50 protein-coding genes, 1 tRNA gene and 1 riboswitch (1 of these 52 running past the window's edge) are annotated in these 57671 nt (G+C 70.1%); of the genes, 33 read left to right on the top strand and 18 right to left on the bottom strand.

All coding sequences use genetic code 11. The annotated features are described in order from the left end of the window. Positions 1 to 1286, bottom strand: partial view of an ATP-binding protein gene (locus VHU88_04270; GenBank protein HEX3610881.1) — the 5' portion only. Its footprint begins 91 nt before the window's first position; 1286 of the gene's 1377 nt are visible here — the first part of the coding sequence; the start codon lies at positions 1284 to 1286; its stop codon lies beyond the left edge, outside the window. A gap of 127 nt (positions 1287 to 1413) precedes the next feature. Between VHU88_04270 and VHU88_04265 the strand changes: the two genes are divergently transcribed. Beyond that, positions 1414 to 3360, top strand: a complete 1947-nt coding sequence (locus VHU88_04265) for an APC family permease (GenBank protein HEX3610880.1) — start codon at positions 1414 to 1416, stop codon at positions 3358 to 3360. A gap of 7 nt (positions 3361 to 3367) precedes the next feature. On the opposite strand, the gene VHU88_04260 is transcribed toward VHU88_04265, so the two are convergent. Next, positions 3368 to 3865: a VOC family protein gene (locus tag VHU88_04260; protein HEX3610879.1), complete on the bottom strand. Its 498-nt coding sequence runs from the start codon at positions 3863 to 3865 to the stop codon at positions 3368 to 3370. Positions 3866 to 4058: 193 nt separating this feature from the next. Here VHU88_04260 and VHU88_04255 point away from each other — a divergent pair, with 193 nt between their 5' ends. The 3 genes from VHU88_04255 (at position 4059) to VHU88_04245 (ending at position 7289) form a co-directional block, all read left to right on the top strand. Then, positions 4059 to 4538 carry a hypothetical protein gene (locus VHU88_04255; protein ID HEX3610878.1) on the top strand — a complete coding sequence of 160 codons (480 nt, stop codon included), beginning with the start codon at positions 4059 to 4061 and terminating at the stop codon, positions 4536 to 4538. A gap of 309 nt (positions 4539 to 4847) precedes the next feature. Then, positions 4848 to 6734, top strand: coding sequence for a hypothetical protein (locus VHU88_04250; GenBank protein HEX3610877.1), 1887 nt, complete (start codon positions 4848 to 4850; stop codon positions 6732 to 6734). Positions 6735 to 6935: 201 nt separating this feature from the next. Then, the gene (locus VHU88_04245; GenBank protein ID HEX3610876.1) at positions 6936 to 7289 is read left to right on the top strand and encodes a hypothetical protein; all 354 of its coding nucleotides are present in this window, start codon (positions 6936 to 6938) and stop codon (positions 7287 to 7289) included. A 166-nt stretch (positions 7290 to 7455) separates the two neighbouring features. Here the strand turns inward: VHU88_04245 and VHU88_04240 are convergent, their stop codons facing one another. From VHU88_04240 to VHU88_04225, 4 genes are all read right to left on the bottom strand, one after another. Continuing rightward, positions 7456 to 7680 (bottom strand): BldC family transcriptional regulator, encoded by a 225-nt coding sequence (locus VHU88_04240; protein ID HEX3610875.1) that lies wholly within the window; start codon positions 7678 to 7680, stop codon positions 7456 to 7458. 85 nt (positions 7681 to 7765) lie between these two features. Then, positions 7766 to 8452: a hypothetical protein gene (locus VHU88_04235; GenBank protein ID HEX3610874.1), complete on the bottom strand. Its 687-nt coding sequence runs from the start codon at positions 8450 to 8452 to the stop codon at positions 7766 to 7768. A gap of 168 nt (positions 8453 to 8620) precedes the next feature. Continuing rightward, positions 8621 to 9172, bottom strand: coding sequence for an XdhC family protein (locus tag VHU88_04230; GenBank protein ID HEX3610873.1), 552 nt, complete (start codon positions 9170 to 9172; stop codon positions 8621 to 8623). A gap of 136 nt (positions 9173 to 9308) precedes the next feature. Then, complete coding sequence (locus VHU88_04225; GenBank protein HEX3610872.1) at positions 9309 to 10121, bottom strand: GntR family transcriptional regulator; 813 nt, start codon at positions 10119 to 10121, stop codon at positions 9309 to 9311. A 135-nt stretch (positions 10122 to 10256) separates the two neighbouring features. Here VHU88_04225 and VHU88_04220 point away from each other — a divergent pair, with 135 nt between their 5' ends. Both VHU88_04220 and VHU88_04215 read left to right on the top strand, forming a co-directional pair. Beyond that, positions 10257 to 10583 (top strand): hypothetical protein, encoded by a 327-nt coding sequence (locus VHU88_04220; GenBank protein ID HEX3610871.1) that lies wholly within the window; start codon positions 10257 to 10259, stop codon positions 10581 to 10583. A gap of 54 nt (positions 10584 to 10637) precedes the next feature. Beyond that, positions 10638 to 11399 carry a class I SAM-dependent methyltransferase gene (locus VHU88_04215; protein ID HEX3610870.1) on the top strand — a complete coding sequence of 254 codons (762 nt, stop codon included), beginning with the start codon at positions 10638 to 10640 and terminating at the stop codon, positions 11397 to 11399. Between the two features lie 61 nt (positions 11400 to 11460). On the opposite strand, the gene VHU88_04210 is transcribed toward VHU88_04215, so the two are convergent. The 3 genes from VHU88_04210 to VHU88_04200 form a co-directional block, all read right to left on the bottom strand. Beyond that, positions 11461 to 11949, bottom strand: a complete 489-nt coding sequence (locus tag VHU88_04210) for a peroxiredoxin (protein ID HEX3610869.1) — start codon at positions 11947 to 11949, stop codon at positions 11461 to 11463. 69 nt (positions 11950 to 12018) lie between these two features. Further along, positions 12019 to 12891 carry a fructosamine kinase family protein gene (locus VHU88_04205; GenBank protein ID HEX3610868.1) on the bottom strand — a complete coding sequence of 291 codons (873 nt, stop codon included), beginning with the start codon at positions 12889 to 12891 and terminating at the stop codon, positions 12019 to 12021. Continuing rightward, entirely contained in the window at positions 12888 to 13346 is a 459-nt protein-coding gene (locus VHU88_04200; protein ID HEX3610867.1) for a low molecular weight protein-tyrosine-phosphatase, read from the bottom strand. Before VHU88_04200 ends, VHU88_04205 begins: the two co-directional genes overlap by 4 nt. 64 nt (positions 13347 to 13410) lie before the next feature. Continuing rightward, positions 13411 to 13524, top strand: a riboswitch (TPP riboswitch). On the opposite strand from VHU88_04200, the gene thiC reads away from it, so the two are divergent. Further along, complete coding sequence (gene thiC / locus VHU88_04195) at positions 13515 to 15278, top strand: phosphomethylpyrimidine synthase ThiC (protein HEX3610866.1); 1764 nt, start codon at positions 13515 to 13517, stop codon at positions 15276 to 15278. (Overlaps the previous riboswitch by 10 nt.) 130 nt (positions 15279 to 15408) lie before the next feature. Here thiC and VHU88_04190 read toward each other — a convergent pair whose 3' ends face one another. Further along, positions 15409 to 15813, bottom strand: a complete 405-nt coding sequence (locus VHU88_04190) for a phage holin family protein (GenBank protein ID HEX3610865.1) — start codon at positions 15811 to 15813, stop codon at positions 15409 to 15411. Between the two features lie 77 nt (positions 15814 to 15890). On the opposite strand from VHU88_04190, the gene hisC reads away from it, so the two are divergent. From hisC to VHU88_04150, 8 genes are all read left to right on the top strand, one after another. Beyond that, positions 15891 to 16952: a histidinol-phosphate transaminase gene (gene hisC / locus VHU88_04185; GenBank protein ID HEX3610864.1), complete on the top strand. Its 1062-nt coding sequence runs from the start codon at positions 15891 to 15893 to the stop codon at positions 16950 to 16952. 467 nt (positions 16953 to 17419) lie between these two features. Beyond that, on the top strand, positions 17420 to 19660 hold the full coding sequence (locus tag VHU88_04180; GenBank protein HEX3610863.1) for a hypothetical protein: 2241 nt from the start codon (positions 17420 to 17422) through the stop codon (positions 19658 to 19660). A gap of 470 nt (positions 19661 to 20130) precedes the next feature. Then, positions 20131 to 21231, top strand: coding sequence for a pyruvate dehydrogenase (acetyl-transferring) E1 component subunit alpha (pdhA, locus tag VHU88_04175; protein HEX3610862.1), 1101 nt, complete (start codon positions 20131 to 20133; stop codon positions 21229 to 21231). Beyond that, a complete protein-coding gene (locus VHU88_04170) occupies positions 21228 to 22217 on the top strand; it encodes an alpha-ketoacid dehydrogenase subunit beta (GenBank protein ID HEX3610861.1) in 990 nt (329 codons plus the stop codon). Before pdhA ends, VHU88_04170 begins: the two co-directional genes overlap by 4 nt. 9 nt (positions 22218 to 22226) lie before the next feature. Further along, positions 22227 to 23702 carry a dihydrolipoamide acetyltransferase family protein gene (locus VHU88_04165; protein HEX3610860.1) on the top strand — a complete coding sequence of 492 codons (1476 nt, stop codon included), beginning with the start codon at positions 22227 to 22229 and terminating at the stop codon, positions 23700 to 23702. Positions 23703 to 23748: 46 nt separating this feature from the next. Continuing rightward, on the top strand, positions 23749 to 24186 hold the full coding sequence (locus tag VHU88_04160; protein ID HEX3610859.1) for a VOC family protein: 438 nt from the start codon (positions 23749 to 23751) through the stop codon (positions 24184 to 24186). A gap of 173 nt (positions 24187 to 24359) precedes the next feature. Next, the gene (locus VHU88_04155; protein HEX3610858.1) at positions 24360 to 25142 is read left to right on the top strand and encodes a nitrilase-related carbon-nitrogen hydrolase; all 783 of its coding nucleotides are present in this window, start codon (positions 24360 to 24362) and stop codon (positions 25140 to 25142) included. Further along, on the top strand, positions 25139 to 26161 hold the full coding sequence (locus VHU88_04150) for a kelch repeat-containing protein (protein HEX3610857.1): 1023 nt from the start codon (positions 25139 to 25141) through the stop codon (positions 26159 to 26161). Before VHU88_04155 ends, VHU88_04150 begins: the two co-directional genes overlap by 4 nt. A gap of 23 nt (positions 26162 to 26184) precedes the next feature. Here VHU88_04150 and VHU88_04145 read toward each other — a convergent pair whose 3' ends face one another. After that, positions 26185 to 27372, bottom strand: a complete 1188-nt coding sequence (locus tag VHU88_04145) for a hypothetical protein (protein ID HEX3610856.1) — start codon at positions 27370 to 27372, stop codon at positions 26185 to 26187. A 171-nt stretch (positions 27373 to 27543) separates the two neighbouring features. Beyond that, entirely contained in the window at positions 27544 to 28209 is a 666-nt protein-coding gene (locus tag VHU88_04140) for a TetR/AcrR family transcriptional regulator (GenBank protein ID HEX3610855.1), read from the bottom strand. Positions 28210 to 28509: 300 nt separating this feature from the next. Between VHU88_04140 and VHU88_04135 the strand changes: the two genes are divergently transcribed. After that, a complete protein-coding gene (locus VHU88_04135; protein HEX3610854.1) occupies positions 28510 to 29757 on the top strand; it encodes an SLC13 family permease in 1248 nt (415 codons plus the stop codon). A 12-nt stretch (positions 29758 to 29769) separates the two neighbouring features. Here VHU88_04135 and VHU88_04130 read toward each other — a convergent pair whose 3' ends face one another. After that, positions 29770 to 31614, bottom strand: coding sequence for an acyl-CoA dehydrogenase (locus tag VHU88_04130; GenBank protein ID HEX3610853.1), 1845 nt, complete (start codon positions 31612 to 31614; stop codon positions 29770 to 29772). 203 nt (positions 31615 to 31817) lie between these two features. On the opposite strand from VHU88_04130, the gene VHU88_04125 reads away from it, so the two are divergent. Further along, the gene (locus tag VHU88_04125; GenBank protein HEX3610852.1) at positions 31818 to 32612 is read left to right on the top strand and encodes an alpha/beta fold hydrolase; all 795 of its coding nucleotides are present in this window, start codon (positions 31818 to 31820) and stop codon (positions 32610 to 32612) included. 200 nt (positions 32613 to 32812) lie between these two features. On the opposite strand, the gene VHU88_04120 is transcribed toward VHU88_04125, so the two are convergent. From VHU88_04120 to VHU88_04105, 4 genes are all read right to left on the bottom strand, one after another. Beyond that, positions 32813 to 34216, bottom strand: a complete 1404-nt coding sequence (locus tag VHU88_04120) for an IS1380 family transposase (GenBank protein HEX3610851.1) — start codon at positions 34214 to 34216, stop codon at positions 32813 to 32815. A 119-nt stretch (positions 34217 to 34335) separates the two neighbouring features. After that, positions 34336 to 35094, bottom strand: a complete 759-nt coding sequence (locus VHU88_04115; GenBank protein ID HEX3610850.1) for an SGNH/GDSL hydrolase family protein — start codon at positions 35092 to 35094, stop codon at positions 34336 to 34338. Positions 35095 to 35247: 153 nt separating this feature from the next. Beyond that, positions 35248 to 35577 carry an antibiotic biosynthesis monooxygenase gene (locus VHU88_04110; GenBank protein ID HEX3610849.1) on the bottom strand — a complete coding sequence of 110 codons (330 nt, stop codon included), beginning with the start codon at positions 35575 to 35577 and terminating at the stop codon, positions 35248 to 35250. Then, positions 35556 to 36326, bottom strand: coding sequence for a phosphatase PAP2 family protein (locus VHU88_04105; GenBank protein HEX3610848.1), 771 nt, complete (start codon positions 36324 to 36326; stop codon positions 35556 to 35558). The genes VHU88_04110 and VHU88_04105 overlap by 22 nt, the downstream gene beginning before the upstream one ends. Positions 36327 to 36509: 183 nt before the next feature. Here VHU88_04105 and VHU88_04100 point away from each other — a divergent pair, with 183 nt between their 5' ends. The 3 genes from VHU88_04100 to dinB are packed head-to-tail and all read left to right on the top strand — an operon-like array spanning position 36510 to position 39416. Continuing rightward, positions 36510 to 37157, top strand: a complete 648-nt coding sequence (locus VHU88_04100) for a DUF899 domain-containing protein (protein HEX3610847.1) — start codon at positions 36510 to 36512, stop codon at positions 37155 to 37157. Positions 37158 to 37195: 38 nt separating this feature from the next. Continuing rightward, positions 37196 to 38191 carry a sigma-70 family RNA polymerase sigma factor gene (locus VHU88_04095; GenBank protein ID HEX3610846.1) on the top strand — a complete coding sequence of 332 codons (996 nt, stop codon included), beginning with the start codon at positions 37196 to 37198 and terminating at the stop codon, positions 38189 to 38191. Positions 38192 to 38222: 31 nt separating this feature from the next. Next, positions 38223 to 39416: a DNA polymerase IV gene (gene dinB, locus VHU88_04090; GenBank protein HEX3610845.1), complete on the top strand. Its 1194-nt coding sequence runs from the start codon at positions 38223 to 38225 to the stop codon at positions 39414 to 39416. Positions 39417 to 39434: 18 nt separating this feature from the next. On the opposite strand, the gene VHU88_04085 is transcribed toward dinB, so the two are convergent. Further along, entirely contained in the window at positions 39435 to 39929 is a 495-nt protein-coding gene (locus VHU88_04085; GenBank protein HEX3610844.1) for a hypothetical protein, read from the bottom strand. A gap of 140 nt (positions 39930 to 40069) precedes the next feature. Here VHU88_04085 and VHU88_04080 point away from each other — a divergent pair, with 140 nt between their 5' ends. The 13 genes from VHU88_04080 to mobF all read left to right on the top strand — a co-directional run bounded on the left by VHU88_04080 (position 40070) and on the right by mobF (position 55781). Continuing rightward, the gene (locus tag VHU88_04080; protein HEX3610843.1) at positions 40070 to 41023 is read left to right on the top strand and encodes a branched-chain amino acid ABC transporter permease; all 954 of its coding nucleotides are present in this window, start codon (positions 40070 to 40072) and stop codon (positions 41021 to 41023) included. Then, positions 41020 to 41730: an ABC transporter ATP-binding protein gene (locus VHU88_04075; protein HEX3610842.1), complete on the top strand. Its 711-nt coding sequence runs from the start codon at positions 41020 to 41022 to the stop codon at positions 41728 to 41730. The genes VHU88_04080 and VHU88_04075 overlap by 4 nt, the downstream gene beginning before the upstream one ends. Continuing rightward, complete coding sequence (locus VHU88_04070; GenBank protein ID HEX3610841.1) at positions 41727 to 43637, top strand: branched-chain amino acid ABC transporter ATP-binding protein/permease; 1911 nt, start codon at positions 41727 to 41729, stop codon at positions 43635 to 43637. The genes VHU88_04075 and VHU88_04070 overlap by 4 nt, the downstream gene beginning before the upstream one ends. 4 nt (positions 43638 to 43641) lie before the next feature. Further along, positions 43642 to 44337 (top strand): PadR family transcriptional regulator, encoded by a 696-nt coding sequence (locus VHU88_04065; protein HEX3610840.1) that lies wholly within the window; start codon positions 43642 to 43644, stop codon positions 44335 to 44337. 426 nt (positions 44338 to 44763) lie between these two features. Beyond that, complete coding sequence (locus VHU88_04060; protein HEX3610839.1) at positions 44764 to 45117, top strand: hypothetical protein; 354 nt, start codon at positions 44764 to 44766, stop codon at positions 45115 to 45117. A 235-nt stretch (positions 45118 to 45352) separates the two neighbouring features. Beyond that, on the top strand, positions 45353 to 45724 hold the full coding sequence (locus VHU88_04055) for a hypothetical protein (protein ID HEX3610838.1): 372 nt from the start codon (positions 45353 to 45355) through the stop codon (positions 45722 to 45724). A 108-nt stretch (positions 45725 to 45832) separates the two neighbouring features. Then, entirely contained in the window at positions 45833 to 46696 is an 864-nt protein-coding gene (locus tag VHU88_04050; protein HEX3610837.1) for a hypothetical protein, read from the top strand. Positions 46697 to 46877: 181 nt separating this feature from the next. Next, positions 46878 to 48113: a D-alanyl-D-alanine carboxypeptidase gene (locus VHU88_04045; GenBank protein HEX3610836.1), complete on the top strand. Its 1236-nt coding sequence runs from the start codon at positions 46878 to 46880 to the stop codon at positions 48111 to 48113. Positions 48114 to 48284: 171 nt separating this feature from the next. Beyond that, on the top strand, positions 48285 to 49436 hold the full coding sequence (locus VHU88_04040; protein HEX3610835.1) for a hypothetical protein: 1152 nt from the start codon (positions 48285 to 48287) through the stop codon (positions 49434 to 49436). 126 nt (positions 49437 to 49562) lie between these two features. Next, positions 49563 to 49651: transfer RNA gene (locus VHU88_04035), tRNA-Ser, on the top strand. A gap of 362 nt (positions 49652 to 50013) precedes the next feature. Further along, entirely contained in the window at positions 50014 to 50469 is a 456-nt protein-coding gene (locus tag VHU88_04030) for a helix-turn-helix domain-containing protein (protein ID HEX3610834.1), read from the top strand. A gap of 1 nt (position 50470) precedes the next feature. Next, entirely contained in the window at positions 50471 to 51022 is a 552-nt protein-coding gene (locus VHU88_04025; protein HEX3610833.1) for a PIN domain-containing protein, read from the top strand. A 691-nt stretch (positions 51023 to 51713) separates the two neighbouring features. Further along, the gene (gene mobF, locus VHU88_04020) at positions 51714 to 55781 is read left to right on the top strand and encodes a MobF family relaxase (GenBank protein HEX3610832.1); all 4068 of its coding nucleotides are present in this window, start codon (positions 51714 to 51716) and stop codon (positions 55779 to 55781) included. Positions 55782 to 57671: the final 1890 nt, after the last annotated feature.

The following is a 57671-nucleotide window of genomic DNA, read 5'->3' as shown; positions in this document are numbered from 1 at the left end:
GCCATCGCCTCGAGATGTCCGCCGCAGGCCTCCACCAAGCCGCGGGCGACCGCGAGGCCGAGGCCCAACCCGGCGCCTGCGTGCCGGTCGTCGATGCCGTCGAACGGCTCGAACGAGAGCGCGGATCGGTGCCCGGCGGCGTGGTCGACGATGCGCAGCACCACGCGGTCGCCGGCGCGCGTCGCGGTCAGCCGCGGCCGCTGGTCCGGGCCGGCGTGCCCGACCGCGTCCTCCACCAGGTTGCGCAGGGCGCGGGCCAGCAGCGTCGGGTCGGTGAGCACCAACGGGATGTCCTCGGGCAGGTCCAGTTCGATCTCCGGTCGCGGGACTGCGGCCGCGAGTTCCGGCACCGCAGCCGGCCGCAGCAACGGGGTCAGCGTGCCCGCCGAGAGCCGGCTCATGTCGAGCAGGTTCGCGATCTGCGCGGCCAGTCGGTCGGCGCACTCCTCGATGGTCGCCAGCAGCTCCTCCTGGTCGGCCGGCGACCAGGCCACGTCGTGCTGCCGCAGCGACGAGACCGCTGCCTTGATCGGGGTCAACTGGGTGCGCAGGGTGTGGCCGACGGCCGCCAGCAACGCCTCCCGGGCACCCGCGGCGGCGGCCAGGGTCTCGGCCGCGGCGGCCGCGTCGTTACGGCGGCGCCGCTGCAGCGCCGCGCTCGCCTGATAGGCGTAGCCCTCCAGCACCGCGGACGGGATCCGGTCGCCACCGGCGACCCGTAGAGCAAACGGTGGGTCGGCGGGTCGCAACAGGGTCGGCGTGCCGTCAGCAGGCGCGCCCGCGACCCGCATCCACCGCGAGTTGCGCAACTCCAGCAGCTCCCCGTTGGCCCCCCAGCGATCCCGCAGATGCGCGAGCACCGCCGCGGGGTCGTCCCCGTCGGCCAGCACGGTGCGTGCCAGATCGAGCAGGGCCCTCGCCTCGGCCGTCCGGGCCCGCGCGGTTCCAGCCCGCCGGACGGCACGACCGAGCAGCGCTGCTACTGCGGCGACCGCGAACAATGCCGCCGCGGCCGGCAACGTCCCGCCGGGCTTGAGGTCCGGGTACGGCGGGGCCGCGAAACCGGCCGGCGTGGTCCAGCCGATGCCGGCGATCGCGGGCGCCGCGGCCGGGGCGAGGAACGCGACCACGGCGACAACGGCCGCCGCGGCCACGGTGGGCGCCACCAGCCCGGAGCGCCCGTCGCCGGCTGACAGCGCCCAGTCGAGCGCCAGCAACGCCCCGAACCCGGCGGCCACTACGACCGCAGCCGGGACGGGCGCGCGCGGACCCCGTTCGACAGCCATGACCCGCCCAGTTCAACCCCCGAACAGCCACCTGCAGGCGATCTTGAGATTTCATTGAGGGCGGCCGTCCGGATCCCGAGGTCGCATTGAGGGCACACCCGGTGGGGGGTACTTATCGTGGCTCGTCGTGGCTCAATCTTTGGGGAGCCCGCCACGGGGGGCTCGCGTCGGCGTCGTGAAGCGGGTGCTGGTCGGCAGTCCACTGCGCAGCCAGCAGTTGTCGGAAACGCTGCTGCCCAAGTGGCTGGCGCTTCCGGTCTTCGCCTCGGACGCGATCTCCTCGGTTGCCTATGCCACCGAGGAGATCGTGCTGGTGCTGGCCGCCGGTGGCGCGGCCGCGATCGGCTACGCCTCCTGGGTCGCCGCGGTGGTAGCGATGCTGCTCGTGATCGTCGTGGCCTCCTACCGGCAGACCTGCTACGCCTACCCGAACGGTGGCGGCGCGTTCGCGGTCAGCCTTGAAAACCTCGGCGAGAACGCCGCACTGACCGCTGCCAGCGCATTGCTGGTCGACTACGTGATGACCGTCGCGGTCTCGATAGTGTCCGGCGTGGTCGCGATCACCAGCGCGTTCCCGTCGCTGCAACAGCACGCGGCCGCGATGTCGGTGGGCTTCGTGCTGTTGCTGGTGGTCGCGAATCTGCGCGGTGTGCGGGAGTCCGGGCGGGCCTTCGCGGTGCCGACCTACCTGTTCATCGTGCTGACGTTCCTGATGTTCGCGGTCGCCGCGGTTCGCGACGTGCTCGGTGACCTGCCGCAGGCCGCCACCGCCGGGCAGCAACTGGTTCGCACGGAACACATCGGCGGGGTCTTCACAGTTCTGCTGTGCCTGAAGGCTTTTGCCTCCGGCTGCACCGCACTGACCGGGGTCGAAGCGGTCAGCAACGGGGTGCCCGCATTCCGCAAACCCAAGGCGCGCAACGCCGCCCTGACCCTGATGGCGATGGGCGCCCTGGCCGTTTCGATGTTCGTCGGCATCACCGTGTTGGCGCTGCACCTGCATGCGCGCGCGCAGGAATCCGGGAACCCGTCGGTGATCTCGCAATTGGCCGCGTCGACTTTCGGTGGGCACAACCCGCTCTACTACGCCTATCAGGCCGCGACCGCGGGGATCCTCGTGCTGGCCGCGAACACCGCGTTCAACGGGTTCCCGGTGCTGTCCTCGATCCTCGCGCAGTCCCGCTACCTGCCCCGGCAGTTGCGGCACCGCGGAGACAAACTTGTGTTCAGCAACGGGATCGTGCTGCTCGGCGGGTTCGCCGCGGCCTTGATCGTCGGCTTCAACGCCGACATCGACAAGCTCATCCAGCTCTACATCATCGGGGTGTTCACCAGCTTCACGCTGTCCCAGGCCGGGATGGTTCGCCACTGGAACCGGGCGCTGGCCGTGGCGGATCCGGCGCGGCGGGCGCGGATCCACCGGTCGCGGGCGGTGAGCGGCGTCGGAGCGGTGGCGACCGCGACCGTGCTGATCGTCGTGCTCTACACGAAGGTCACGCACGGAGCCTGGCTGGCGATCCTGGCGATGATCTCGCTGTTCGCGATGATGAAGTCGATCCGCCGGCATTACGCGCACGTCAGTGCCGAACTCGCGCTGGACGACGGCGAGGCTCTGCGGCTGCCCTCGAACACTCGCGCGGTGGTGCTGGTCTCCCAACTGCACAAGCCGACGATGCGTGCGCTGGCCCAGGCCCGGGCGGCCCGGCCCACGTCGCTGGTTGCGCTGACCGTCAACCTGGACGTGGAGGGCTCCGCGCAGCTGCGCGAGGACTGGGAACGGGCCGGCCTGGACATTCCCTTGGTGGTGCTGGATTCCCCGTACCGGGAGATCGTCCGCCCCGTCCTGGAGTATCTGCGCGGGCTGCACCGCGCCGGCCCGCGCGATGTGGTCACCGTGTTCATCCCCGAGTACGTCGTCGGCCGCTGGTGGGAGCAGCTGCTGCACAACCAGAGCGCGCTGAGGCTGAAGGCCCGCCTGCTGTTCGAACCAGGCGTGCTGGTGACCAGCGTCCCGTATCAACTGCGCTCCTCGGCGCGAACCGCGGCGGCCGAGGATCCGACCACCGTGGCCTGACGCTGCGTCAGAGGATGTCGGTGCCGTACATCTCCCCGAGCGGGTCGGCGAGCAGCTCCAGCCGCGCGCCGTCGGGGTCGCGGAAGTACAGCGAGACGTCGCTGTGCACGGTGTGCTCAATGCCGGCCTCGGCCAGTCGATCCGCTGCGGCAGCCCACTTGTGCGGGCTGACTGAGATCGCGATGTGGTGCAGCCCGCCGAGCACCTCGGCGTAGCCGCCGACGTCGAGCCCGGGGAAGTCGAAGAACGCCAGGAGGTTGTCGTTACCCAGGTCGAAGAAGAAGTGGGTGGACCCGGGGTAGTCGCGGTTCTCCATCACCTCGACCAACGGGAATCCGAGGATGCCGTCGTAGAACCGCACCGTGGTCTCGACGTCGGAGGACAGCAGCGCCACGTGATGGATGCCGCGGGCAGTGCTCGGTGAGCGATCAGCACGGGACTTCAGGTAGCTGTCCGCGATCTGTTCCCGCCGGGCCGCAAGGGCCTCGAGGTCCAAGGTGGTCATCCCCGACCCTGTCCGGCGCGATTCGCGCGTGTCAAGGCCGGGCCGAGACCGGGAACGATCACCCACGTCGCTCGAGGCAGCGCAAGCCCCGCCGACGTAAGCTCGGTCCCGACGCGGGAACACCCCGCGCCCCGTCGGCCGCACGGCGGGATCGACTCGCGCGGCGGTTGTTTCAAGAGGAGATGCAGTGGCCATGGCTGACGTGGAGACCATCGACGCGGCGCACTCCCGCCTGCAGGCACAGGCGGACCAGACACTGGCGACGATCCGGACGCTGAGCACGAAGCTCCAAGGGGCCGCGGCGGGTGGCGACACGCTGGCTCGGGAGTGGAATTTGGACCTGCGCGAGATCGCGCTGGCCATCCAGGCCGAGCAGCAACAGGTCGGCGCGCTCGTCCAGGCATTGCACGACTTCGTGGTCAACAACGCCCACCAACCGGTCGCCGCTGCCCCGTACCAGCAGCAGGCCTACCAGCAGCAGGCCTACCAGCAGCCGCAGTACCAGCAACCGCAGTACCAGCCGCAGCCCCAGTACCAGCAACCGCAGCAGGGTGGTGGCGGCGGGCTGCTGGGCCGGTTCATGGGCGGCAGCTTCGGCAACGCGTTGGCTCAGGGCGCCGGGATGGGCATCGGATTCGGGATCGGCGAGAGCATCATCGACGACATCTTCTGACGTCTCGTCAGCTGGGCGGCAACGGATCCTCCGGGCGGGCCACGACTTCGGTCGTGGGCCGCCCAGCCGCGTTCCGGGCGGGGCCCGTCCGGGCGCGCCCGGGCCCCCGACCCGGGTGTGGTGGGGACCGTGGGCGCCGCCTAGGGTGTTGGAAACGATTATCACTAGCGGCTGCCCTGGTCGGCCCGGACCGGGTGATTCGCGCGGTAGTCGCCGACTTTGCGTATCCGGGTTGCAAACCGGGCGCTGCAGGACGGGTCGGGTGCGTAACAGTTCCCGGAAAGGTCGCGAGCGGCGAGGAGATCGACCATGCATTCCCCCCCACGGGTTCCGGCCGTCGCGCGGGTCCTGGCGGGCTCCGCCGCGATCGCGACGCTGCTGGCCGGCACCGTCGGGCTTCCGGGCGGGTCGGCCCGGGCGGCCACGCCGGGGACCTCGACCGGCGCCGCGGACCCGCAGCCCGCTCCCGACGGCATGCTGCCCGCCTTCCTCGGCCCGAACCTGACGTTCCGGCTGTCCCCGCAACTGGCCGCGATGCTCGGCACGGCGACGATCTCCGCGACCCACCTGGCTGACCTGCGCAAGACACTGGCGCGCCCGGAGTTGTCCGGGGAGAAGACCCCGCCGGTGGGCACGACCCTGCTGTGGCCGGCCCTGGACATGGCCAAGGGCATCGGCCCGGGGGTCTACCTGAAGCCGTACACGCTGCGCGCGGTGGGACAGAAGATCGAGGTCTGGGTTGCCTCCGGGTGCGACGCGGTCGCCTGCGGCACGCACTTCCCGGCAGGCGACTGTCGCGACGCCGACGTGCCGGGCAGCACCGACGTCACCGACGCCGAGGTCGAGGGCCTGATCAAGCAGTTCGACGACAACATGTATCCGAAGGAGACCGCGGCGTTCTCCACGCCGCCGGACCACAACGGGAGCGCGACGGTGCCCGGCGTCGCGGGCATCGGACTCGACTTCGCCGGCGCCGGCGACCACACCGTCACGCTGGTTGACAACGTCCGCGACCCGAACTTCTACGAGTTCCCGAAGAACCAGTCCTACGTGGCCGGCTTCTTCGCGCCGATCTTCAACCAGCTCACCGACCGCAACGTGATGACGGTCGACGCCTACGACTGGGCGCACCGCACCGGCGCGCACCCGTCGAACAACCCGTCCGCCGACCTGTGCCGGTCGCGCCCGGCGCACCCGTTCCTCTACGAGTCGACGTTCGGCCACGAGTGGCAGCACCTGCTCGAGTCCTACCAGGACCCGAACGAGGCGACCTGGGTCAACGAGGGCCTGTCGATGTTCGCCGAGGCGCTCGACGGCTACACCGACACCCGGCTGAACATCACCCAGCCCGGGGCGCAGCCGCAGCTGCTGTGCTTCCAGGGCTACGGCACTGTGCAGGGGCCGTCGAACCCGAACCCGCACGCCTGCGGCGGCCCGCAGAACTCACTGACGATGTGGGGCGACGAGGGCCAGGGCTCGGAGATTCTCTCCGACTACGGCAACGCCTGGTCGTTCATGCTCTACTGCTTCGACCGCTTCGGGCTCGGGTTCATGAGCGGGCTGCACCGCGACGGCAAGAACCAGGGGCTCGCAGGTGTCCAGGCCCAACTCGACAAGTTCGCCCCCGGCACCAAGGTCGGCGACCTGCTCCACCAGTTCCAGCTGATGAACCTGATCGACCACTACGCCAAGCGCGGCAAGGTCACCGGCATCTCCCGCGCGGACGTGACCGCGAAGGATCTCGACGCGACGCTGAACCTGGCCAACCCGACGTCCTACGACCTGCCGGGCGCGGCGCCGAACGGCGCGGACTACGTCCAGTTGCGCGACGCCAGCCGCATGATCGCCGGCTCGGAGTTGAAGTCGGTGATGTTCACCGGCGAGAAGACCGTGATCCCGTCGCCGGCGGACCCGAACGACCCGACCTCAGCGCTGAGCGGCGCGCCCGAGGCGGGCGCCGTCAACGGCTGGTACGTGAGCCTGGTCGGCATCGAGGCGAAGGGCAACCGGGTGTTGGTGCGCTCGCACGACGGCTTCGACTGGACGCCGGACGCGAAGACGCTCGCGGAGTTCCGGGACTTCCCCGTGGTGGTCGCGGTCGTCTCTCACGCCGACCCCACCGACAGCGACCCGAGCACCGAGGCCTACGCGCACTACTCGCTGAAGGTGAACGGGAATGTGCAGCCGGGCGGCTGACCGGAATCAACCGCCGTCCATATACGACAGGTAGTCATGCCATTACGGTCAGTTCTCAACTGACTGACGTGTGGCAATTTGCGGTGATGAAGTGACTGTTCGGACGCGAGGTTTTTGATCTTCGAGGGTGACGCGGAATAGCGGGCGCCGGCGAGAGTGGATCTTGCCGGGGGGCACCGCACATCGTCACCTGGAGGATTCGTGCCAAGCATCAAACGGACCGCCGCCGCCGCGTTCGTCGGCGCTGCGATCGTCGCTGTGGGCGCCGTGCCTGCGAGCGCGGCCTCGGTGGAGTCGCAGGCGGCCGTGCCGAGCCTGGCGCCGGCGTGGCATCACCACCACCACGGCTGTTGCCACCCGCACCACGAGGCGTGCTGGGAGTCCTGGCGCTGCGACATGTACGGCGGCTTCGCGCCGTACTGGGGCGGCGGGGACTGCGGCTGCGGGGACTTCGGCTGGCTGGACGACAGTTGGGACCTGGGCTGGGGCTTCGGCGGTTTCGGCGGTTTCGGGGACTTCGGCGGCCACGGTTTCGGCGGTCACCTCTTCCCCTGAGCCGCGGTAACTCGACTCAAGGCGATGGGGCGGGACCAAGTCTGGTCCCGCCCCATCGAAGTCCTGATCCCCCTCGCCACGGCCGTCGGTCGGCGGACCGGGCGGTCGGTTCGGACTGGCACCGACCGCTTTTGACGACCTTGTGACGCAGCGTCAGCGCGCTGTGTCAGCCTGTGCGACCGAACTGCTGCGGAATCGGGCCGGCCACCATCGTGCCCTGCATGAGAGCCATGACCTCGCTCTCCCGGAACCGGCGGTGGCCCCCGAGAGTGCGGATCGAAGTGAGCTTTCCGGCGTTAGCCCAGCGAGTAACGGTCTTCACGTCGACCCGGAAAACCGCAGCCACCTCGGCCGGAGTCATGAGGCGGGTGTCGGTCGAGTCGTTGGTCATCGTCGTCATACCCCTTTGACGACGGACGCATCATTCCGGTTCCCCACAAAAACACCCGGATTCCGGCCAATCAGTGCGTAGATCATCAAGAGCCCGCGGAGGCCTCGGCGGCCCGCGATTCGGGCGAGACCGTCGGACGGGGCAAGCGGGGCGGTTCGACCGGCGCCGGCGCGTCGTCGGACTCCTCCACCGCGGTTTCCTCCACGGAGGTCTCGTCGTCCAGCAGCGCCAACTCGAGCAGCTCGTCGGCGAGTTCGTCGTCCTCGACCTCGGCCAGCAGGCGGGTCAGGTCGACCCGCAGCGAGTCGACGAGCGGCGCGGTCGGGGTCCCGGTCCGGACCAGGAAGTACCCGGACTCCAGCAGCCAGCGGCACAGCTCCTCGGCAAGCTTGTCGTCCTCCACGAACTCGGCGCCGACACAGGCCAGCAACTCGACGACGTGCGGGGCAACCCGGCCACGCGCACTGTGCACCTGGTGTTCCTCGGCGACGGCCACGAGGCCGCCGAAGTGGGCCGCCTCGGCGAACAAGGAGCGGTAGCCGCCCAGGTCGTGGCCGACGATCTCGCGGACCAGGTGGACCACCGTGTCGGCCAGCGCGGCCGCGACGGTGAGCGTGTCCGGCCCGAGCGCGGGGCGCAGTTCCATGGCCATTGCCACCAGATCCACGGCGCTGCGCTGGAAGGCGTGCAGACGGGGTCCGGGCACGCGGGCGGCGCCGAGCGCGGGCGGACGGACCTCGAGGACGGCGGTGCGGGTACTCGGGCTCGGCACTGGATCCCCCAACTGTCGCCGCGGGTGGTGCCAAGCGGCCCGGGCTGCGGCGACGGACGCCCGGGCACGACTCAACCAGTGTTGTGGTTGTCGGCATCGGGGCGGCTCCGATCCACCCGTTCGGCTGAATCGGCACCCCGGGGCCCGGACGAGTCCGGGCGAACCCGGTCAGACAGCGAAGTCGAAACCGCCGGGTCGGCCCGTGCGATCGGCCAGCAGCCCGGCCAGCGTGGACAACGCGACCTCGGCCGGGGACCGCGAGCCGATGTTCAGCCCGATCGGCCGGTGCACCCGGGCGATCTCCTCCGGTGCGACCCCGAGCTCGGTGAGCATCGCGACGTGCGGACCGACTTGCCGCGGGTTACCGACGACCCCGACCCAGCGCGCCGGCGCCGCCAACGCGTCGCGCAGCACGATCCCGAGGTCGTCGCGGTGATGGTCGGTGACCACCACGTCGGTGCCGGTGTCGCCGGCCGCGGCGCCGACCGTGGACAGCACCTGCCCGGCCCAGCTCACGGCCTCGGCGGCCAACGCGGCGTCCGGTTCGACGACGCTGACCCGGTAGTCGCAGGCCGCCGCGAACGTCGCGAGGTGCCGGGAGATCTGCCCGGCGTAGACGAGGATCAGGCTGCGCGTCTGTGGCGAGGCGGTGTCCGGGGCGCCGTGGGCGACCAGGCAGGCGTCGGGGACGGCAGTGCTCGCGGGGGCGTCCGGTGCCATGGCTCCACTCTGCCCCAGCCACCGGACGGCTGCGAGAGGCGGGCCGTCGCCCGATCATCGATGATCGGGCGGGGCTCTCTCATACGCGGGCGGGGGCACTCTCATACGCGGAGCGGGGCTGTCCGGATGCTGCGGGTCAGACTCGGCTGAGGGTCGGCTCCGAGCCGGCGGGCAGTTCGTAGCGCAGCACGTGCACAGACGCGTCGAGGACGGCCTCGCTCAGCTCCACCGGGCGAGCACCGGCCCGGGCCAGCCTCCGGACGACCAGCACCGGCGCCCCGGCCGACAACCCCAGCTGCTCGGCCTCCACCGGGATCGCCGGCCTCGCCCGGACGTCCTCCCGGAAGTTCGTGGGCGAGAGCCCGAGCGCGGCCAGGCAGCCGTAGACGCCGCCCGGGCCGGGGTCGGGCGCGGTGGCGCGCGTCCCCTCGACCAGCGCCCGGGGCAGCCAGGAGACGGTCAGCGCCACCGTCCGGCCCTCCAGCGTGGATCGGCCGGACCGGGCCCAGACCTCCGCGCCCGGCGGTAGCTCCAGGGCCTCGGCCACGGCCTCGGTGGCCCGGTCCAGCCGGACCCCCAGGCCTTCCACCTGCAGTTCTGTGCTCGCGGCCTGCTCATTCCAGGCCGCCTCGCCCCGCAGCCAGGGCATTGTGGCCAGCCAGCCGAGCTCGTCGCGGACGATCGGGCGCAGGTTGCTGACGTAGACCCCGGAGCCGCGCCGGGCGATCGCCAGGCCCTCCCGCTGCAGTTCGGCCAAGGCCTGCCGCACTGTCATCCGGGCGACCTTGTACCGCGCCATCAGGTCGTTCTCACCGGGCAGCGGCCGCCCGGGCTCGTAGTCGCCCCGCCGGATGCCGCCGCGCAGGTCGTCGGCGATCCGGCGGTACTTGAGCGGCTTACGACCGCTCGTGCCGGTTCCGTCGGGCCGGTTCGAGTCCGCCTCGTGCACGGCAGAAAGGGTACGAGCGGGGAGATTCCAGGCAAAGTGGGCACCGAAGTACCTGAACGCCCCTTGACACTCGCATGGGTTGTTTTTCTAATCCCTCTAGAGAAGCAGTGCACTGCCGGACATTGGGGAGAGTTCGTGAGACGGGCCGGTCGAGTCGAGAACGCGAGTGGCGGGCTGCCGCCGGCGGCGTTCCGCCCGGCGGACCGACCCACGATCGCCCGGCAGGCCGGGCCCAGCGAGGCGCCCGACGAGATCGACCTGTGGTCGATGCCGGCCCTCCCGGAGATCGACTGCGACGACGAGAATTGCCGGCCCTGCCGACGCCGGGAGGAGCCGGGCCTGCGCTGGTGGACGGTGGTGATGCGCCCGTTCAGCCCGGTCGACGTGGCCCTGGCGCTGTCGGTGGTGGTCCTGCTCGTCGCGATGGTGGTCGTCGCTATCGCGCTCACCAGCCACGTCTGAGCCGCACGGTCGGCCCCGGATCGGGCTCTCGCTCCGTTCCGGCAGGATGGTCACGTGTTCCGGACGAGCGTCGGCCGACGCGGCAACTACGGGGTCGAGACCCCGGTCGTACCAGCGGTGCAGGCCGCGTTGGCGCTCGTACTGCTCAACATGGGCTACCAACGGGTCGGCTCGAAGCACGACCCCCAGGGTTGGTGGTTGATCGGCTCCGGCGGGATCCTGCTGATCATCGCGCTGGGCTACCTGCACGCCGCGCGGCGCGGGAAGTTCCTGGTGTGGTCGAAGCTCCTGGGCGAGCTCAACCTGACCGGGGCCGAGCAGGTGCTGGACCTGGGCTGCGGGCGCGGGGCGGTAACCACCCTGGTGGCTGCCCGGCTGACCACGGGCAAGGTTCTCGGGATCGACGCGTGGCGCTCGCGCAGCCTTCTGACCAGCAACAAAGGCGGCTCGGAGGACCAGATCGCCCGACGCAACGCCGACGCGGAGGGCGTGTCCGACCGCGTCGAGTTCCGGCAGGGCGACATCACCGACCTGCGGATGCCCGGCAACCAGTACGACTTGGTGGTCTCCGGGCTGGGGATCAGCGCGATACCCAACGCCGAGGGGCGGCGGGCCGCCGTCGAGGAGGCGGTCCGGGTCACTCGTCCGGGCGGGCGGGTGCTGATCGCCGACATCCGGCACACCAAGGACTACGCGGCCAAGCTGGCCACGCTCGGTTGCGAGCAGATCGAGAGCCGGTCGCTGGGCTGGGAGGCCTGGTACGGCGGGCCCTGGCTGTCGACGATTCTCGTCTCGGCCCGTAAGGCAAAAGCCTGACCGGTTGACGCCGAACGGGGTGCCGCCCGCAGTGGGCGACACCCCGTCGAGGGTCGGGGGTTCAGAGCTGGGCGAGCACGTTCTCGCAGGCCGAGACCGAGATGGAGGACGGGCTGTCCTCGATGTCGAGCTTGGAGATCACGCCGTCTTCGATGACCGCGGCGTAGCGCAGGGAGCGCTTGCCCAGACCGAAGCCGGAGCCGTCGAAGGACAGGCCCATGGCGTCGGCGAAGGTGCCGTTGCCGTCGGCGAGCATCGTGATCTTGCCCTTGGCACCCTGCGACTCGGCCCACGCGTCCATGACCCACGCGTCGTTGATCGCCACGCACACGACCTTGTCGACGCCCTTGCCGGCCAGCTGATCCGCGCCCTTCACGAAGCTGGGCAGGTGAGCCTTGCTGCAGCCCGGGGTGAACGCACCCGGGACGCCGAACAGCACGACCTTGCCGGAGCCGAGGACGTCGCCGGTGCTCACCGACTCCGGAGCACCGCTCTCGCCGAGGACCTTGACCTCGACGTCGGGGATCTTGTCGCCAACCGCAATCGTCATGCCGCTCTCCTGATAGCTCGTGGACACCTCACCTGCGGCCGACCCTAACCGCCGGCGCCGAATGCTGCCTCAGCGGCCGCCCAGGGCCGTGCGGGCCAGCGATCCGGCCTGCTGGCCGTAGCCACCGCCGAACAGGGCCGCGTGCACCAGGACCGGATGCAGTTGGTGGAGCGCGACCCGGGAGCGCCAGCCCTCCGCGAGCGGGAACGCGGCGTCGTAGGCGGCCACGATGCGCTCCAGATGCGGTGCCCCGAACAGCGCGAGCATCGCCAGGTCGGTCTCGCGGTGGCCGCCCTGGACCGCCGGGTCGATCAGGTACGCCGGCCCGGCGGCCGACCAGTGCACGTTGCCTGACCACAGGTCGCCGTGCAGCAGGGCGGGCGACTCGACGGGGCCGGCCAGGACATCCAGCAGCCCCGTCACCCGTTTCACAAAGGCCGCGTCCCGCACCTCGATCCGGCCGAGGTCGAACGCGGCCTTCAGCGCGGGCCCGATCCGTTGCTCGGCGTACAGCTCCGGCCACGAGTCGACCGGCCGGTTGGGCATCCGAAGCGAACCGATATGGCCGCTGCCGCTGCCGCTGCCGTCCCCGTCGCCGCCGAAGTGTGGGGGGTGGCATGCATGGGTGACCGCCAGGGCGGCGCCGAACGCCTCGGCCGCCTCCGGGGTGGGCCTGCCGGGCTCGATCCACTCCAGCACCAGTGCGTCGTCGGTCACCGCCAGCACCTGAGGAACCGGTGCCCCGCCGGCCGCGCCGAGCTTCTCGAGCCCCGCGGCCTCGGTGTGGAAGAAGTCGGGCGGGGCGCCCGGACGGGTCTTGAGGAATGCCGTGCGGCCGTCGTCCAGCCGCAGGCGGTGGGCCTGGCAGATGTCGCCCCCGCTCACCGCGTTCGCTGCCGTCACCGCGGCGCCGAGGATGTCGGCCAGCCCGTCGGGGATCATGCCGGCGACACCGTGCGGCGCAGTTCGGCGACCAGAGTGTCGGCGGCCCGCTCGACCTGGTCGAGAACTCCCTCGAAGTCCGACCGGTCGCCGTAGTACGGGTCGGGTACCTCGGCCGGGTCGTCGAACAGCCGGATCGTCGCCGCCGAGCCGGGCGGGGCGAGCCGCCGCAGATCGAGGAGGTTGGCGGCGTCCATGGCCAGCACCAGGTCGACGTCGGGGAAGTCGCCCGAACGGAACTGCCGGGCCCGATGCTCGTCGGGGTAGCCGCGGGACACCAGCGCGGCGCGGGCGCGCCGGTCGGCGCCCGACCCGACGTGCCAGTCGCCGGTGCCGGCCGAGATGATCTCGACGTCGACCAACCTGGCCGCGGCAACCTTGCTGCGCAGGACCGCCGCCGCCATCGGGGAGCGGCAGATGTTGCCCAGGCACACGACCGCGATTCGGTACGTCACCCGCCAATGATCCACGGCCGCCGGCGGGCTCGACCGGTGGGCCGGCGCATGGCGGGTAGTGTCGGAGGCACATCGCGGGAGCTCGGGTCGGACCGGGCTGAGAGGGCGGCTGCCGACGCCGCCGACCGCCTGAACCTGACCGGGTAATTCCGGCGTAGGGAGCTGATGGTGACCGCCCTTTCCGAACGTGTCGAGCAGACCGCCGCTTTCCGCAAGACCTATCTGGTGGGTTCGCGCGAGGACCTGCGGGTGCCGATGCGTGAGGTCGCGCTTACCAATGGCGACCGGGTGGTGCTCTACGACACCTCGGGCCCCTACACCGATCCGGGGGTCGACACCGACATCGAGCGTGGCCTCGAGCCGTTCCGCGAGCGCTGGATCGCCGAGCGCGGGGATACGCAGGCCTACCAGGGCCGGGTCCCCCAGCCCGTCGATGACGGCTATGCGGACGCGGCCCGCCGCGATCGTGGGCTGGCCGGGCTCGACGCCGTCTTCAGCGGCGGACGCGAGCCCCGTCGGGCGCTGCCCCGCGGGACCGCCGTGACGCAGCTTGCCTATGCCCGGCGCGGGCTGATCACCGCGGAGATGGAGTTCGTCGCCCTGCGCGAGGGCGTCGAGGCCGAGTTCGTGCGCGAGGAGATCGCCCGCGGCCGGGCGATCCTGCCGGTCAACATCAACCACCCGGAGAGCGAGCCGATGATCATCGGCCGTAACTTCCTGGTCAAGATCAACGCCAACATCGGCAACTCCGCGGTGGCCTCCACGATCGCGGAGGAGGTCGAGAAGATGACCTGGGCGACCCGCTGGGGCGCCGACACGGTCATGGACCTCTCCACCGGGCGGAACATCCACACCACCCGGGAGTGGATCATCCGCAACTCCCCGGTCCCGATCGGCACCGTGCCGATCTACCAGGCCCTGGAGAAGGTCGACGGCAAGGCCGCCGAACTGTCCTGGGAGATCTACCGGGACACCCTGATCGAGCAGTGCGAGCAGGGTGTGGACTACTTCACCGTGCACGCCGGCGTGCGCCTGGCCTACGTCCCGCTGACCGCCAAGCGCAAGACCGGGATCGTCTCCCGCGGCGGATCGATCATGGCCGCGTGGTGCCTGGCGCACCACCAGGAATCGTTCCTGTACACCCACTTCGCCGAGATCTGCGAGATCCTCAAGCAGTACGACGTCTCGTTCTCCTTGGGCGACGGCCTGCGCCCGGGCTGCACCCACGACGCCAACGACGAGGCACAGTTCGCCGAGCTGCGCACGCTCGGGGAGCTCACCAAGATCGCCTGGGAGCACGACGTCCAGGTGATGATCGAGGGCCCCGGCCACGTAGCGATGAACAAGGTCAAGGAGAACATGGACCTCCAGTTGGAGGTCTGCCACGAGGCGCCGTTCTACACCCTCGGCCCGCTGGTCACCGACATCGCGCCGGGCTACGACCACATCACCTCCGCGATCGGCGCGGCGATGATCGGCTGGTTCGGCACCGCGATGCTGTGCTACGTCACCCCCAAGGAGCATCTGGGCCTGCCCGACCGCGACGATGTCAAGACCGGTGTGATCACCTACAAGATCGCCGCGCACGCCGCGGACCTGGCCAAGGGCCACCCGGGTGCGAGCGCGTGGGACGACGCACTGTCCGAGGCCCGGTTCGACTTCCGCTGGCAGGACCAGTTCAACCTCGCCCTGGACCCGGATACCGCTCGGTCCTTCCACGACCAGACCTTGCCTGCCCAGGCCGCCAAGACCGCGCACTTCTGCTCGATGTGCGGCCCGCACTTCTGCTCCATGAAGATCACCCAGGACGTCCGCAAGTTCGCCGCGGAGCAGGGAATCGCGGAGTCTGACGCAGTGTCAGCAGGCATGGCCGCCAAGGCCGCGGAGTTCCGCGCGAACGGCGACCGGGTCTACCTGCCGCTCGCCGACTGACCGACGTCCACCCGCCCTCCCGACAGGAACCAACTTCTGCTGCCTGTCCCACCTATGGGGACGCGGGAATAGGTGGGACAGGCAGCAGAAGTGCGGGATGGGGGGCGCGCCGGGGCGATCTCGGGGTTGGTCAGCGGCTTTCGAGGTCGTCCGGCAGCAGGACGTTGATCAGCCACGAGACGAAGCTGACGACCAGGCCGCCGACCAACGCCGGTTTGAAGCCGTCCACATGGAACGGCACGTTCAGGGCGTCGCAGATGCCGCTGGTGATCAGCAGCATCAGGGCGTTGATCACGAAGATGATCAGGCCCAGCGTGAGGATGAACAACGGCAGCGAGAACAGCTTCACGATGGGCTTCACAATCGTGTTCACCACCGCGAAGATCGCGGCGACCACGATGATGACGGTGACCCGTTGGCCGAACGTGCCGTTGCCGGCGTGCGGGCCCTTGTCCAGGGCGATGCCGTGCACGGCGCCGGCGGCGACCCACAGGGCGGCGCCGTTGACGGCGAGTCTGATCAGCACACTTCGCATGCGCGAATCGTGCCATGCGGCGGCCGCGGGCCGGTGCAGCCGAGCCTCCTAGTGTTGGCGCAGCGAGGGAGACATCAATGGTGGACGGACCCCGACTGCGCCCGGCGATCACCGGCATCCCCGGCTACGTGCCCGGCCGGATGCCCGCGGGCGGTGCGGCCTTCAAGTTGTCGTCGAACGAGAACCCGTACCCGCCGCTGCCGGCCGTGCTCGAGGTCGTGGCCAACGCCGCGACGAGTGCCAACCGGTACCCGGACATAACAGCCGGTGCGCTGGTCGAGGCGTTGACGAAGCGGTTGGACGTGCCGGCCGAGCATCTGGCCTTCGGTACCGGCTCGGTCGGGGTTGCCCAGCAGTTGTTGCAGGCGACCGCGGCGGCCGGCGACGAGGTCCTCTACGCGTGGCGGTCGTTCGAGGCCTATCCGATCCTCGTGCAGATCTCCGGAGCCGACTCGGTCCGCGTGCCGGTGACCGCCGACGGTCGCCATGACCTGTCCGCGATGGCCGCCGCGATCACCGACCGGACCCGGCTGGTCTTCCTGTGCAGCCCGAACAACCCGACCGGTCCGGCGATCCGGCGCGGTGAGCTGGAGGAGTTCCTCGACGCGGTGCCGACCGACGTGCTTGTGGTGCTCGACGAGGCCTACCGCGAGTTCGTCACCGATCCGGAGGTGCCGGACGGCGTCGACGTCTACCGCATCCACGGCAACGTCGCGGTGCTGCGCACGTTCTCCAAGGCCTACGGGCTGGCCGGCCTGCGGGTCGGGTACGTGGTCGCCAATGCCCCGGTCGCTGCCGCGGCCCGGGCATGCGCGGTGCCGTTCGGGGTCTCCACGCCGGCCCAGGTCGCCGCGGTCGCCTCGTTGGCGGCCGAGGAGGAATTGCAGGCCCGGGTCCGTGATCTCGTCGCGGAAAGAACCCGGGTGTCGACCCGATTGCGGGCGCAGGGTTGGGACATTCCCGACGCACAGGGCAATTTCGTCTGGCTGGCACTCGGTGACCGTACGGCGGAATTCGCCGCGGCCTGCGAACAGGCCGGGGTGATGGTGCGGCCGTTCGGCACCGAAGGGGTCCGGGTCACGGTCGCCACCCCGGATGTGGACGACCGGTTCTTGGCCGTGGCCGCCCGGTTCGCCTGACGGTCATGCCGCCCAACGGGTGATTTTGACCGACCGATCACCTTGCCCTGAAAGGGTTTTGACGCCCGCAGGCAAGCCCTGCCGACCGGCGCCCGCGGCCGGTAGGTAACGGACAGGGCCGGACGAGTCGGGCCGGCGGATCCCGATATGTCCGAAGTTGTCGCCGGAGTCCGGACAGGCGGGCGAATGCGGATGAATTCGCCCAGAACGGCGCGCCGAGCGACGGGTCCGACCGGACGGCGGGCCGCAATCCAGGTATGGCGGGAGGACCGGGCGGCTGTTAGACCAATCGCTGTCGGCGGTGTGAAACAGCGGAGGAGCCGCCGGCTCTGGAAACGCTTTTTTGGGGGGCACTAATGCGTCTCGGTTCGAGTTCGGGACAACGCGGCCGTCATGCCGCTCCGTCGCGTGTGGCGCCGGGGATCCGGCGCGCCACCTTGGCTTCGGCGGCAGGAGTCGGCGTCGTCGTGCTCCAGGCTGCGGGTGTCGGCACCGCACAAGCTGCCGAGCGCGCGGTGGGATCGGCGACCAACGGCATCCAGGGCGCGGGCGAGACGTCGCACCCGTCGCTGAGCAAGCTGGTTCCGCGGCGCAGCGCGGGGTCGCGGCCGACTGCCCACCAGGTGCGTCACCACCTGACGACCGAGGCGGCCCAAGAGCTTCCCGACCCCAGCTGGGCACACCTGGCCGCGTCGATGGACGACCCGTCCCCGGCACAGCCCGCAGCGCCCGCTCCGGCTGCGGACAGCACCGCGCAGTCGGACCCCGCCGCTGCTCCGGCGCAGCAGGCTGAGCCCGCGAAGGCGACCCCGTCGCAGGCGGCCCCGTCCCAGGCGGCCCCGTCCCAGGCGACCCCGTCGCAGGCGGCCCCGGCTGCGGAGGCCGCCCCGGCGAACGAGGCGGCGCCGGCCCCGAAGTCGGAGCCACAGGTCGCCCCGGCCGCGTCGACCGCCCCGGCCACGTCGACCGCCCCGGCCACGTCGACCGCCCCGGCCGCTTCCACCGCCCCGGCCACCGACGGATCGTCGGCTGTAGCCACGCGCCCCGCGGCGGTCCGCCGGGCCGCGAACAAGCGCGCCGCGGCTGAACCCGGCTCCAGCGGGGATGCCGGCGTCCTGGAACTCGGCAACGGCGCCGACCCGAGCAACGACGGCGCGGGCCGCCTGGTCTGGGTCGGCCACGAGAGCCACGACACCGTCGCCAAGCACGCGCGGCGCAGCGGACGGCACGCCGCCCGCGACCGGCGCCGGGGCGGGTTGCTCGCCACCGGCACTGCCCACGGCGTCCCGGCAACCGGCGCGGACCCCGTCCGGACCGAATCGCTGCTTGGCGGCACGACTGCGCCCGCCCACAGCACGCCGGCCGATGTCCCGCCCGCCGCCCCGAAGCAGCAGCCGACGGCCCCGGCCCCGGTCGCTGCCCCGGCCGCCCCGGCACCGGACCACACCGCCGGCAAGCCCGCCGCCGTCCCGGCCAAGCCGGCGGTCGACGCCGGGCGGAGCAACTCCACCGGGCGTCACGATCGGTCGGGCTCCCCGTCCTCCGACGACGACAACGCCGCACTGCTCGCGGTGCTCAACCCGTCGAAGGACCGACGTCGGCAGGTTGTCGACGTCGCCAAGCCCGTCCTGCAGCTGATCGACGCCGACGACGAGGGCCTGGTTTCCGGCGAGCCGGTCGAGGACCACAACGTCCCTGGCCTGCTCGTCCAGCACGCCGGGGACAACGTCGCGAAGCAGGTTGACAACCACGACAAGGCGCAGCCGCCGGCGAGCGTGTCCCACGACGGCACGGGTTCGCAGCCGGCGTCCGCGCAGCCCCGGCAGGGACGCAAGCCGACCCTGCTCGACGTGGTCAACGGCGGCGGGCAGCACCCGGACCTCAACGGTCTCATCGAGGCCTTGCACGGACCGGAGAGCACCGGCCACCAGTCCGACGGCACCAAGGCTGCTCCGGCGCAGAAGTCCGGCGAGACCAGGCCCGCTCCGGCCCACAAGTCCGGTGGCCTCGTCAACGGTCTGATCGAGGCGTTGCAGGCCCCCGGCAGCACCGACCACAAGTCCGACGACGCCAAGCCGGCTCCGGCGCAAAGCAAGTCCGAGGACGCGAAGGCTGCTCCGGCCCAGAGCAAGCCCGACGACGCCAAGTCTGCCCCGGCCCAGAGCAAGCCCAGTGGGCACAAGCCGAGCCTGCTCGACCTGGTCAACAGCGCCGGCCAGGACGGCGTCGGACTGGTCGACAAGATCGGCCGCGGCGTCCTGCAGGGGGACCAGGCGAACCCGGGTCGCGACCTGCCGAAGCGCCACGGCGGACTCGGCGATCTCCTGCCGCTGCCCGCCGAGCACCCCGCGCCCAAGGACCAGCCGGCGGCTCACGAAGAGCACCCGGCGCACCAGGGCCAGGGGCGTCACCGCGGCTCGGCGGACGGCGGCTGGGGTGAGCGCGACGACCGGGACGGTACCCACGGGCTGGTCCCGGCGGTCCTCGACCTGGTCCACCGCGCCGACCGGGTGCTCGACGGCATCGAGCCGGCCCCCGTCGCCCGGGTCCCCCGGCAGCACACCGTCGCGCCGGGCCACCCGATCATCGAGGCCGCGCCCGAGGAGCTGCCCGAGACCGGTGCGACGCCGGTCGACGGCGCGGAGGCGGCGCTGGGCCTCGGCCTGGTCCTGGCCGGTGCCGCGCTGCGGCGCTTCGCGCAGGACTGACGCCCGCTCAGAAACCCTCAGGCCCGGCCTTGTGCCGGGCCTGAGTGCTGTCGGGAGTGGGTCCGCGCTCCGATCATCGATGATCGTAGGGGCCACTCTCATACGCGGGATGGTCAGACTCATACGCGGGATGTCGGATCCGGGGGCTTCGGGGGCCGGTGCTGACGCCTGGCGTATGAGAGTGCTCCTCACGCTCATCGATGAGCGGGCCGGCCGTCGCGTCGTCAGACGGCGTGCATCGGCCGATGGGCCGATCTTGGGTCGGCGGTTCGGCCGATGCGGCGCCCGGCATGTCCGGCCATGCTGTGATCGGGGCCTTGTCATCCCGGCGGGGAACCGCTGACATCGCACCGCATGTCGGCGCTCCGCTCGATACCGTGGAAGTGATCAAGCCTCACCGGCGACCGCGACCGCACGGCCGTCGCGCGACCAGCGGCGGCGACCCCGCCAGCGTCAGACGAGGAGTCTCGATGTCCGACTTCGGCGAGGACCCTGCGCTCGTCCAACTGCTGACGCCTGAGGGCGAGTTGGTCGAGCACCCGGACTTCCGGGTGGAGTTCTCCGACGAGCAGCTGCGCTCCATGTACCGCGACCTGGTGCTCGTGCGGCGCATCGACGCCGAGGCCACCGCGCTGCAGCGTCAGGGCGAGCTGGGCATCTGGGCCTCGCTGCTCGGCCAGGAGGCGGCCCAGGTCGGTTCGGGTCGCGCGCTGGGCGCGAAGGACCACGTCTTCCCGACCTACCGCGAGCACGGGGTTGCCTGGTGCCGCGACGTCGACCCGCTGCGCCTGCTCGGCCTGTTCCGCGGCGTGAACACCGGCGGCTGGGACCCCGAGGCGCACAAGTTCCACCTGTACACGATCGTCATCGGCGCGCAGACCCTGCACGCGGTCGGCTACGCGATGGGCATCCAGCGCGACGGCCTGGTCGGCGAGGGCAACGCGGAGGCGGTCATCGCCTACTTCGGCGATGGCGCCACCAGCCAGGGCGACGTGAACGAGGCGTTCATCTGGGCCAGCAGCTTCCAGGCCCCGGTCGTGTTCTTCTGCCAGAACAACCAGTGGGCCATCTCGATCCCGACGGACAAGCAGTCCCGCGTCCCGCTCTATCAGCGTGCCCGCGGCTTCGGCTTCCCCGGCATCCGAGTCGACGGCAACGACGTGCTGGCCGTGCATGCGGTCACCAAGGCCGCGCTGGACCGCGCCCGCGAGGGCAGCGGCCCGACGTTCATCGAGGCGTTCACCTACCGCATGGGCGCGCACACCACCTCCGACGACCCGACGCGCTACCGCATCGCGGCCGAGGTCGAGTCGTGGAAGCTGAAGGACCCGATCGAGCGGCTGCGCTCTTTCCTGGTTCGCCAGGGCAAGGCCGACCAGGCCTTCTTCGATGCGATCGCCGAGGAGTCCGACCAGCTGGCCAAGCATGTGCGCACCGGCTGCCTGGAGATGGCCGACCCCGAGCCGCTGTCCATGTTCGACAACGTCTACGGCGAGCCGCACGCACCGTTGGCCAAGCAGCGCGACGAGTTCGCCGCCTACCTCGCCTCCTTCGAAGGTGGTCACGAGTGAACACTTCCCAGACCACCACCCTGGCCAAAGGCATCAACATGGGCCTGCGGGCCGCCATGGAACGAGACACGAAGGTCGTGCTGCTCGGTGAGGACATCGGCAAGCTCGGCGGCGTCTTCCGGGTCACCGACGGCCTGCAGAAGGACTTCGGTGAGGCGCGGGTCGTCGATACTCCGCTGGCCGAGTCCGGCATCCTCGGCACCGCGATCGGTCTGGCCCTGCGCGGTTACCGCCCGGTCTGCGAGATCCAGTTCGACGGCTTCGTGTTCCCGGCCTTCAACCAGATCGTCTGCCAGCTCGCCAAGATGCGGGTGCGAGCGGCCGGCCAGGTGAAGATGCCGGTCGTGGTGCGTATCCCGTTCGGCGGCGGCATCGGCGCGGTGGAGCACCACTCGGAGTCCCCGGAGGCTTACTTCGCGCACACCGCGGGTCTGCGCGTGGTCGCCTGCTCCAACCCGGTCGACGCGTACTGGATGATCCAGCAGGCCATCGCCTCCGACGACCCGATCATCTTCTTCGAGCCCAAGCGCCGCTACTGGGAGAAGGCCGAACTCGACATCGAGGCCGGCCCACCCGCCGAGCCGCTGCACACTGCACGGGTGGTCCGTGAGGGCACCGACCTGACGCTGGCCGCCTACGGCCCGATGGTGAAGGTCTGCCTGGACTCCGCCGTCGCCGCGGAGGAGGACGGCCGCTCGCTGGAGGTCCTCGACCTGCGCTCGATCTCCCCGCTGGACACCGACACGCTGTTCAACTCGGTGCGCCGCACCGGCCGGTTGGTCGTCGTGCACGAGGCGCCGGTGAACTGCAGCGTGGGCGCGGAAATCGCCGCCGCGGTGCAGGAGAACTGCTTCCACTCGTTGGAGGCGCCGACGCTGCGGGTCGGTGGTTTCGACACCCCGTACCCGCCGTCGCGGATCGAGGAGGACTACCTTCCCGACCTGGACCGGGTGCTCGACGCCGTCGACCGTTCGCTCGCCTACTAGGAGGCCGGCGTGGCTCGCAAGCAGTTCAAGCTGCCCGACGTCGGTGAGGGTCTGACCGACGGCGAAATCCTGCGTTGGTACGTCCAACCCGGTGATCGAGTGACGGTCAATCAGACGATCGTGGAGATCGAGACCGCCAAGGCTGCCGTCGAGTTGCCCTGCCCCTACGAGGGCGAGGTAGTCGAGTTGCTGGCCGAGGTCGGTCAGGTCATCGACGTCGGCGCGCCGATCATCACCATCGAGACCGAGCCGGGTTCGGTGTCGGTCGCACCGGCACCCGCAGCGCCCGCTGCGGCGATCCCGGCGCCGGCCGCTGAGACCGTGGCGGCCGGGCTGATCGGCGGCGAGGCGCCCGGTGGGCGCACCGCGGTGCTGGTCGGCTACGGCCCGCGCACCACCACCGCCAAGCGTCGTCCGCGACGTGGCGAGCACGGCGGCGCGCACACGCACACCCCGGCCGCGATCGCCGAGGAAGTGCCCGCCGGGCCCATGGGTACCGAGAACTTCCAGCCGGTGCGCCACGGTGGGTTGGAGGTCGGCCGGCTGACCGAGGCTCGCGAGGCCCCCTACGCCGGCGAGTCGGTGCCCGCGCGCACCATCCCGCTGGAGGAGCAGGGCTCGCGCGTCGTCGTGCTGGCCAAGCCTCCGGTGCGCAAGATGGCCCGCGACCTGGGCGTGGACCTGCGTCAGGTCTCCCCGTCCGGCCCCGGCGGCACGATCACCCGCGACGATGTGGCCGCCGCGGCGACCGTCGCCGACGCACCGGCCCCCGCGGCTGTGGCCCATGGCCGCGAGGAGCGGGTGCCGATCAAGGGTGTGCGTCGGATGACCGCGCAGGCGATGGTCCACAGCGCGTTCACCGCACCGCACGTCACCGAGTTCCTGACCATCGACGCCACCGGCACCGTCGAGTTCGTGGCTCGGTTGAAGCAGCACCCGGCGATGGCCGGCCGGAAGGTCTCCCCGCTGCTGATCCTGGCCAAGGCGATGTGCCTGGCGGTCAGGCGCACCCCGGAGATCAACTCGACCTTCGACGACGCGGCCGGTGAGATCGTGCTCAAGCATTACGTGAACCTCGGTGTCGCCGCGGCGACCCCGCGCGGCCTGCTGGTGCCCAACGTCAAGGACGCCGAGGCGATGTCGCTGCCGCAGTTGGCCGCGGCGCTCGGCGAGCTGACCGCGACCGCCCGGGAGGGCCGGACCCAACCGGCCGACATGGCCGGCGGGACGATAACGATCACCAACGTCGGGGTGTTCGGCGTCGACGCGGGTACCCCGATCATCAACCCGGGTGAGTCCGCGATCCTGGCCTTCGGCGCGATCCGGCCGCAGCCCTGGGTGGTCGACGGCGAAGTGACGGTGCGTCAGGTCACCACGCTGTCGTTGTCCTTCGACCATCGGGTGGTCGACGGTCAGGCCGGGTCCCGGTTCCTGGTCGACGTCGGCTCGGTGCTCACCGACCCGGCTACCGCGCTGCTGTTCTGAGCGGTGAGGATGGGGGTCAGGCAACCCCGACCGCAAGGGACCGGCGATGGCACTGACCCTGGGCACCCCGCACCACATGCGCCTGACCGTCAACGACGTCGAGCGGTCGAAGAAGTTCTATACCGAACTGCTGGGTCTGCAGGTCGCCGCCGACGGCCCGCCGCCGGAGGGTCACGAGCACCACGAGGAACTCCTCGACGGTCTGCAGGGCGGGGTCGTGCTGACCAACGGGACGATGCTGATCGGCCTGCGCCCGGTCGACGCGGCCCACGCCGGCGACCGCTTCGACCCGTTCCGCGTCGGGCTGGACCACGTCAGCTTCGCGCTGGATTCCCGCGCCGAGCTGGACGGGATGGTCGGCGAGCTGGACTCCTCGGGTATCGAGCACGGCCCGGTCCGCGTCCTGGAGAGCTTCGGCCTGGCGTTCCTGGCCTTCTTCGACCCGGACGGCATCGCGCTGGAGTTCACCTCCCCCATCGCTTGACGACGTCGGGACGGCTTGACGTCGGGACGGCTTGACGTCGTCGACCTTTGTCCCTGCCTGTCGGCAGTAATAACCGTCGACAGGCAGGGACAAGCGCCGACAAGCTGCCGTAAAGGTCGACGACGTCAAACCCGGCGGCCCGCCTCCGGGTGTGGAACGCCAGACTTGGGCCCATGCGGATCTGCCTGGCCCAACTCGACGTCTCGCTGACCGAGCCGATGGCCGAGCGCATCGGGCGGGCGGCGGCGGCGGTGCGTCGCTGCGCCGGCGCGGATCTGGTGGTGCTGCCCGAGCTGTGGGCGCACGGTGCCTGGGTGCCCGACCGGTGGGACCTGACCGCCGAGGGTCTCGACGGGCCGGTGGTCGGCGCGATGTGCGCGGCCGCGCAGGCCGCGGGGGTGCATCTGCACGCCGGCTCGATCGTCGAGCGCGACGGCGACAACCTCTACAACACCGCGGTGCTCATCGACCCGGACGGCGTCCCGGTCCAGAAGTACCGCAAGATCCACCGGTTCGGCTTCGACACCGGAGAAGCCGTCACGGTCGCCCCCGGAACCGAGTTGGTGCTGTGGAAGTTGCCGCAGGCCACGGTCGGCATCGCCACCTGTTACGACCTGCGCTTCCCGGAGATGTTCCGGGCGCTGCTCGACGCCGGGGCGCAGATGTTCGTGGTCAGCGCCTCGTGGCCGGCCCGACGGTCCGAGCACTGGCGGCTGCTCGCCCGGGCGCGGGCGGTGGAGAACCTGGCGTTCGTCGCGGCCGTCGGCGCCTGCGGCACACAGGTCGGTATCGAACAGGCGGGCGGGTCGTTGGTGGTGGATCCTTGGGGTGAGGTCCTCGCGCAGGCGGGGACCACCGAGACCGTGCTGGACGTCGAGATCGACCCGGCGCGGGTCGACGTGGTGCGGGCCGAGTTCCCGGTCCTGCGCGACCGACGACTGGGAGACGCAAAGTGACGGTGCGTCAGAACCTCAGCGTGCTGGGCGTCGCCGTGCTGCTGTCGGCCTGCGGGTCGGGCGGGTCGGTGTCCGCCCTGCCGACGGTCAGCGTGTCCCCGGCCTCGCCGCTGTCGAAGCCGTTGGACTCCGTCTGGCCGGGCGCGGAAGCCGCGTTGGCTTCCTATGTCTGGAGCGACGGGCCGAAACTGCCGTTGGCGGTCAGCGAGATCGGGGTCGCGGCGCTCGGCGAGCAGATCCACGTGCTCGGCGGCTACATCCAGGGCAAGCCGCACCACGCCGTGCACGTCATGTTCGACGTGTCCACCGGCAAGTGGTCGACGTTGGCCGACCTGCCCGACCAGCTCGATCACGTCGGCACCACCACGGTCGGCGGAATGCTTTACGCGATGGGCGGATACAACCCGAAGGGCGTCACCGACGCGGTGTACCGCTTCGACCCCGGCACCGGGCGATGGACGACGCTGGCGCCGATGCCGACCCCGCGGGCGGCCGCCGTGGCGGTCGTCCTCGACGGCAAGATCCACCTGATCGGTGGGCGCGATTCCCATGGCGACATCAATCGCCACGACGTCTTCGACCCGGCCACCGACACCTGGACCACTGCGGCACCGATCCCCCGGCCCACCGACCACACCGCCTACGCCGTCGTCGACGGCAAGATCCACGTGGCCGGCGGGCGGCCCGGGGAGAACACCGAGCACGACGTCTACGACCCGTCGACCGACAAGTGGTCGACTGCCGCCCCCCTGCCCGCGCCGCGGAACTCCTTCGCCGGCGCGGACTTCGGCGGCAGGTTCGTTGTCCTGGGCGGGGAGAACTCGACCGAGACCAAGGTCTTCGGCGACGTCTGGGCCTGGGACCCGGCCACCAACGCCTGGAGCCCGCTGCCGAAGCTGCTGCAGGCCGTCCAGGGCATCGGCGCCGCAGTGGTCGACGGCAAGCTCTACGTCCCGGCCGGCGGCCCGGTCGGCGGCGCCTCGCTGGAGACCGACCGGCTCCAGATCCTCGGCCCCTGACCTACGAAGATGTTGCCTTGCGGCTAGCGCATGATCCCGGTGTGGCCGAGGGAGTAGCGGCCCGGCTGCGGCCAGACGCACAGGCCGTGCGGCTGCGCGCCGGCCGGGATCTTCGCGATCAGGCTCCAGTTCTGCACGTCGATCTCGTAGACCGCGCTGCTGTAGCGACCGGAGACCCACAGCATGTTCCCGTCGACCGACAGGCCGCCCATGTCCGGGCTACCCCCGCCGGGGATGAACCACTTGTGGATGATCTGCTGGGTGGCCAGGTCCATCGTGGAGATCGAGCCCTCGCCGCGGTTGCTGATGTACATCAGCTTGGCGTCACGGCTCATGAACAGGCCGTGCGCGGCCTTGCCGGTCGGGATGAAGCCGGTGATCTTGAAATTGTCGCCGTCGAGTGTGTAGATGCCGTTGCGCATCATGTCGGCGACGTACCAGCTCTTGCCGTCCGGGGCGACCTTGATGTCCTGCGGCATCGCGCCCTTGTCCAGCGGCAGCGTGCCGAGCAGCGTGTGGTTGACCACGTCGACCTTCAGCAGCGCGCCGGTGAACTCGCAGGTGACGATCATGTACTTGCCGTCGGGTGAGAAGTCGGCGTGGTTCACGCCGTCGCACGCGACCGGCAGCGTCGACTGGATCGCCATCGTGTGCGGGTCGCGGAACACGATCTGACGGTCCTCGGAGGCCATCACAACCGCGGACTTGCCGTCCGGGGTGAAGTAGAGGTTGTAGGGGTCGTGCACCGGGACCGGGGCACCGACGACGCCGGTGATCGCGTCGATCGGGGTAAGCGAGTTGCCCTTGTCGTTGTTGACCCACAGCGTCTTCATGTCCCACGACGGCACGACGTGCTGCGGGTTGATGCCCACGTCGATGGTCTGGACGACCTTGGCCGTTGCCGGATCGATCACGTCGACCGTGTGGCCCCGGGAGTTCGGGACGTAGACCCGCGGGGTGACGTTCTTCAGGAACGGCTGGAGCGCCCCGGCCACGTCGGCCGCGTACAGGTTGTTCGGGTCCAGCGGCGCGGGCATGCCCGGCAACAGGTTCGGGTTGGTGGCCGCCGTCGTCGTGGAGGTGTTCCCGGCAGCCGCGCCAGCGGTCTGCGGTCTGGCCTGGGCGACGTCGCTGGCCTGCACCGAGGTGGCGCAGCCACCGAGCAGTCCGAGCAGTACGACCAGGGCGGCCCCACGACCGGGGCGACGCACAGACGAACCCTTTGCCACCTGGGGCACGGCGGCCAGCCTTTCATCAGGTTCAGGGCGGTCACCGCGGCGGACGGTTCGAACGCCCCATTGACGGGACGTGGTAATGGTGCGTGAGTTCGTCCGGGATTACCAGTGAAGATATTGCCAAGAACCAGCTTGGAACGCTGAGAATCAGCCCAGTTCTGGATCACCGAGAGCACGACTTAGGTGTGCTCTAACCACTCGCTTGGTTTCCTCGAGCACGTCGACGTCGCCGGCGGGGTCGCGCTCGAAGGCGTACCGGGTCAGGGAATCGGCGATTCGCACCGCGATCACCAGGTCCAGTCGCAGCTCGTCGGTGGGACGAACCTGGACGAACGGCGCGATCAACTGGATGAATCGGTCGACGACGACGGTGTCGTTGTCGCGTTCGGGGTCGAGCAGATGCAGGTCGGCGACATCGCCGAATCGGATCGCCCGGAATCCGGGGATCTTCTGGTGCATGTCCACATAAAGATCAATAACTTCGGAAACGACGTCCCACCAACTGCGCATCGATCGTGACCGAACCATTGCCGTCAGCCGGTCGCTGAAGATCTCCAGATTGCGCAGCGCGACCGCGCGGACCACGGCCTGCTTGTCCGGGAAGAACTGGTACAGCGACCCGATCGAGACCCCTGCCCGCTCGGCGATCAGCGTGGTGGTCAGCGCGTCGTAACCGATCTCGGCGACCAGCTCCTGGGCGGCGTCCAGCATGCGCTGAACGCGCGCCACGCTGCGGCGCTGCATCGGCTCGCGCCGCAGCGCCGGCGCGGCCGGCGCCTGCAGGTCCGCCTGATGAGTGCTGATCTGATCCATCTTCATCATTTCGTGACACCAAGTGCGTCGGTGAGCCCGGCCTTCAGCTCCGTGCCTGCGAGCGCTTACACCACCCACGGCGGACTAGCCGACGAACTGCGTTCGACAGGCCCCGTCCTGCGCCGCTTCTTTACCCGAACATACCTTCCGTCCGGGCGACGACGATCATGGGGTTGGCCAAGGGTTCGGCAGAACTGAGTTCCGCTCGGATGTCATACCGGGGCTCCGGCGGGGCAGTTCGGGTCGCGGGAGACGGGGCCGGCCAGAGTCCGCGGCGCAGCCTCGAGAAGGGGGCCCGCGGTGGCGCTGGGCGCGTGCCTGGGCCTGCTGGCCCTCACCCTGGGTTGGGCCGTCGCGCGTCCGCGGGGGCTGCCTGAGGCGGTCGTGGCCGTCCCGGCGGCAGTGCTCTGCCTGCTCGCCGGCCTGGAGCCCGCTGCGGCCGCTCGGGCGCAGCTGCACGCGCTGGCGCCGACCCTGGGCTTCCTCGCCGCGGTTCTGGTGCTCGCCCGGCTGTGCGAGCTCGAGGGCGTCTTCGAGTGGGCCGGGTCGCTGCTGGCCGGCTCCGGTCGTCGGCCGACCGGGTTGCTGGGCGCAGTGCTGGGCGTCGGGTTCCTGGTCACCACGGTGCTGAGCCTGGACGCCACGGTGGTGTTGTTCACGCCGGTGGTGATCGCGACCGCTGCCCGCACCGGGGCCCGGGTCCGGCCGCACCTGCACACCACCGTGCACGTGGCCAACGCCGGCTCGCTGCTCCTGCCGGTGTCGAACCTGTCGAACCTGTTGGCCTTCCACGCCGGACGGCTCTCGGTGGGGCGGTTCGCGGCGCTGATGACGCTGCCGACGGTGGCGGTGCTGGTCGTGGAGTACCTCGGGGCCCGGCTCTGCTTCCGGGCGGATCTGGCCGTAGCCCCGGACGCACACCGGCAGCCACCGCCGGCCGGGGCGCGGCCGCCGCTCTGGGCACTGGCCGTCCTCGCGGCGACGTTGTGCGGCTTCGTGCTGTCCTCGCCGCTCGGGGTTCCGGTGGGGGTGGTCGCCGCCGGCGGGGCGGTGCTGCTCGGGCTGCGGCGGCTGTTCGCCGGACAGCTGCGGCCCTGCCAGGTCCTCGGGTGGGCCGCGCCGGGGTTCCTGCTGTTCGTGGCCGCGCTGGCCGTCCTCGTCGACGCGGTCTCCCGGCACGGGCTGGACCGAGTGGTCCGGCACGTGGTGCACCCCGGCGCCGGCTTCGGTCGGCTGCTGCTCACGGCCGCGGCGGCGGCACTGCTGGCCAACCTCGTAAACAACCTGCCCGCGGTACTGCTGCTGGTACCGGCGGCGGCGGCGGCAGGCCCGGGAGCGGTGCTGGCCACGCTGATCGGGGTGAACGTCGGCCCGAACCTGACCTACGTCGGCTCGCTGGCCACTTTGCTGTGGCTCCGGGTCACCCGGGCCGCGGGCCTGCCGATCAGCCTGGCCACCTTCACCCGCCACGCGCTGCTCACGGTGGTCCCGGGCATCACCGCGGCGACCGCCGCCCTCTGGCTGGGCCTACGCGTCATCGGGACCTGACGACCCGCGGGCTCAGAAGTCGGACTCGGCCACGTCCATCAGCGAGTTGTCGACCGACTCGGCGATGAGCCGCTGCGCGTGCAGGGTCGGCAGCACCTGGGTGGCGAAGAAACGCGCCGCCGCGACCTTGCCGCGGTAGAACTGCTCGTCCTTCGCGCCGGGCAGGTTGTCCAGCCCACGCAACGCGACCTCGGCCTGCCGCAGCAGCAGCCACCCGATCACCAGGTCGCCGGCGGCCATCAGCAGTCGGGTGGTGTTCTGGCCGACCTTGTACAGCTGCGTGACCTCGCCCATGGCGTCGGTCAGCGAGCCGACCATGGTGCCGACGATCGCCTGCACGTCGGCCAGCGCGGCGCCGAGCAGCCCCCGCTCGGCGCCCAGCGGCCCGGTCGGGTCGTCGGCGGCGAACTTCTCGATCTCGCCGGCCAGCGAGGTCAGCGACTGACCCTGGTCCCGGACGATCTTGCGGAAGAAGAAGTCCATGCCCTGGATCGCCGTGGTGCCCTCGTAGAGGGTGTCGATCTTGGCGTCGCGGATGTATTGCTCCAGCGGGTAGTCCTGCAGGTACCCGGAGCCGCCGAAGATCTGCAGCGCATCGCCGAGCAGTGCGTAGGACCGCTCGGACCCGACGCCCTTGACCAGCGGCAGCAGCAGATCGTTCAAGCCCTCGAGGGCCTTGTCGGCCTCGTTGCCCTGCAGCGTCTCGTTGTAGATCGCGTCCTGGATGCTCGCGGTGTAGAGCACGAGCGCCCGCATGCCTTCGACGTAGGCCTTCTGCATCATCAGCGACCGGCGGACCTCGGGGTGATGCAGGATCGTCACCCGCGGCGCGGTCTTGTCGGTGGAGCGGGTCAGGTCCGGGCCCTGGACGCGCTCCTTGGCGTAGGCCAGCGCGTTGAGGTAGCCGGTCGAGAGCGTGGCGATCGCCTTCGTGCCGACCATCATCCGGGCGTTCTCGATGACCTGGAACATCTGGGCGATGCCGTCGTGGACGTCGCCGAGAAGAGTGCCGACCGCCGGGCCACCTCCCGATGTTCCTGTGTCGCCGAAGGTCAGTTCACAGGTGGTCGAGGCCTTCAGGCCCATCTTGTGCTCGACGTTGGTGACGAAGGCGCCGTTGCGCTCGCCGAGTTCACCGGTGTCGATGTCCACGTGGAACTTCGAGACGATGAACAGCGACAGGCCCTTGGTGCCCGCGCCGGCGCCCTCGGGGCGGGCCAGCACGAAGTGGACGATGTTGTCGGTCATGTCGTGCTCGGCCGAGGTGATGAACCGCTTCACGCCGGTGATGTGCCAGGTGCCGTCGGCCTGCAGCGTGGCCTTGGTCCGCCCGGCGCCGACGTCGGAGCCGGCGTCCGGCTCGGTCAGGCACATCGTGGCGCCCCAGCGCTTGTCGACCATCAACTGCGCCAGGCGCTTCTGCTCGTCGGTGCCGTTACGGAACAGCACGTTGGCGAAGCCCGGCCCGGCGGCGTAGATGTGCACACCCGGGTTGGCGCCGAGCACCATCTCCTGGATGGCCCAGCGCAGCGTCATCGGCGCCGCGGTGCCGCCGATCTCGACCGGCAGGTCCAGGCGCCACATCTCGGAGTCCATGTAGGCGTGCTGGGCCTTCTTGAAGGTCTCCGGCATGACCACGGTGTGGTTCTTGGGATCGAAGACCGGTGGGTTGCGGTCGGAGTCGATCATCGAGTCGGGCAGGTCCTCGGCGCACAGCCGCTCGGTCTCATCGAGCAGCGCGCGGGCCGAGTCGACGTCCACCTCGGCATATGCACCGGTGCCCAGGACCTGGTCGCGCCGCAGGAACTCGAAGAGATTGAAGTCCAGGTCACGCCGGTTGGAGATGTAGTGGCCCATGAATCTCGCCTCCGCGGATCGGCCCGTGCCGTAGAAAACTTGTTTCGGAGTGGAGGGTTACCCTCGCCTACTCGTCAGTAACATAACATACTCACCGGTAACTTGGTGTCAAGTACTCGAGATCTTGGACGCGTCCCCGCCCCGATTTCGTCCCTGCGACGACCGCCGTCGCCGCTGGGGCCCGCTGACCCCCGGAGCCCGGAATGACTGGACTGGCCCACACCCGCGGTGGATCCGGCCCGGCGCTCGTGCTGCTGCACGGCATCGGGTCGCGCAAGGAGGTGTGGGAGCCGTTGCTGCCGCACCTCACGTCGTTGCGTGAGGTCGTCTCGATCGACCTGCCGGGCTTCGGCGCGAGTCCGCTGCGCCCCGGTGAGGACCTGAGCGCCCGCGGCCTGGCCGCCACCGTCGCGCAGTTCTGCGCCTCCCTTGGGCTGGACCGGCCGCACGTGGCCGGCAACTCCCTCGGCGGTTGGGTGGCGCTGGAGATGGCCCGCGCCGGCGGCGTCGCCTCGGTCACCGGGATCTCGCCGGCCGGCCTGTGGCGGGGCCGGGTGCCGCGCTACACGAAGTGGCAGGTCCGCGGCATCCATGACATGCCCGCCCGCCTCGACCAGGTGCTCGACCCGCTGACCCGCATCACGCCGTTGCGCTTGATGCTGACCGCGAACGTCGTGGGGCGGCCCTGGCGGATGCCGCGCCAGGCCCTGCTCGACGACGCTGCGGCGATGGTCGGCGCGGCCGGGTTCGAGCCGACGTTGGCCGCGGCCTCCGGCAAGCGCTTCACCGGCGGCATGGTGATCGACGTGCCGACGACGATCGCGTTCGGCGCCCGCGACGTGATCCTCGGGCCGGGCTGCCGGGTCCGCGACGAGTTGCCCGCGCACACCCGGTGGCTGACCCCGCGGGGGTGGGGTCACATGCCGGTCTGGGACGACCTGGCCGGTGTCGCCCGGGTGCTGCTGGAGGGCTCGCGAGAGATCGCCGTCGCCGCCTGAGACGTCAACCGCGGTGGTACCTGACGCTTCGTCAGGTACCACCGCGGTCGGTTGGAACGGGTCTTAGCCTCGAAATTGCAGGTGTCTGGCGGGCTGACTGGTTGGGACGGCTTCGCGATGGTGTGGTCGCCGGGGCGTGATCGGTCCCCGGCGCTGTGCCGGTTCTCCGTTCCTCGGTCGCTGTGGACAGTGACGGTAAGTCAGGTGTGCAGGGCGGCCCAGCCGGTTTCGATGAGGTGGTTCCAGGGCCAGCCCGCGGGGAGACGTAGTCGGCGTTGTCGGGCGGTGCGGATGATCCGTCCGGCAACGTGCAGCAGTCGCAGTCGCAGCCGTTTGGGTTCCCAGCGGCGCGCGGGGTGTGTGGTCGCGAAGGCGAGGGTCTGGGTCCAGACGAGCAGGTCGGCGGCCAGGGCGACGATCTCGAGCCAGATCTGGTTCTGCGCGAACCCGTGCAGGGGCAGGTTGCCCATGCCGGTGTCCTTCAGCGCGCGGATGCGGTCCTCGGCGCGGGCGCGTTGACGGTGGCGGACCTCCAGATCCACCAGGGGCCAGTCGGTGGTGTTGGTGGCGAAGCAGGTGATGCGCCACCCGTCGTGGTCGGTCAGGCGTAGTTGCGCGCCGGGGTGCGGTCGTTCACGCCGGGCGATCACCCGAATGTCCTCGGGCCAGTGCTGCGGGCCGAACCTGGCCGGGGACCGGGTCGGACGGGTCGGGGTCGGCAGCCGGTCGGTCAGCTCGACGACCTGCGCCCCCTCGCGCGGGGTGCCGTCGGCGTCCAGCGCGTCGACCCACTCCCCGGGCGGGGTCGCCTCGATCGCGACGGCGACCGCGTCGCGGGCGGGGAACCCGATGGAGTACTCCAGGCCCAGGTCGCTGATGTGGTGCAGGAACGCCTTGGAACAGCCGCCACCGTCGGTGCGCACGAGCACCTGACCGCGCTCGTGCTCGGGCAACTGCTGCAGCGCCCCGTCCAGGGCGCTGATGTGGTCGGCGGAGCTGAACGCGGAGGCCGGACCCGGGCGCAGGTCCACGGTCAGGACCTCCCCGGTGCCCTGGGGACCGTGGTCCACGAACGCGCACATCGGGGCGAACCCGAACCCGCGTCTGTAGGTCGGGCCGGCCTGTTCCTTCTCCGAGTGCGCCTCGACCAGGGTGACGTCCAGGTCCACGATCACCTGCCCACCGTCACGCTCCCCGGGCGAGCCGGTCAACGGCCGACGCCGGGCCCACACCGCCGCCCGCGCCTGCGCGCGGGCCGCACGCAGCGCCGGGAGTGCGATGTCGATGTCGGCGGCCAGGGCGGTGATCAGACGTGAGACCGTCGCGTCGGAGGCGACCGTGCCGAACAACCCCTCCTGCGCTCGGACCACCGCGACATCGGCAAGGCAGTCCCCGCCCAGCGCCACCGCCGTGGCCAGGTCGATCAACACCTTGCCCGGGTCGTGGACCGTCTGCGGCGTGCGCCGGTGCATCAACGCCCTCGACAGTGCCCGTTGCACCCCGGACAACTCGACCGTGCGGCGCAGCAACAACCCACCCGCCGAGGACACCAACGGCTCGCGAGCCGCATCAAGGACAAGACGACGGGCCGGGATAACCTTCACCTACGGAGTGCCTTCCGCCAGGGAACATCAGGACCTCAGGAATCCCGATCTTCCCTTGCCGGACAGGCACTTCCGTGTCTCACCCGCCGCCCAACACCCGCCGACCTGCAATTTCGAGGTTAGAGCGAGAGCACTGCGTTCAGCGCGCCCGCGATCAGCGACGTGCCCGCTGGGGACAGATGGTTCCCGTCGGACAGCAGCAGGCCGGTGATGTCGGTGCTCGGCGTCTTGTAGAACACGTTGTAGGTAGACACCCAGTAGGTGTGCTGGCTGGTCGCGACCTGCCACAACGCCCCGTCCACCGACTCGGTGGCCTTCAGCGCCGCGTACTGGGTCGCCGCGTTGTAGTTCTGCTGCGCGACCTTGCCCGCCTCCATCGCCCCCCAGTAGTCGACGACCACCACGTCGGCGTTGGGATTGATGTACCGGACCCGCTTCACCGCGGCGGTGACGTTGGCCTTCACCGAGTTCGCAACGCTGTTGTACTGCGAGGTGGAAGCCCCGTTGCTGACCGCGTCGAACGCGTTGGTGTAGTCGTTGGCGCCGGTCATGATCACCACGACCGAGGCGCTCTTGACGGCGTTCCAGGCCCGCGCGGTGTTGAGCAGGTGGACCAGGTTGAGGCTGGTCGAACCGCTGCTGGACAGGTTCTGCGCCGTCCCGCCGATCTCATCGGCGTACTGCGTGATCATGTTCTGGCAGCTGCAATGCAGCCCGGCCGGCACCGAGTCGCCGAAGCCGACCACCACTGGCTTGCTGGTCGCCGCCTCCGCGGTGGTCGGGAGCCCCCCCAGGCTCAGACCGAGTGTTGTTGCCAGCGCTGCCGCACCGGTCGCGATTCGTCTTTCCGGGCGCTCGCCGCGCAGCCTGATGCCCATTTCCTGCCCCCCCGCGTCACCTGTCCCCCGCTTACGACAGGTGTGACGAGAGGGTCTGGGGCACGGTTCCGGACATTGCGGGATCCTGACCATTCGACCGAGGTCGAGCTCATCCGAACGGATGAGGATCCATTTCGGCTTCGTGAAAAGTGGCTATGCGCCCGGTTGGCGGCTGGGCGTTACGTCCAGAACCACGTCGAACGCCCAGAGTTCAGCGCCCATCGACGCGGGCGGGCCGTTCTGCCCTTCCCGCGCGTGCGCCGCGGCGCCCATGCCGTCGCGCCAGGTCTCGAAATCTCCCTTGGACGCCCACCTGGTGAACACGAAGTACTTGTCGGTGCCCTCCAGCGGGCGCAGCAGTTGGAAGCCCTCGAACCCCGCCGAGCCCTCGACCATCCCGGCGCGGGCGGCGAAGCGCTCCTCGAGGTGGGCACCCATGCCCTCGGGCACGGACAGCACGTTTATCGCGACGTAGGAAGACATGCGGCAACCCTATTTGCCGGTCGGTTCCAGGGTGCGTCGCGCCGGAACAGCACTAATCCGATTGCCAGCAGCGCGACCCCGACGATGCCGTCGAGCCAGTAGTGGTTGCCGGTGACGACCACGGTCAAGGTCATCAGCGCCGGGTGCACCACGACCAACCACCGCCACGGCGAGCGCGCGATCGTGATCACCACCAGCGCGACGAAGAACGCCCAGGTGACATGCATCGACGGCATTGCCGCGTACTGGTTGAACCAGCCGTGGTCGGCGTAGCTGTGGCCGTAGACCGAGTGGCCGTCGAGCTGCGCGGTGTCGACCATGCCCAGGTCCGGCCGCATGCGCGACGGCGCCAGCGGGTAGACGAAGTGCCCGACCAGTTCCATCCCGGTGATGAACACCAGGACCCGACGGAACCACCGGAAGTGTTCCGGGTGCCGCAGCAGCAGCCAGGCCGTCACCAGCAGGAAGTCGCTGAAGTGGACGTACTCGTAGTAGAGGTCGGCAACGTGGATGACGCCGTGCCAGCCCAGCACGGTGTGCTGCAGGGACGCCTCGCTGGGCAGGTGCAGCCACCGTTCCAGGCGCCAGACGTCGCTGGAGTTCGGGAACGCGCGACCGACGTGGCGGCCGGCCAGACCCCGGCCGACGGAGTAGATCACCCACAGCACCGCCAGGACGGCAGCCTCGCGCAGCAGGCGGCGTGCAGCGACTGCCCGCGGCGCCGCCGTGACCCGCGCGGTCACCTCCATCCGCGAACGATAAAGACCGTTGAGTCCGGACGGGCGAATCGATCGGTCAAGCTTGCGCGGGCAGCAGATCCCCGTCCGCATCTGCCGTCCGCGAGAACTCGGGGCTAGCGTGGCGATTAGTTCCTGGGCGAGGGTCGGTCTTAGGAGTTGTCGGTACTGCTACGGACAACGGAGGCGAACATCATGACCGCTGGACCGAACGTCGTGAGCCGCGAGGAGTTCGAGGCGGCTCGTGCGGAGCTGCTCGTCGAGGAGAAGGCGCTGACCCGGGCGCGCGATGCACTGGCGGCAAAGCGCCGGGCGCTGCCCGCGGCGCGGGTGGAGAAGGACTACAAGTTTTCCACGCCCACCGGCGAGGTGAGCCTGCTGGACCTGTTCGACGGTCGGCGTCAGCTGATCATCTACCACTTCATGTACGCACCGGGGGAGACGCAGGGCTGCTCGGGCTGCTCGTTCCTGATCGACAACCTCGGTCACCTGGCGCATCTGAACGCCCGCGACACCTCGTTCGTGATCACCTCGCGGGCCTCGTTGGCCGAGACCGCGCCGTTCCGCGAGCGGATGGGCTGGAGCCACCTGCCCTGGGTCTCCTCCAGCGACGAGTTCGCGACCGACCTCGGCCACCACACGCCGGCCGGCGACCGGCCGACGGTCAGCGTGTATCTGCGCGACGGCTCCGACGTCCTGCACACCTACACGGTGCAGGATCGCGGCGGCGAGATGTTCATCGGCACCTACCACTGGCTCGACCTGACGGCGCTCGGCCGGCAGGAGGAGCAGCTGGACTTTCCGCAACAGTGGTGGCGGCTGCACGACGAGCACCAGAACTGACTCAACGTCACTTCCCTCTCCGGAAAGGGGGATCAGTCATGACATCCGTCCTGGACTCCGGCCCGATCGGCGTCGACCTCGAGGAGCACCGGGTCGCGCTCACCGGCTACTGCTACCGGATGCTGGGGTCCGGGACGGAGGCTGAGGACGCGGTCCAGGAGACGATGCTGCGGGCCTGGCGCTCGCAGGAACGGTTCGAGGGCCGGTCCAGCTTGCGGTCGTGGTTGTTCCGCATCGCGACCAACGTCTGCTTCGACCTGCTGACGGCCCGGGCGCGCCGGGCCCGACCGATGGACCTGCGGCCGAGCTCGTTCCCGAACGCCCCGATCGGCGAGCCGCTCGCGGACTCGTACTGGCTCGGTCCGATCGCCGACCTGCGCGTGGTCCCCGAGGTCGGCGACCCGGCCGAACTGGTGACCGCCCGGGAGTCGGTGCGGTTGGCGTTCGTCGCCACATTGCAGTTGCTCCCGCCCCGGCAGCGCGCGGTGCTCATCCTGCGCGACGTGCTGTGCTGGCCGGCCGCAGAGGTCGCCGTGCTGCTCGACACCACGACCGCGTCGGTGAACAGCGCTTTGCAGCGGGCCCGGGCCACGCTGGCCGACTGGTCGGGCGATCTCGGCGAGCCGATCCGGCCGCAGGACCCGGCACAGCGCGATCTGCTCGAGCGGTATGTCACCGCGTTCACCACCTACGACATCGACGCCCTGGTGAAGCTGTTGCACGCCGACGCCGTGATGTCGATGCCGCCGTTGCCGCTGTGGCTGCGCGGCGCCGAGACGATCGGCACCTGGCTGCGCAAGCGCGGCGCGGCCTGCGCCCGGTCGCGGATGATCCCGATGGCCGTGAACGGTTCGCCGGGGTTCGCGCAGTGGCGCTTGGACGACGACGGCGAGTACCGGCCCTGGGGGATCCAGGTGCTGGAGATCCGCGACGGGCTGATCATCGGGCTGAACGCGTTCCTCGACACCGAGCGGTTGTGGCCGCTGTTCGCACTGTCGGAGGGGCCGCCGGCGGGGGCTCCGATCGAGGCTTGACGTCGAACGTATGTTCGAATAACTTGGTGGTGTGCCGGAGGCACTGAGGAACGCGAGCATCCTGCACGCCGATCTGGATGCGTTCTTCGCCTCCGTGGAGCAGCGCGATGAGCCGGGGTTGCGCGGCCGCCCGACTGCGGTCGGCGGCGGCGTGGTGCTGGCGGCCAGTTACGAGGCGAAGGCCTGCGGAGTGCGGTCGGCGATGGGTGTGGTCGCGGCCCGGCGGCTGTGCCCGCAGTTGATTGTGGTCCCGCCTCGGTTCGCGGCCTATTCGGCGGCCAGCAAAGCGGTTTTCGCGATTTTCGACGACATGACACCGGTGGTGGAGGCGGTGTCGATCGATGAGGCGTTCCTCGACGTGGGCGGGTTGCGTCGGTTGGCCGGGCCGGCCGACGGCATAGCGACCCGGTTGCGGGAACGGGTGCGGGGCGAGGTGGGGCTGGCGATCACCGTGGGGATCGCGCGGACGAGGTTCCTGGCGAAGGTCGCCGGTCGGGTGGCCAAGCCGGACGGGTTGTTGCTGGTGGCGCCCGAGCGGGAGCGGGAGTTCCTGCATCCGTTGCCGATCGGGTTGCTGTGGGGCGTGGGGGAGGTGACTGCACAACGGTTGGCGAGGCGTGGGATTGCGACGTTGGGCGAGGCGGTGGCGCTTCCGGTCGACGTGTTGGGCGCGATGGTCGGGCTGGGCACGGCACGGCGGCTGCACGCATTGGCGGCCGGGCGGGAGTCCGGGTCGGCGCGGGCCGGGCCGCGGCGGCGGTCGATCGGGTCGCAGACCGCGTTGGGTCGGCGGGCCCGCGACCCGGCCGCGATCGACGTGATCCTGCTGGCGATCGTCGATCGGGTGATGTGCCGGTTGCGGGGGGGCGACCGGGTCGGGCGCACGGTGGTGCTGCGGCTGCGGTTCGACGATTACACGGCGGTCACCCGCTCGCACTCGCTGGCGGCGGCGACCGCCGACACCGAGGTGGTGCTGGCGGTGGCGCGGGCGCTTTTGGCCGGCATGCGGGAACTGGTGGCCGTCCGGGGGCTGACCCTGCTCGGCCTGACGATGGCTGATGTCGAGTCGGCTTCGGCGGTCCAGTTGCTACTGCCCTGGCCGACGGACGACGACTCGCCGCCGGCCGGCCGCGCCGCGGTCGACGCCGCCTCGGACGCGGTCCGGGCGCGGTTCGGCTCGGCTGCGCTGCGTCCGGCCACGCTGGTGGGCCGCCGGCGCCGGTGAGCGGCTCGCCACCTCCGCTCAGCCGGTCGCGAGGCCCCGTTCGACCTCGTCGCGGGCCTCGCGCGCCAGGCGCAGGATCTCGGTGAGCAGCTCGTCGTCGTGGGTCAGCGCGAAGACCCGGACCCGGCGCAGCCGCTTGCGGCGGTGCTTGGCCCGCCAACCGTGCGGCAGCGGTCCACCGGGCCACGGCGGCAGGTCGGGGTGGAAGTACACGACCAGCGCCACCCCGCCCCGGGCGTCGGTGATCGGGCGTCGGATCCCGGCCAGCGGAAGCGCGTAGACCCGGAAGAGGTTCTGCACGACCAGGTGCTGGTCGGCCACCGACACCGTCGCGTCGCGCAGCAGCAGCAGCACGGCGACCCCGGAGAAGGCGAGCACCGCGTAGAGCGGGGTCCACCGCGGCTTGTCGACCGCCCCGAACGCCGCACCCCCGACCAGGCCGAGCGCCACCGCGACGATCGCGAAGCGGGTCGTCCGCCGCAACCGCCGGGTCCGCGACCGGGCGTCGTCCACGTCGCGAGTATCGCGGGGATGTGCCCGCAGCGGACCTGCGCTGCGCCGCACGGCGAACCACCGGGGCCCCCGTTGACACCTCGATGCGGCGGAGTAGGGTCGCCGATTACTTCACTCTGCACTAGTTGCCGGGATTGCCGATGAGTATCCACCTCACGCTGTGGAAGCAGGTGCTGGTGCTCGGCGTCGCCGAGGCCGGTCTGTACGCCCTGCTGCCGATCGCGTTGGTGCTCTCCTACCGAGTGAGCCGGACGATCGCGTTCGTCCACGGCGGGATCGCGGCCTCGGCAGCGTTGCTGTACTGGTGGTTCGTCTTCAACATCGAGACGGTCCCCGGGACCCGGCCGGAGCTGCCGCCGTTCGTCGGGCTGTTGGTGGTGGTGGCGATCGGTGCCCTGCTCGGCGCTGCCTACGGGTTGGCGACCACACACCCGAAGGTCGCTGCCCTGCCCCGCATGACGCTGACCGTGATCTCGCTCGGCGCGATGATGACTGCGCTCGGCGTCTTCTCGACGACGTTGGCGGTGCCGCCCGACTCGATCCCGCCGAGCCCGTTCAACTTCGGGCGCATCACTATCGCCGGCGTGGTGCTGACCCCGCTGCGAACGGGCACGATCGTGATCGCGGTGGTGCTCGTCGTCGCGCTGGCGGTGTTTCTCAACATGTCCCGGACCGGGCGCCACCTGCAGGCGATCGCCGACGACCCCGAGCCGGCTTCCTGGTGCGGGGTCAAGGTCGGTCGGATAACCACAGGCATCCACACCGGCGCCGGGGCGGTCTCGGCGCTGGCCGGGGCCCTGATCGCGGCGCAGTCCGGCCCGGACCCGATCAACCTGATCATCTTCCTGCTCCGCGGTCTGGCGGTCGCGATCGTCGGTGGGCTGATGAGCCTGCCGATCGCGTTGATCGCCTCGTTCGTCCTCGCCCTGGTGCAGACCGGCCTGGTGGTGGGGGTGATCGGCACTTCCGCCGGAGCGTCGTTCGACATCGGTCGCCAGGAATTGCTGCTCAACCTGATCCTGCTGGTGATGATCCTTGGCGTCGCCCGCCTGCGCCCGCAGCAGTTCTACCTGCTCGATCGGCAGTCCTTATGACCGGCGAGGCGGTGCTGACCACCGTCGGACTGCAGGTCGGGTACGGCTCCTACGTCGTCCTCAACGACGTCAACTTCACCGCCGCGGCCGGGGAGATCGTGACCCTGGTGGGCCTGAACGGTTCCGGCAAGTCCTCGTTCCTGAAGACGCTGATGGGGACCAACGCCGCGCTGGGTGGGCAGATCCTGCTCGGCGGGCAGGACATCACGCACTGGCCCACCTACCGTCGGGTCGCGGCCGGGATCGGCTTCTCCCCCGAGGCCCGTCGGGTCTTCCCGAACATGAGCGTCACCGGCAACCTGATGCTCGGTGCCGCCGCACTGCCCCGCGCGCAGGAACGTGCCGGGATTGCGCGCGTCCTGGAACTGTTCCCGGAACTGGCCAAGCGCTTGGAACAGCGGGCCGGGACGTTGTCCGGCGGTGAGCAGCAGATGCTCGCCATCGGCCGGGCGCTCATGGCCGGGCCACGTCTGCTGCTGGTCGAGGAACCGTCCCAGGGCCTGGCCCCCGTCGTGGTCGACCGGGTCTACGAGGCGCTGGCCGGGATCGTCGCGAGTGGGGTCGCGGTGCTGGTCGCCGAGCAGTTCCAGCAGGTCCGCGAGGACGCCACCGACCGGATCGTGGCCATCGACTCCGGCACGTTGACCGAGCACCGGCCCGACCGGGCGGCACAAGTGATGATCCGTCAGGAAGGGCTGGCGACATGACTGGGCAACGGTCTCGCATCGCGGTGAGCCCGCGGACCCGGCCGCTGGTCTCCAGCTTGACGGTGGGCACCGCCGTCGCCTGGATCTTCGCGATGGTCTGGCCGTTCGCGTTCGCCGACTACCAGGTGTTCACGGCCAGCGCCGCGATCCCGTTGGCCGTCGCCTCGCTGGGTCTGCTGGTCCTGCAGGGCTGGGCCCGGGAGATCTCGCTGGCCAGCGCAGGCCTGTTCGGCACGGCGCTGTACTACTTCGGCTACCTGGAACGGTCGGACAACCTCGGCAAGGGAATCCCGTGGGTGGGCGCGGCGCTGATCGCCATCGCCGCGGTAACGGCGCTGATGGTGGTCGTGGCCGCGGCCAGTGTGCGGCTGCCCGGTATCTACCTGGTGGTCATCACCCTCGGGGTGCAGATCACCTTGGAGAAGTCGGTATTCACGATCGGTCGGCTGTCCGGCGGAATCTCCGGGGGCACCGAACTCGGCCAGTCGATCACCAACCCCCGCCCGTGGTTCCTCGGTCTGCCGCTGCGCTCGGACAACTCGTTCTACTGGTTCCTGCTCGGCTGGCTGGTCGTGATCGTGCTGCTGCTGGTCCGGTTGCGGAACAGCCCGGCGGGTCGCGCGTTCCTGCTCGTGGGGACCGACCGGCAGGCCGCGGCGGCCGTCGGCATCTCACCGCTGCGGTACCGGCTCGCAGCGTTCGCCGTCTCCGGCATGCTGGCCGGCACGGCCGGGGTGCTCGGCTGCTGGCTGTACATCAACCCGCCGGTGTTCACCGAGTACCTGGCGCCGTCGTCGCTGTTGCTGCTGGCCGTGCCCGTGCTGGCCGGTCGCGACTCGATCGGCTGGGTGCTCGCGGTCGCGGCGGCCGACGAACTGGTGCCCCTCTGGCTCGAGCACGACCATGTCAACTCGTTCCTGATGGCCGGTGTCGGCCTCATCGGCGGCGGCCTGGTCGGGCCGCGCGGCCTGGGTGGTTGGGCGACGGACCTGCGGCGCCGCTTCCTCGGCGACAGCGACCGGGCGCACCTGCGTCGGATCGCCGGTCGGGAATCGGCACCGGCCGATGCGGTCGGTGACATCGTCGCGGACTGGCTCGGGCAGCGGTCGGCCCGCGGCGGCGTGGCGCTGGAGGTCCTCGACGTCGGCGTGCACATCGACGGTCTGACCGTGCTGGACGGCGTGAGCCTGGAGGTCCCGGAAGGCTCGTTCTGCGGCCTGATCGGGCCGAACGGCGCGGGTAAGAGCACCCTGCTCGACGTCGTCAGCGGATTCCGGCCCCCGGACCGTGGCACGGTCCGCCTGTTCGGCCAGGACGTGACCGGAGCACCGGCCTGGCGTCGCCCGCGGGCCGGGATGTCGCGGGTTTTTCAGTCCACCCGGGTCATCGAGGACCTCACCGTCGCGGACAACCTCGTGCTCGGCGCGCATCACCGCCTCGGCTCGCCCACACTGGCCTATCTGGCCGGGTGGCGCGAGGCCTGGGACGCCTCGGCCGCTGCCGAACGCGCGGCCCGCGCGGTCGCGACGATGCTGGCGATCGACGACCGCTGGGACGACCGGGCCGGCACGTTGTCGTTCTCCGGTCGTCGGCGGATCGAGATCGGCCGTGCCCTGCTGGCCTCGCCGCGCATCCTGCTGCTCGACGAGCCGGCCGCCGGGCTCGACCCGAACTCCTCGGCGGCGATGTTCGACCTGTTGCGCCGCCTGCACGGCGAGTTGGGCATGACCGTGGTGCTGGTCGAGCACAACGTGACCGCGGTGCTCTCGACGTGCGACCTGGTGCACGTCCTGGCCGCCGGGAAGGTGTTGGCCGGCGGGACGCCGGCGGAGATCACCGCCAACGAAAGCGTTCGCGCGAACTACCTGGGCAACCGACTGCGTTTCACCGCAAGCGCGACCGGTTGAGCCGATGCCCCGCCTGACAGCCACGTCGTATGCGGTGCTGGCCCTGCTGGCCCGCACGCCCTACTCGGCCTATGACCTGACCGGGGAGATCAAGGCGTCGCTGGCGCAATGCCTGCCGCGGTCGGCAACCTTGCTCTACCGCGAGCCGAAAAACCTCGTGGCGCATGGTTTCGCCGAGGTCGAGATCCAGCTGAAGGGGCGTCAGAAACGCGCCGTGTACTCGATAACCGAGTCCGGGCGCAGCGCGTTGGCGCAGTGGTTGGCCTCGCCTCCGGCCGCGCCGGTGTTCGAGTCCGAGGCGGTGGTCCGCGCCGTGTTCGGGCACCTCGGCAGCCGCGCCGACCTCGTCTCCTCGCTGGAGACCCTGGAGAACCAGGTACGCGACCTGGCTCAGGCCGGGTTCGGTTCGATCCCCGGTGGGCTCGATCGGTGCCCGGTCTCGGCGGAGCACGTCGCCGACCAGGAACTGGTCGCCGACCTGTACACCGACCTGTACGCGTTGCTGATCGACTGGTCGCGGCGGGCCCGCGAATCGGTGCAGGCCCGACCCGAGCAGTGGCCGGACGGAGCTGAACAGGCGGCGCTGGACCGCCTGCGGAAGGTCCTCGGCGGGGCGCCGCGGTCCCGGGTTGACACGCTGCCGGCAAATCATCGGATACCTGGAGTTTTCCCCACGGACGCAGCGATGCCGAACTCTTGATCGTCTTCTTGGAGACACCACGGCGCCTGGTGCCGTTTCATCGGATGTTGTGGATCTTTCTCGGCCGCCGGACCACGGGGGTCGGCGGAGAGCGGATCCACGGCACCGGCGTTGCGTTCCGGCAACGCTGCGCCCCGCACGGTGGGTGCGAGAGCGCGGACCGGAATCTCGGTTCCGCGTCAGTCCGCGCCCACCGGGCGGGACAAGCGCTCGCAAATCTGCGGGACCGGCACTGACCGAGAATGCGACCGACTGGGCCCGGAACGCGGCAAATGCTCGGGTTCGGGCCCGGGAGGGCGATAAGAGTCACTGTGCGAACACCGTTCGCTTATCTCCAGTAATCCGTCCTCTTGCCTTGGTCACGGCAAGTTGGTTGGGAGCGTCCCGCAAGTGACAAGACGCCACCCACAAAGGAGCCCCCAGCCCATGAAGACAGGTCGTATCCCTGCCATCATCTCCGCGAGCCTCCTCGGCTTTGCGCTCACCGCTGGTGGCGTTGCCATCGCGGAATCGGCCAGTGCGGACACCACCACCTCGCACAGCACCTCGGCCCCGGCCAAGCACCACAAGCTGAAGAAGCACCACAAGATCAAGAAGCACCACAAGGCCAAGACCCACCACAAGGCCAAGCACCACAAGAAGCACCACGGTGGCAGCACCGGTTCGACCGGCAGCACCGGCTCGACCGGTAGCAGTGGCTCGACCGGTAGCAGTGGCGCGAGCGGCGCCTCGACCCCGAACAGCCTGCTCAGCCCGGTTGCCGGGATGCTCGGCAGCTGAGCGAGCCTTTCACCCGCACCTCCGCGGAGGGCGGTCGGCGTACCTGCCGACCGCCCTTCGGCGTTCCCGGGCCCCCGCCGGCCGGCCGGCGTCGCAGTTCTCCACAGGGCCTGGTTGTCCACAGGCCCGGGGTCGCGGCGGGCGCGCGAGGTTCCCGGCTCCTAGCTTTCGCAACGTGTAGCTGAGCGGACTTCGTTCAGCGCCGTGCGAATCGACAACCACTAGGAGACCAACCATGAACGCACGTCGTGTTTCCACGATCGTCTCGACCACCCTGATCGGCCTGGCGCTGGCCGGCGGCGGCGCGATCACCGCGCCCTCGGCCGGTGCTGCGACCGTTCCGGCTGTTGTTGCCTCGGGCAGCCCCACGCCCTCCGGCGGCACCCCTTCCGACCCGCAGCAGGCCCCGAAGGCTGGGGACCAGAAGCCGGCCGAGACCACGCCGGTCAAGCACGCCGGGGCCCACTCGAAGGGCAAGCGGGCCAAGACCACGCGGGTTTCCACCCGTACCCGCAGCCACCGCGCCGGCAAGGCCGTCGCCCGGCACCGCAAGCCGATGGCCCCGGCCGGCGCCTCGAGCAGCACCGGCGCACCGATGGCCGGCTGACCGCAGTGCGGCTCGCGGGGCGGTCCGGCGGCGGCCGCCCCGCGGGTCCCTGACGCCGCGTCAGTTCCGGCTGCCGGTAAGGTGATCGACGCAGCCGGAGGAGGAGCCTTGGTCGTCGCGGCTGCCCTGGGCGCGGTCGTCACCGCCCTCTGCTACGGGATCGGAGCCGTGCTCCAGGCCGTGGCGATGCGCGAGGGCGCGCCCGGCGAATCGCTGGATGCCCGCCTCGTGGTCCGGATGCTCTCGCAGTTGCCGTACCTGGTCGGGCTGGCTCTGGACGGGCTGGGATTCCTGGCCTCCCTGCTGGCGTTGCGGCACCTGCCGTTGTTCCTGGTCCAGGCAGCGGTCGCGGGCAGCGTGGGCATCACCGCGTTGTTGGCCGCTCGGTTCCTCGGGGTCCCGCTGGGGCGGGTGCAGTGGGTCGCCCTGGTCGCGCTGGGAGCCGGGGTGGTGCTGCTGGCGATCAGTGCCGAACCCGGGGACGCCGCGTCGTTGAGCAGGCCCGGCCAGTGGGCCGTGCTGATCGGGGTGGCGCCGTTGACGGTGCTCGGCGTCCTGGGGGCACGGCCGGGCCGTGGGGCGGCGGCCCTCATGGGGGTGATCTCCGGCGCGGCCTTCGGCGGGGTCGGGATCGCGGCCCGCGCGCTGCCTGTCTCGGGCGCCTGGTGGCGCCTGGCCGGCCAACCGCTGACCTACGCGGTGCTCGGGTACGGGGTGTTGGGCACGATCATGTTTGCGGCCGGCCTCGAGCGGGGTTCGGTCACCGTCGTGGTCGCGATGATGTTCGCGGTGGAGACCGTCGTCCCGGCCGGCGTCGGCCTGGCCGTGCTCGGCGACACGGCCCGCTCCGGCCTCGCGGCGGTCGCGGTTCTGGGGTTTTTGGTGACCGTCGGCGCAGCTCTGATGCTGGCCGGGTTCGCCCAGCCGGCCGAGTCCCGCAAGGCCGCGGCGGGCGCCGCGCAGGGCCGGTGATTGCCCGCCGCGGCAAGCGGAGCCCCGAAGGTTGGGCCGCCCGGGTCAATGCTCTACCCGAGTCAGTCAAATCCTCGGTCACGGCCCACTTCGCGCCCTTACTCTCAACGTTGCCATGCCAGAGCAGATGCCTCCCGCCTCCACGCCTCGCCGCCGTCCGCGCCTCGCGCGGGCCGCGGTCGTGGCAACCGTCGGTGTTGCCGCGCTCGGCCTCGGTGGGTTGCCCGCCGTGGCGGGTGTGAATCCGGCGCCGGCGCCCAACCAGCCGGCCACCTCCACGATGGGGGTCAACACCGGCAGCGCCCTGGGGGCCGACACGGGTCAGGGCCAGCTCCCGGCCGTGCCGACCATCGGGGGCTCGCAGCTGTCCAGCCCCGGCGTGATCGAGGACCCGGCCGCCGGCGCGTTGCCGTACTTCGACGGAACCTCGTACGTGATCGCCGACGCGACCACCGGCGACATCCTCGCCGCCCGCAACCCGCACGGCCTGTACCGGCCGGCCAGCACCCAGAAGTCCCTGCTCGCGCTGACGATGCTCCCCCGCCTGGACGCGGACGACACCTACACCGCCGACAGGCAGGACGTGAACGTCGAGGGCACCCGGGTCGGCATGGCTGCGGGCCAGACGTACTCGATCAACGACCTCTGGTACGCGCTGTTCCTGCGTTCGGGCAACGACGCGGCCCTCGGACTGGCCAAGGCCGGCGCCGACGGCGACCTGGCCAAGGCCGTCCGGATGGAGAACGAGGAGGCCCAGCGCCTCCAGGCCTACGACACCACTGTGGTCAGCCCGAGCGGCCTGGACGAGCCCGGCCAGTTCTCCTCCGCCTACGACCTGGCCCTGTTCGGCCGAGCCCTGCTCAACCGCGGCGACGCGCGCAAGTACATGGCCACGCAGCACTGGCTGTTCCCGGGCAACGTCACGGCCACGAAGAAGCCGGCCGACCCGGCCAAGATCCAGATCAACTCCGAGAACCGGTTGCTGGGCAAGTACCCGGGCATCATCGGGGTGAAGCCGGGCTACACGACGCTGGCGCACAACACCGACATCGTCGCCGCCCAACGTGACGGCCGGACGATCCTGGTCTCGCTGATGGGTGTACCGCACCCGACGGTGACCCAAGAGGCTGCGGCCCTGCTCGACTGGGGCTTCGCCCACGACGACGAGGTCACCCCGGTCGGGCAACTGGTCGACCCTCTCTCGGCGAGCCAGATGACCCCGGAGGACGACGGATTCTCGTCGTTCTCGGTCATCGACAAGCTGCCCGGGAAGGCCGCCTCGGGCCTGCGGTACGTCCCGATCAGCCTGCGCTGGTCGGCGGTCTCCGGCGGTGTCGCCGCGATGCTGTTCGTCGCAGCCGGGGTGCTGCGCGTGCTCGGCCGCCGACGCTGGCGTCGGCGGCTCGTCACCCGCTGACCCGCACGGCGCACCGGAACGGACATAGCGCCGGTCAATGCACACTTCGGGCGCAATCGCCCGTATGGGAATTTCGCACATTTATAAGGCAATTGCTCCATCCGTGTCCGCCGATTGCGTCAGGATCCCCATCGACCGTCCACCTCGGCGGTCGTATCCGGGGAGCGGGCAATGGTTCAGTTGCGCCCAAGCGTGGCGATCGCGGGGCAGGCCGTTCTGCTGATGAGCCTGGCGGCGGGCGCGACGGCGGTCCACCTCGGACATGCGCAGGCCCAGCCGCCGACAACGACGAAACCGGTGGCGCCGGCGGCACCGGCGGCGACGGCGGTTTCGGCCGCGGTTCCGCGGTGCGACAGGTCGCAACTACGCGGCCGGACGGCCCGCTACGAGGGCGGTTCGGTTTCGGCCACGTACGACAAGGTGTTCCGGCCCTGGGCCTGGGTCCCGTTCCTGAAGACCCACGTCCCGCAGGCCCTGACGACCTGGCGCAACTGGGACGGCGTCGGCCACAACCTGGTGCTGCTGGGTATGTACCGTCGCGGGCACCACTCGCTGTTGGTCGGCTTCGACCCGGCATCCGGTCGTCCTACGGGCACCGTGGAGATCAACCAGTCGCACCTGGGCGGCATGGGATTCGTGGGCCGGTGGCTGTTCGCGCAGGACAACGCCGACGCCGACAGCCACGCCACCGTGCGCCGGTACCGGATCGACCAACTGCGCGCCGCGATGCGCAAGGCGACGCACGGCGGGAACGACCGGCCGTTCCTGCGCATGGACGGCAAGCCGCGGCGGATCGACGCGATCGACTTCTTCGCCGAGGAGGGCAACTCGGTCTACGCCGGGAACCACGGCTCGGAACGGACCGCGCGGATGTACCGGTACACGCTCTCGGCCGACGGACACCTGCAGCGGGCCGAGGGCCCGTGGCGGATCCCGCCGCGCGCGCAGGGCCTCGTGATCACCCCGCGGCTGTTCATCTTCTCCACCTCGCACGGCACCGGTCGCGGGCGGCTGGAGCTGGTGCGCCGGGGCACGCCGAGCGCGGCCGCCCGTCCGTTCGCCTGCGTCTGGATCCCGGCGATGCCGGAGGACATGACCGTGGTCGGCCGCAATGTGCTCATCGACTTCGAGAGCGGCACCGCGCAGTACGCCCCACTGCACCCGAGCAACCGCATCAAGCACTTCCACGCCGGCGGACTGGACGCACTGCTGACGATGACCCATGGCCAGGACCCGACTCCGCCGCGGCCCGCCCCGGGACTGCTCCCGCCGATCGGCCCGGTGGGCGCACCGCCGCGACCGGCCGCCGCCGCCCGCCCGTAGGGGGATGTCCGTCGTCTGACGTGCCGTCAGGTCCAGCGCCGACGCCCTACTCCCGCAGCCCCGTCTGCTGTACCGACCGCAGGTGGGACCGTCGAAACGGCCTTGCTCGTGCCAGACTTGCCTGCAGGAGGGCTCGCACAGTGGCCGAGTGCGGCAGTCTTGAAAACTGCTTTCGGGGGTGACTCCGAACGTGGGTTCGAATCCCACGCCCTCCGCTCCCGAACCGGACAAAACGGCCGCTGAGCTGCGGAAACACCCGCTGAAAGATCCGACCGCCAGCGCCCTTGCACCTCCGTAATTACCCCGGAGGCACCCTGTGAACGGGCACGCAACGGGCACGACATGCCGAACAACGGGCACGCAACGGGCACGCGGCAGGTACCCCACTGGGGTACCGATTCACCTGGGGGCGGTTGCGCGAGAGCCTCCCGCCGGGTGCTCCGAGACCGGCTCGGTTCTTCGTCAGGCCGACGCGTCCCGGAGCGCCGTCCGGCCACGGTGTTGAGAAAAGAGCCCGTGAAAACTATTGCGGTTGCTTCGAATGTTGCGAATACTGAATGTGGGAGAGGGAGGCATCATGACGGCGTTGGCGCTCGCGCCCTTTCAGCCCGACGAGAGCGACATCAGCGCGGCCGTCGAGGCGTTGCCCCACATCAAGGACTACTTGGCCTCTCACACCGGCAGCGTCGTTCGGCTCGTCGTCCCGGACGACCCGCAGGAGACGCTGAGCGTGCCACGTGGCGCTGTGGAACTCCTCGCTCGCGTGCTCGCCCATATGGCTGCCGGGCAGGGTGTCTCGGTCGTGCCCGCGCATGCCGAGCTCACCACCCAGCAGGCGGCTGAACTGCTCAACGTCAGTCGGCCGTTCCTCATTGGTCTGCTGGACGGCGGCGACATCGAGTACCGCAAGGTCGGCAAGCATCGTCGGATCAAGGCCGCGTCCCTGATGACCTACATGGCGCGCGACGACCACGAGCGACGTGAGGCTGCCGACGAGCTGACCCGGTTGAACCAAGAGATGGGCCTGCTCTGAAGTGCCGTTCGTCGTCGTGTACGACGCCAACGTGCTCTACCCGAGCACGTTGCGGGACCTGCTCATCCGGATCGCCCAAGCTGGGTTGGTCCAGGCGAAGTGGACCGAACAGATCCTCGACGAGGTGTTCAGAAGCATCGCCGGGAACCGGCCCGATCTCGACGCGCAAAGACTCGACCGCACCCGCACGCTGATGAACGCCGCTATCCGGGACTGCCTGGTCGCCGGCTACGAGCCGCTGGTCGAGGCGCTCCGGCTTCCCGACCCCGATGACCGCCACGTGCTCGCGGCGGCGATCAAGGCCCGCGCTCAGGTGATCGTCACCAACAACGTGAGGGACTTCCCCGCGGCGGCGCTGCAGGCTTGGGAGATGGAGGCGAAGGCGGCGGACGATTTCGTCCTCGACCAGATCGACATCAGCCGCGAAGCGGTCTACAGCGCGGTCCAGCGAATCGCCGACGCACGACAGAACCCGCCGGCCACCCTCTCCGAGGTCCTCGACCAGTTGGAGCGGGACGGGCTCGTCGAGTCTGCTGCCGCTCTGCGTCAGTAACCCCGCACGGCCTCGTCGCCGAGTATGCGCCCTGCGCACCGCGCATCAAGGCCGAGCCGCTGCGCGGTCGCTGCGCGAGCCTTGACCCGCGGTGCTCCGGACGCGTTGAAGCTTCCCCGAGGTCGCCCCGGAAATGCTGTCCGGTAGCTGCTGAAGGACAGTGTCGGACAATGGCGGTCAGAACTGTCGGGCGGAACAGCCACGGACAATCGCGGTCAGCAATAGATCGAATTCGATCCGACAGGGCTGCTGGTCCGTCCCCGGAAAAACGAATCCACCCCGTGGTAATCGCGAATAGACCGGACCTGCAGCCGGTGGCCTCCGCTGCTACCCGTAGCTGCCTGACGTTGACTGCTGATACGCGAAAGCCCATGCTGAGATGCAGATACATCCGAGCAACGGCCGGCACCAGCACCGGTCCCCGCGACAGCGCAGGCCACACGAACGGTCCGGCCACGACCACGATCAAGCTCACCGACAATCACCCGCCCGGCTTGATAATCACACCAGGCCAATCCCCCAAGGCCCTATGGCAACCCTGATAACCGCTTGAATTCAAATGCGACTGCACTAAGGTATCCCTGCGGGATACGGGGGTATTTGTGCTTTGGCTTATGTGACGGCTATCGGTGCTGATCCGGCGCAGGTCGATTATCGGCTGGGTCTGGGGCACGGCTGCACGGAGCAGGGTGTGGCGCAGGTGCAGTTCTCCTACCACGCCGATGGCCGGGAACGTCCGCTGCGTTGGGTGGGGTCTGGCCTGGAGGCGTTCGGGATCGCGCCGGGATCGGAGCTGACCCCCGACCAGTTCGACGCGGCGCGGGCCTTGATGGCCGGGTGCGACCCGAGGAGCGGACAGCGGCTGGTCGCCCCCAAGTTGGCGGTCTTGGACGGAGCGAAGCTGCCGCTGCCCCCGCTCCTGCAGGCACTGCGCGCCGCTGCGGGGCAGCGAGACGTCGGCTTGGGGGAAATGTTCGCGGCCCCGAAGGACCGGGCCGCGATCATGCGGGCCGAACGGGCCGTGGCCCGCTCAGGCGACGGGGCGCGCTTGCGGGCGGACGAGGCCGGGCACCTGGCCGAGGCCGCGGGACTGGACCCGGGCCAGGTGTGGGGAACCGACGCCTACCGCAGCGCCCTGGGAAACCTGACCCACAGCCGCGTGCAGCTCGCGCCGGACGGCAGCCGCACGGAGGTTCTGGTCCCGCGCCGGGCAGTGGTCGGCAACCTGGGTTACGACATCTCCTTCACCCTGCCGAAGTCGCACTCGCTGCTGCTCGCCTTCGCCGATGAGGCCACCGCGCATCGGATCGAGGCGGTCTACGACGCCGCGGTGGCCGACACGTTCGCCTGGTTGGAGTCGAGCACCTGCTACGGGATGCGCGGCAAGCACGGCGAGGGGCGCACCGCGCAAACTGTCCAGGGCAACGGGTTCGCTGGATGGGCCATGACCCACCGGGCCGCCCGACCGATCGGGGACGCGGTCGTGGGGGACCCGCACTGGCATGTGCACGTCACCATTGCGAACCTGACCCGCGGCGGCGACGGGAAGTGGTCGACGGTGGGCGCGGGCGGCCGGGACCTGATGCGGCATGCACCGGCCGTGGACCACGTGCTGAAGGCGCTGGTCCGCCGGGAACTGTCCGACAGTTTCGGGGTCAGCTTCCAGCGATCGGAACGGACCGGGGCGTGGGAGGTCACCGCGATCCCGGACGCGACACTGGTCGCGTTCTCCAAGCGGGGTGCCTCGATCGCAGGACTGCTCACCGACCTGGGTTTCGACCCGGACACGGCCTCCCGGCGGGCGCAGGACCTGGCCGCGGCGCAGAGCAGGCAGCACAAGTCCCACGCGACCGCAGCGCCGGACGCGACGCTGCGCCAGATCTGGCAGGACCAGGCCCGCGCTCAGGGTGTCGACCCGGTCGCCCTGGCCGCCACCGCGCTGCCGGGCCGATTGCCGCAACGGTTGCCGGAGGAGCAGACAACGCTTGCCGTGGTGGTCGATCGGCTGCTGGACCCCGAATCCGGGCTCACCGCGACCGGGCGCCGCTTCACCCGCGCCGACGCGCTGGCCGCGGTCGCCGACGCCCTGCCGCACGGCGCTGGCACCATCACCGAGATCGAAGGCCTGACCGACAAGGCGCTGGCCCACCCGCAGTTCCTCGCCCTGCCCGCGGCCGGTGCCGAGATCGCCGAGCATGCCGGGATCGTGAGCAACGGGCCGCGGCACCTGCTCGACGCCTCGCACATGACAAACGCTGCCCGCTGGAGCACTGCCGATGTGTTCGCGGCCGAACAGGTCATCCTGCGCGCCGCCGCCGGAAGGGCCCGCGGTGCGGCGTGCGTGGGCATGGACGCGGCGGGCATGGCGATTTCAGCCGTGGAGGCCACTGCGGGACACCGGTTGTCCCACGAGCAGGCGTCTGCGGTGCTGCGCCTTACGGCGTCGGACCGGGCCTTGGACGCCGTGCTCGGAGCCCCGGGAACTGGCAAGACCACCATGCTCGCCGCCGCCCGGACCGCCTGGGACTCGGAAGGTTTTGTGGTCGCCGGGGCCGCGACCGCCGCCGTCGCCGCGGCGAACCTGCAGGTCGAGTCCGGAATCGCCTCGCGCACCCTGGCCCAGTGGCTGCACCGGATCGACACCGGCCCAGGGCTGGCCGGGGTGGACGTACTGGTGCTGGACGAGGCCAACCTGACCGATGACCGGGCCCGCGCCGCCCTGTACACCAAGGCGGCTCGCACGGGCACCAAGGTCGTGGAGGTCGGGGACCCGCAGCAGCTACGCGGAGTCGGCTGCGGGTCCCTGTTCGGCCGGGTCCACGCCATGGTCGACGGCCCGGTACTGACCGAGAACCACCGCCAACGCGACGCCGACGAACGCGCCGCGATCACCGCCTGGCGCGAAGGACGGCCCCTGGAGTCGCTGGAATCATGGGCCGCACGTGGCCGGATCGTCGCCGCGGACACCCCCGACGCTGCGGTTGCGGGACTGCTCGCGAAATGGATGCACGAACGCGTCGGGGCCCCGGATGCGCACACCGAGATCGCCTCCGTGGTCATGCTCGCCGCGACCAACCTGAGCGTCGAGCGACTAAACACCGCCGCCCAGGCCGTACGGGCCGCGACCGGGGAACTCGGCCACGGGCGCACCTACAACCTCGAGGGTGGCCGGGACCTGTTGCTGCACGAGGGTGATCACGTGCTGATCCGCCTGAACGACCGTAATCAGCGGATGCATGAAGGCCCCGACGTGCTGAACGGGTATCGGGGCGTGGTCGAGCACATCGGAGCCGCTGGGCGCCTGGCGGTGGCATGGCGCAAGGCTGGGCCCGACGGTCCGCAGGTCCAGCGCGCCGTCCTCGATCCGGGTTTCATCGCGAGCGGTGGCCTGTCGCTGGGCTACGCGATGACCGTGCACAAGGCCGAGGGCCTGACCGTCGGCTCCGGCTGGGCCCGACCCGACGGCACGTCAGGCGGCGGGGTGGTTCTGGTCCACGCCGCCGGCATGGACCCTGCAGCGCTGCACGTGGCCACCACCCGCCACCGCGAACGCGTGCTGCTCTTCGCCGCCCCCGGACAACTCGAACAACCGCCTGGCGCGGCCTGGGACCGTTCGGTGGATCCGGTCGAGCGGGTCGTCAGTGCACTGGCGCAGCAGGCCGGCGCCGACCGCGGCAGCCCGAATGATGTCCCCCTGCACGACGACCTCGGCCGCACCGCGTCGCCCACCTCGGGTGCTGCGCCAGTGCCGGAACCCGCTGCCGATTCAGCCGCGGAACGGCGGGAACTCATGGCCCGACTCGAACTGAACCAGCTCGCCGACCAGATGCGGGAAGCCTGGACCGCACACGCCGACACCGCCGGCGAACTGGCGCGCGCCGAAACGCAACTGTCCATCGCTCGCGACTGGGCCGCCCGGTGCGAACACGACGCACACAAACTCGCAGACAGCACCGCCCGGCTGGCCGAAGCCCGCCAGGCAGCCGAGGCCGCCAGGGCCGTGGGCGAACCCGCCGCTGCCCGCATCGCCGGACGCACCACCGGGCTGCGCGAACAGATCCACGCCGCCTGGGCCCGGGAGTACGAACCCGCGCGCGCCGCCGCCGCCGACTACCTGGCCGGGCCCGGACGGCTCGGGATGAACCAACGCCGTGTGAACCGGGCCGAGGACACCCTGCACCGGTGGGCCGCCCAATGGCGCCACCTGCACCCCGGCCTCGACACCACCCGCCTGGCCTGGCAGGCCAGCCTGCACCCGGCCAACCACGACCACATCCTCAGCCGCTCGTTCGCCGCCCGCGTCGCCGAACAGGCCCACCTCGAGCTACCCGGCGAACACGCCGCCGCCGCAGCCGCCAAGGCGGCGACCAAGCACGCCGAGACGGTGGCCGCCGAAAACCGACAACTGGACAGCCACCAGGCGATGCGCCGACTCTCCCCGCCCGGGCTCGAGCGATTGCACCGCGACCCCGCCCGCGCGGTGGTACAAGCCACAGACACCCACCTGCGCGCCACCGAAGCGCACACGTCGGCCACTGCTCGGATCACCCAACTGCGAGAGCACCCGATCGTGCAGGCACAACCGGACCCCGAGCACTGGATCGAGAACCTGCACACGGGATGGAGCGCCGCCCGCACCGTCGCCGCCGCCCTGCAACGGGCGGCCCGCGCCGCCGAACGCGCCGTCGAACCCGACCACAGCTACTACCGGTCCCATCACCACGACCTGCACCGCGAAGGACCCAACCTCGGCCTTTGACCGCGCGGTGGAACAAGCCACAGACACCCACCTGCGCGCCACCGAAGCGCACACGTCGGCCACTGCTCGGATCACCCAACTGCGAGAGCACCCGATCATGCAGGCACAACCGGACCGGGACATAGGAGTGAAGTCCAACTCGGGAGCCCGACGAAAACGCTGTGACATCTCAACATGTGGACACGGCCGCTGCGTGGCCGATGTTGAGATGACACAGCGCCCGTCGGGCTCCCGGTCGAGACTTCACTCCTAGGTTGGCCGCGCTCCGCGGGTCTGTGCAGCTAACGGCACCTCTCTAAGTCAAGCCGCCGGGGCCAGAGAGGAAACCAACTTGTTGAATCTGGGCGGGGTTCGTGGTCTGCAGCCATGATCTTCGAGGCTGTGGTCGGGGTCGCTCGGGAAACTTGTCGCCCTGCTGGGCTGACTGTCTAACGGCCTGCGTCTCGGTCACAGCCGCCCGGTGGGAGTGGCTCGAGAGAGGTCGGCAACGCCCGAAGTTGGTCTGCCCTCCGACCGGATTCCAGTGATCATCGTCCGGTTGGAGGGAAGCTTCGAATGCCTGCTGGGGATCGCGTCCGTCGCACCGTGCTAGTTGCGGCTGGCTGCTCGCATGGACACGACGCAGAACGCTGCAGCCCTAGCTCCGGCGACTGCTTCAACAGCAGACTCGGGGCCGTCTCGCCTTGCTAGATCGCCACATATGGGCTGGACTCGCCATGAGAATCTCGCAGTCAATCGTGCAGGCCGAGTCGCGCCAGACAATCGTCGGCCTTGAGGTCTAGAACGACAACCGACATCACGCAGCCATTCGGATTGGGCTGCTGCGCGCTCGGTAGTCGCCACGAACCCCGCGCCGTGCGCGTTCTGCGGACCTATCGCTCCGTAAAATGGGTTGGCGCACTCTGCAATCGCGGCGCGATGAAGGGCCGTGGCCCCACGTGCTTCGAAATCAGCGGAACACGGGGCTACGACGGAAGCGGAGTTGGTCCCAGTTTCACGGTGATGTCGAAAGTGAATGCTCCGCTACCGATCACATGAAATTGCGCGCCCTGTTTCGGATCTATAACTACGGCTAAGTCACCGCCGTCTTTCGCTGGAACACTTTTAACAATTTTTGCCTGGGAGGACGGATCTATACGGACCTCGCTTCCCTTAATGCAGTCTGGCGAAGTTTTCAGAAATATCTCACCCGCCGCGGTGTCGGTGATGAGCGGTGGCGGGGTAGCAGTTGCATCTACAGAGTAAGTCCCGGCTCCCACTCCCAACGACACATCACATATGACTGTCGCCCCCGGCACGTTGCTTATCGGCGAGGGTGTGATGGCGACCTTGTGGTGACCACAGGCAGCGAGCGTACCGCAAAAGAGCGACGCGACGATTACGGAGACTCCGGTCCTCAGGCAGCGAACCATTCCGATCGCCATCATGAACATCTCTCCCACGTGTTCGACCAAGCATCCCTACCATCCCAATTGGAGGTGTCCACGGTGGGAGCAGGCGCAGCTGGTTCTGCTATCTGAAAGCCGGAAAAGCTGCTAATCCCAGTGAAATTAGTCCACGCGCCTGACCAGTAGGTCGTATTCAGAAATGGTTTACGTAACGGAACATTAACGTTATTTACTTTCGGTCTTTCAGTGATGAACTCAGAATGTGTACCGTCATAAAAATTCGAGGTCGCCGGGCTTCCATGGCTAACGATCGGAATCGATTGAAGTGGGAAGGTGTCCCAGAACATTCCAGTGGTCACATTGAATCGCCCCGGCTTTGATGGAGGCTCTGATGCTATGGGAGAATTGCATCGTGGCGCCTCCGAAGAAATATCCACCCGAGTTGCGTGAACGCGCTGTTCGATTGGTCTTTCAGATACGCAAGGAACGTGGCACCACCCAT

Source organism: Sporichthyaceae bacterium (assembly GCA_036269075.1).
Taxonomy (GTDB): domain Bacteria; phylum Actinomycetota; class Actinomycetes; order Sporichthyales; family Sporichthyaceae; genus DASQPJ01.
This window is presented reverse-complemented; position numbering and strand designations above follow the sequence as displayed.

What these genes read in the sequence shown, in the direction of transcription:
- VHU88_04190 (HEX3610865.1), bottom strand. Translation starts at nt 15,813, where the DNA reads ATGCGAAGTGTGCTGATCAGACTCGCCGTCAACGGCGCCGCCCTGTGG.
- VHU88_04070 (HEX3610841.1), top strand. Translation starts at nt 41,727, where the DNA reads ATGACTGGGCAACGGTCTCGCATCGCGGTGAGCCCGCGGACCCGGCCG.
- VHU88_04130 (HEX3610853.1), bottom strand. Translation starts at nt 31,614, where the DNA reads ATGGGCCACTACATCTCCAACCGGCGTGACCTGGACTTCAATCTCTTC.
- VHU88_04075 (HEX3610842.1), top strand. Translation starts at nt 41,020, where the DNA reads ATGACCGGCGAGGCGGTGCTGACCACCGTCGGACTGCAGGTCGGGTAC.
- VHU88_04055 (HEX3610838.1), top strand. Translation starts at nt 45,353, where the DNA reads ATGAACGCACGTCGTGTTTCCACGATCGTCTCGACCACCCTGATCGGC.
- VHU88_04205 (HEX3610868.1), bottom strand. Translation starts at nt 12,891, where the DNA reads ATGATCCCCGACGGGCTGGCCGACATCCTCGGCGCCGCGGTGACGGCA.
- VHU88_04125 (HEX3610852.1), top strand. Translation starts at nt 31,818, where the DNA reads ATGACTGGACTGGCCCACACCCGCGGTGGATCCGGCCCGGCGCTCGTG.
- VHU88_04105 (HEX3610848.1), bottom strand. Translation starts at nt 36,326, where the DNA reads ATGGAGGTGACCGCGCGGGTCACGGCGGCGCCGCGGGCAGTCGCTGCA.
- hisC (HEX3610864.1), top strand. Translation starts at nt 15,891, where the DNA reads ATGGTGGACGGACCCCGACTGCGCCCGGCGATCACCGGCATCCCCGGC.
- pdhA (HEX3610862.1), top strand. Translation starts at nt 20,131, where the DNA reads ATGTCCGACTTCGGCGAGGACCCTGCGCTCGTCCAACTGCTGACGCCT.
- VHU88_04060 (HEX3610839.1), top strand. Translation starts at nt 44,764, where the DNA reads ATGAAGACAGGTCGTATCCCTGCCATCATCTCCGCGAGCCTCCTCGGC.
- VHU88_04255 (HEX3610878.1), top strand. Translation starts at nt 4,059, where the DNA reads ATGGCTGACGTGGAGACCATCGACGCGGCGCACTCCCGCCTGCAGGCA.
- VHU88_04065 (HEX3610840.1), top strand. Translation starts at nt 43,642, where the DNA reads ATGCCCCGCCTGACAGCCACGTCGTATGCGGTGCTGGCCCTGCTGGCC.
- VHU88_04030 (HEX3610834.1), top strand. Translation starts at nt 50,014, where the DNA reads ATGACGGCGTTGGCGCTCGCGCCCTTTCAGCCCGACGAGAGCGACATC.
- VHU88_04040 (HEX3610835.1), top strand. Translation starts at nt 48,285, where the DNA reads ATGGTTCAGTTGCGCCCAAGCGTGGCGATCGCGGGGCAGGCCGTTCTG.
- VHU88_04155 (HEX3610858.1), top strand. Translation starts at nt 24,360, where the DNA reads ATGCGGATCTGCCTGGCCCAACTCGACGTCTCGCTGACCGAGCCGATG.
- VHU88_04080 (HEX3610843.1), top strand. Translation starts at nt 40,070, where the DNA reads ATGAGTATCCACCTCACGCTGTGGAAGCAGGTGCTGGTGCTCGGCGTC.
- VHU88_04230 (HEX3610873.1), bottom strand. Translation starts at nt 9,172, where the DNA reads ATGGCACCGGACGCCCCCGCGAGCACTGCCGTCCCCGACGCCTGCCTG.
- VHU88_04160 (HEX3610859.1), top strand. Translation starts at nt 23,749, where the DNA reads ATGGCACTGACCCTGGGCACCCCGCACCACATGCGCCTGACCGTCAAC.
- VHU88_04100 (HEX3610847.1), top strand. Translation starts at nt 36,510, where the DNA reads ATGACCGCTGGACCGAACGTCGTGAGCCGCGAGGAGTTCGAGGCGGCT.
- VHU88_04250 (HEX3610877.1), top strand. Translation starts at nt 4,848, where the DNA reads ATGCATTCCCCCCCACGGGTTCCGGCCGTCGCGCGGGTCCTGGCGGGC.
- VHU88_04210 (HEX3610869.1), bottom strand. Translation starts at nt 11,949, where the DNA reads ATGACGATTGCGGTTGGCGACAAGATCCCCGACGTCGAGGTCAAGGTC.
- VHU88_04140 (HEX3610855.1), bottom strand. Translation starts at nt 28,209, where the DNA reads ATGGATCAGATCAGCACTCATCAGGCGGACCTGCAGGCGCCGGCCGCG.
- VHU88_04115 (HEX3610850.1), bottom strand. Translation starts at nt 35,094, where the DNA reads ATGGGCATCAGGCTGCGCGGCGAGCGCCCGGAAAGACGAATCGCGACC.
- VHU88_04240 (HEX3610875.1), bottom strand. Translation starts at nt 7,680, where the DNA reads ATGACCAACGACTCGACCGACACCCGCCTCATGACTCCGGCCGAGGTG.
- VHU88_04260 (HEX3610879.1), bottom strand. Translation starts at nt 3,865, where the DNA reads ATGACCACCTTGGACCTCGAGGCCCTTGCGGCCCGGCGGGAACAGATC.
- VHU88_04095 (HEX3610846.1), top strand. Translation starts at nt 37,196, where the DNA reads ATGACATCCGTCCTGGACTCCGGCCCGATCGGCGTCGACCTCGAGGAG.
- VHU88_04110 (HEX3610849.1), bottom strand. Translation starts at nt 35,577, where the DNA reads ATGTCTTCCTACGTCGCGATAAACGTGCTGTCCGTGCCCGAGGGCATG.